This window comes from Metapseudomonas otitidis (assembly GCF_900111835.1).
In the GTDB taxonomy this organism is placed as follows: domain Bacteria; phylum Pseudomonadota; class Gammaproteobacteria; order Pseudomonadales; family Pseudomonadaceae; genus Metapseudomonas; species Metapseudomonas otitidis.
On sequence record NZ_FOJP01000001.1, the window covers coordinates 500,741 to 556,124 of the forward strand.

Sequence of the window (55,384 nt, forward strand, 5' to 3'; positions counted from 1 at the left end):
CTCCGCGTAAGTCAGGTAACCCTGCTCACGACCGCGGGCGATCAACTCTTTGAGGCGAGACTGCTGTTGCGCTTTTCCGGACATAACACCCTATCCACTGAAGGTCTTGGCGGGCTAAAAACAAGCCGAGGATTATACCAGAACCGGGGCCTCACGCGCCAGTTGGGCGGGAGGGGGCTGAGGATGGACTACGGCTGAGAAGGTCGCGCAGCTGGTCTTTCTCTTCTGCGCTGAGTTCGCTTTGCTTGGCTTTGCGTAGCAGTTGTTCAAGGCTGCGCTCGCGTTGGCGGGCCGACAACCTAGTTATAGTGTCGAAAAACTGTTGTTCAAGGTTGTCGCTGGAAATCAGCCATTCCTTTTCCGCCAGTGCTTGCAGCAGGCGCCCCTGCTCGGTGCCGTGCCAGCGGGCGATCAGTTGCAGTGAACGCAATTGGGGATTTTTCTGTACGGCTTCCAGCAGCGACACCATGAGCTGGGCGTAGCTGTCGTCTTCTGCGGCGAAGTGGCTGGCATTCTCGACTTTCTGCGCGAGTTGCGGGTGGTGCAGCAGCGTGCGCAGTGCGGTCAGCGTGGGTGATTCGACATGCACTTCGGTGCGTGGTGGGCGACGCGGTTCGCCCTTGCGATCCCACTTGCGGCCATCCTTCTTCCAGCCGTCCTTTTTCCACTCGCGCTTCGGTTGGGCGACGGGTGGTTCGTAGCTCATCTCCCGCATGGAGTCGCCGTACGCGTCGTAGGCGGGGGCGGCCTCGTAGGCGTAATCCTCCGTGTACGGCATGTGTTCGCTGACGGGGGCTGCCTGCGCCATCTGGCCGATGGCGTCGCCGCTGAGGCCGGTGATCTCGGCCAGTCGCTGGCGCATCAGGGCGCGCAGGTTGGCGCCGGGCACTTTGTCGATCAGTGGTGAGGCGAGCGTCACCAGGTGTGCCTTGCCTTCCAGGGAGCGCGGGTCGGCTTCTTCCTGCAGTTGGTGGAAGAAGTAGTCCGCCAGCGAGTGGGCGTGCTGGGTGATGCGGGCGCGGAAGGCGTCGGTGCCTTCGGCGCGGACTAGGCTGTCCGGATCTTCGCCTTCCGGAAGGAACAGGAAGCGTGCGCGGCGCCCGTCTTCTAGGCTCGGCAGGGTGGCTTCCAGGGCGCGCCAGGCAGCCTTGCGTCCGGCCTGGTCGCCATCGAAGCAGAACAGGATGCTGGGTACGAGGCGGAACAGGCGGCGGACGTGCTCTTCGCTGGTGGACGTGCCAAGGGTGGCCACGGCGTTGCGCAGGCCCTGCTGGGCGAGGGCGATCACGTCCATGTAGCCCTCGACGACCATGATCTCGTCGAGGTTGCGATTGCTCTTGCGTGCTTCGTAGAGCCCGTAGAGCTCCTGTCCCTTGTGGAAGACGGGGGTTTCCGGCGAGTTGAGGTACTTGGGCTTGTCATCCCCCAGTACGCGGCCGCCGAAGGCGATGATGCGCCCGCGGCTGTCGCGGATGGGGAATATGACCCGGTCGCGGAAGCGGTCGTAGCGCTTGCCGGTCTCGCTGTTCTCGATCAGCAGGCCGGCGTCGATCATGTGCTTCTGCTGCAGGGCGTCGGCGCCCATGTGCTTGAGCAGGTTGTCCCAGCCGGGCGGAGCGAAGCCCAGGCCGAAGTCGCGGGCGATCTCGCCGGAGAGGCCGCGTCCCTTCAGGTACTCGACGGCCGCCTTGCGGGTCGGGTGGCTTTTCAGGGCGCTCCGGTAGTAGTCGGAGGCCGCGCTGAGCAGGCCGTACAGCGGGGAGTCGGTCGGCTGGCGCGGGCGATTGCTGCGGCCGCCTTCCTCGCGTGGTACTTCCATGCCGGCCTTGCGGGCCAGTTCTTCGACAGCCTGGGGGAAGTCCAGGTTGTCGTGGTCCATGATGAAACCCAGCGCGTTGCCGCCTGCGCCGCAGCCGAAGCAGTAGTAGAACTGCTTGTCGGGGCTGACGCTGAAGGAGGGGCTCTTCTCGTTATGGAACGGGCAGAGGGCGCTGTAGTTCTTCCCGGCCTTTTTCAGCTGGATGCGCGATGCCACCACCTCGACGATGTCGGTGCGGTTCAGCAGGTCATCGATGAATCCTTGCGGGATCAGGCCGGCCATAGGGTGCTCAGGAGACGAAAAGGCTCAAAGCATAGGCCCTTGTCGCAATCGCGGCGACGTCGGGTGGACCCGGGCTGTAAAAACGAAAACTCCGATCTTCGCGATGCGAAGCGGAGTGGATTGCGGTGCCCCATTAATGCACTCGCCCGGCCGAGGCCGGGCGATGCTTGAGCGTGCGGCGAAGCCTGTTAACTCAGTACAGGCGCTCGCGGCGACGCTGTTCGCGCTGCACTTTCTTGGCGTGGCGCTTAACGGCGGCAGCGGCTTTGCGCTTACGCTCGGCGGTGGGCTTCTCGTAGAACTCACGGCTGCGGACTTCGGCCAGTACACCGGCTTTCTCGCAGGAGCGCTTGAAGCGACGCAGGGCTACGTCGAAGGGTTCGTTCTCTTTAACTTTGACGGCTGGCATCCAGGTCGTACCTTCACTAATTACCGGGGGTGAACGTGCTCCTGGCTTAGAGTGCGGGAGAACGTCGGTTTTCAAGGGTTGCGGATATTAACCCCTTGCCCCCTGGAATGCAAAGCCTTCAGTCGAAAAGCGCTGGTCGGGGAGGGGGGCGGCGATTATGATGCGCGCCTTCTTCATTGGCTAGTCCTTCAAGGTTCGATCCTCATGCTGGTGCTGGGTCTTGAGACCTCTTGCGACGAGACCGGCGTCGCCCTTTACGACAGTGAGCAGGGCCTGTTGGCCGATGCGCTGTTCAGTCAGATCGATCTCCATCGCGTCTACGGTGGCGTGGTGCCGGAGCTCGCCTCCCGCGACCACGTGAAGCGCATGCTGCCGCTGATTCGCGAGGTGCTGGCAGCGGCCGGCCGCAGTCCGCAGGACATCGATGGCATTGCCTATACCTCCGGCCCCGGCCTGGTGGGCGCCCTGCTGGTTGGCGCTTCCTGCGCCCAGGCCCTGGCGTTTGCCTGGGGTGTGCCGGCGTTGGGCGTCCATCATATGGAAGGGCATCTGCTGGCTCCGATGCTGGAGGAGCAGCCCCCGGTCTTTCCTTTTATTGCGTTGCTGGTTTCCGGTGGGCACACCCAGCTGGTGCGGGTGGATGGCATTGGCCGCTACCAGGTGCTCGGCGAGTCGGTGGACGACGCAGCCGGCGAGGCGTTCGACAAAACCGCCAAGCTCATCGGCCTAGGCTACCCGGGTGGCCCCGAGATCGCCCGGCTGGCGCAGTCCGGCACCCCGGGGCGATTCACCTTCCCTCGACCGATGACCGATCGTCCTGGGCTGGACTTCAGCTTCAGCGGTCTCAAGACCTTCGCCCTGAACACCTGGCAGCAGTGCCGGGACGCGGGCGATGCCGGCGAGCAGACGCGCTGCGACATCGCCCTGGCCTTCCAGCAGGCGGTGGTCGAGACGCTGGTGATCAAGTGCAAGCGTGCGCTCAAGCAGACCGGCCTCAAGCGCCTGGTCATCGCCGGTGGCGTCAGCGCCAACCAGTCCCTGCGCGAGTCCCTCGGGGCGATGTTGGGTGAGCTGGGCGGCGAGGTGTTCTATGCCCGCCCGCGCTTCTGCACCGACAACGGCGCGATGATCGCCTACGCCGGTTGCCAGCGGCTGCTGGCCGGCCAGAAGGATGGCCCGGCCATCGGTGTACAGGCGCGTTGGCCGATGGAGAGCCTGCCGGCCATCTGAGGCTGGACTGCCCGGAGTCTTCCGGGCATCCACTCCGATTTTCAGAAATGTCGTTCGCGTCCTGCGAAAAGGTCGCGTAGATTCCCCCGGTGCCGCCAGACGATGAGCCCGCACAGCGCGGACATCGGCAGCAGGGCCGCCGGCTGTTGCCAGGCCAGCAATGGCAGGGTCAGCGGCGTCGCGATGAGCGAGGCGAGCGAGCTGGTGCGGGTCAGGTAGAAGGTGAGTACCCACGCCGACAGTGCCAGCAGCGCTGCCGGTGGGTAGAGCCCCAGGAGCATGCCGGCGGCAGTGGCGACGCCTTTGCCGCCACGAAAGTTGAAGTACAGCGGGTAGAGATGCCCGAGCACGGCAGCCAGGCCGACCCAGGCCTGTTCCTGCAGGTCGAGACCAAGCAGGCGGGCGACCAGCACGGGCAGCAGCCCTTTGAGCAGGTCGCCCAGCAGGGTGAGGATGGCGAGGCGCTTGCCGGCCACCCGCAGCATGTTGGTGGCCCCGGGATTGCCCGAACCTTCGGCGCGCGGGTCGGCAGTGCCGAACACGCGACTGAGCAGGATGGCGAAGGACAGCGAGCCGAGCAGGTAGGCGAGGATCGCCAGCAGCCAGAACATTGGTATCCATTCCAGGGCGAGGAAGCCCTGATTCTAGCGGGGCAACACTGACGTGGACACGGTTTTCATCGAGGGCTTGGAAGTCGATACCGTTATCGGTGCGTACGACTGGGAGCGCAGTATCCGACAGTGCCTGCGTCTGGACCTCAGCATGGCCTGGGACAACCGCCCGGCTGCGGAAGGCGACGACCTGAGCAAGGCGCTCGATTACGCCGCCGTGTCCCAGCGCATCCAGGCCTTCGCCAGCGAGGCGACCTTCGAGTTGGTGGAAACCTTCGCCGAGCGCCTGGTGGCGCTGCTGATGAGCGAGTTCGGCATCCCGTGGATCCGCCTGCGGCTGCACAAGCCCGGCGCGGTGTCCGCTGCCAGCAGCGTCGGCGTGGAGATCGAACGCGGATGCCGCTGACCACGATCTACCTGGGCCTGGGCAGCAACATCGATCGGGAACGCCATCTCGTGGCGGGGCTCGAAGCCCTCTCCAGTTTCCTGCAGGACATGCGCTGCTCGCCGGTTTTCGAGAGCTTGCCGGTGGGGATTCGCAGCGGGAATTTCTTCAACCTGGTGGTCGAGGCCCGTACCGATCTGCCGTTGCATGACCTGGATCGCCGGCTCAAGGAGATCGAGGCGGACAACGGCCGCTACGCGCCCGGGCGCAAGGGGCTGCCCCTGGACATCGACGTGCTGCTCTACGGCGATCTGGTGGGTGACTTCGAGGGGCTGGTGCTGCCGCGTGCGGAAGTCCTGAAGAATGCCTTCGTGCTCTGGCCCCTAGCGCTGCTGGCGCCGGATCTGCAACACCCCGGCGCGCAGCGCCCGTTCGCCGACCTCTGGCTGGAGGCGTCCATCGACCAGGCGCTGTGGCCGGCCGCCTTCCGTTGGCGGGGCCTGGCGTTGACGCCGGGCGAGCTCCTCCAGGCCTACCCGGCGCCTGCCTGATCCTCAGTCAGCGACGACAATGATCACCACCCGGCGGTTTTCCTTGCGGCCCGCCGAGGTCGCGTTGTCGGCGATGGGGCGGGTCTGCCCCATGCCGCGCAGCTGGATGGCCTGCTTCTGCATGCCGTTTTCCTCCATCACCGTCCCTACGCTGCCGGCCCGGCGCTCCGAGAGTTGCCGGTTGTAGTCCGGCGCGCCGTAGTTGTCGGTGTGGCCTTCGAGGATCACGCCGGTGATACCCACCTTCAGCAGGGAGTGGGTGATGTCCGCGATGGTCTGGCGGCTGGCGTCGGAGATGCGCTCCGAGTTGTTGTCGAACAGCACCTTGCCGGAGAGGCCGAAGGCCCAGCCCTCATCCGTCAGCTTGAAGCCCTTGGCCTTGAGCATGGCCACCTGTTCTTCGCTCAGGCCTGGCTTGGGCGGTGCACTCTGGCACCCGGTTATCCACAGGAAGGCGATCAGCAGCCAGGTCAGGTGGAGGCTCGGGTGGATTTTCATGGTGGTTCTCCTGAACAACGGGGGTAAAAGACAGCGTTAACGCAGGGAGGCGGCCTGCCGACCGCTCTGGTTCCTCTTGGCCCTGTACATGGCGGTGTCGGCTTGCTGGAGCAGTTCGTCGAGCGAACTGGCGTCCTGGGGATAGATGGCGATGCCGATGCTGAGCGAGGCGACGATCTCGCTGCTGCCTGTCAGGGGGATGGGGGGCAGCATGCTGGCGAGGATCTTGTCGGCGATGCGCTGGGCGTCTTCGAGGTCATGCAGTGGCGACAGCAGCACGGCGAACTCGTCCCCGCCCAGGCGGGCCACGAGGTCCTCCTCGCGCAATTGGCTGCGCAGTCGTTCGGCGATGCTGATCAGGACCTGGTCGCCAGCCCCGTGGCCCAGCTCGTCGTTGATGGCCTTGAAGCGGTTGCAGTCGAGGAACAGGAGGGCGAAGCGCCCGCCAGTCAGCTTGGCTTGCCGCACGGCGCGGGTCAGCGCCGGTTCGAACTGGCTGCGGTTCGGCAGGCCGGTCAGGGGATCGTGGCTGGCCTGGTGGGCCAGCGAGGCGTTCTCCCGCTGCAGCTGGTTCTGCCAGGCTTCGATCTCATCCAGCAGCTGGTTGAAGTCCTCTCCCAGCTCGTGCAGTTCGACGATGGGGGACGAGGGCACCCGGCGGGCGAAGGTGCGCTCCCGGGCAATGGTGCGGGCCACGGCCGAGAAGGCCCGCAGCGGTGCCATCAGCTCGCGCTGGGTGCGGCGCGAGTAGAGGTTGGCGACCAGGCTGCCGATGGCGAGGCAGAGCAGGAGCGCCAGCGCGCCATTCTGCAGGAAGCGGCTCAGGTTGCTGCCCTGGCTGCTCAGTTGCAGCTCGCCAACGGTGCGCCCCTGGTACTGGATGGGGTAGCGCAAGGGCTGGCTGAGCAGCAGGTCGGCCAGGCCGCGTTCAAGCGCGCTCCAGCCATGGGTGGCGGGGCGTTGCCAGTCCACCAGGAGGGATCGCTGGCTGTCCAGTACGCGCACTTCGGCCAGGTCCTCGGGGGCGGCGATCAGTTCAAGGCTTTCCTGCACGGCGGCTGCATCACGGAAGACCACGGCGGCTTCGAGGGTGTAGCCCAGGGAGCGGGCGAGCAGGTGCAACTGGTACTCGGCGTAGTTGCGCAGTGCGAGCACGCCCAGCAGGGTCAGCGTGAGTGCGGTGAGGCTCATGGCCAGCAGGATGCCGCGCAGTTGCGTCCGCCACAGCAGGCGGCTGAGGGTGTAGGCATGAGGGCGGGTGACCTGGCGTCGACGGTTCATGGCTGAGCCCTGTTGCGACGCCCCAGTTGCAGGACCTGGGGATGGATGCGCAGACCGCTGCGGGCGACGGCATCCAGATTAACGGCGAAGCTGACGCGGGTATTCTCGATATCCAGGCAGAACAAGCTGCCATCACTGCAGGCATCGGCGCTTTCGCTGATGGTCAGCACGGGGTTGTCGGCCAGGCGACCCAGCAACCGCTGGCGTGACCCGGGGTCGAGGATGCCGATGTAGAGGGCATCACACGTGGTTTCCAGGTCTGGAGAGTCCTGGAGCAGGCGTCGACTGGAAACGGGAATCTCGTAGTCGCGGCTCACGCCGGCAAGCAGGCGGTCCGCGTATTGGGTCGGGCCGGTGATGCACAGGGCGATCCGGTCCTTGGGCTGCGGCCAGCGGCTGTAGGCCAGGATGCCTTCTACCGCCTGGCGTACTCGCTCACCACGGATCTCGGCCGGATTCGGTGTCGGCTCCTGGGCCGTTGCGCTGAGCGCCAGCAGCCCCAACAGCAGGCCCAGCTGCCAGGGATGAAGGTTCCACGAGAGCACCTGCAGCCTCCTGGGCTCTCGCTGCGCGCGAGAGTGTTCGCCAAAAAAACGGCGCCAACATCCATTTGATAAATCAAAGGTCTAGATGGGCCAAATATTTGGCAGCCTACCAAGGACAGGCAGGTGTGGCTACTGGCTAGCAGCGGGCTGATGGGCCGAGCGGTAGGCGGCGAGTGCGGCGATCCGTTCCCGCGAGAGCGCTTCGCCGAGGGCTGCGCCGCTGAGTCCCTTGGCCATCAGCTCCTTCACGCCGACTGCACGGGCCGCCGTCGCGGCACCACGCAGGTAGGCGGCCTGGGGATAGTCCCGGTCTTCCAGGCCGGTACGACCCCGGGCGTCCATCTCGCAGGCGGCGATGAATTCATCGAAGCGCTGCGGGCGGCGATAGACGTCGAAGGCCTGCATCAGGGTGGCCAGGGTACCGGGACGCAGCTCCAGGGCGCGGTGAGCATGGGTGTGGTACTCGCACACCAGCAGCGCGAGTTCCTGGCAGTCGCGCGGTGCCTTGCAGCGCTCGTTCACCGTCTTGATCGGCGCCAGGCCCCGTTGTTCGTGCTGGAGGTGGCGCGGCCACTCTTCCGGCGGGGTCAGGCCCTTGCCGAGGTCGTGCAGCAGACAGGCCCAGCGCACGGTGAGGGGCTGCTGGTGCTCGGCGCATTGGCGCAGGACTGCGAGGACGTGCAGGCCGGTGTCGACTTCGGGGTGGTGGGTCGGTGGCTGGGGCACGCCGAACAGGGCATCCAGTTCCGGCATCCAGGCCTTCAGGGCGCCGCAGGCGTGCAGGACCTCGATGAACACATCGGGCCGGGGCTCCATCAGGGCGCGTGAGACTTCCTTCCAGGTACGTTCGGCTGTCAGCGCATCCAGTTCGCCGGATGCGGCGATCTGGCCCATGAGCCCGAGGGTTTCCTCGGCGACGCGGAAGCCCAGTGGGGCGTAGCGGGCGGCGAAGCGGGCGACCCGCAGGACGCGCAGCGGGTCTTCGGCGAAGGCCGGGGAGACGTGGCGGAGGATGCGTTGCTCCAGGTCGCGCTGGCCACCGTAGGGGTCGACCAGGCGGCCGTCGGCGTCTTCGGCGATGGCGTTGACGGTGAGGTCGCGGCGGATCAGGTCGTCTTCGAGGGTTACGTCCGGGCTGGCGTAGAAGGTGAAACCGCCATAGCCACGACCGCTCTTGCGCTCGGTGCGGGCCAGGGCGTACTCATCGCCGGTGTCGGGGTGGAGGAACACCGGGAAGTCGGCGCCCACCGGTTTGTAGCCAAGCGCCAGCATCTGTTCGGCACTTGCGCCCACCACTACCCAGTCGTTTTCGGTGACCGGTCTGCCCAACAGGCGGTCACGTACGGCGCCGCCCACCTTGTATATCTGCATGCTCATTTCCTCCGAGGCTGCGGAGGATAGCAGCCTGGCCGGCCGTGGCGACCGGTATCTGCCGGACCAGTGCCTCGACGGCGGTCTGCAGCAGTTCGGCACTGTCCCAGGCGGGGCTGAGGCCGGTGCTGGCGGTGCCTTCCCAGAGCACCTGGCCTGCCAGGTCGGTAATGCGCAGGCGCAGGGTGCCGGTGGCGTCGCGCAGGCGGTGGATGGCCTGGTAGCCGCCGAGCGGGGTGGGCGGTGCCTCGTCGACACGGAACTCCAGCGGCGCATCCTGCAGGGCCAGCCAGTAGTAGACGCGCAGCTCCGGCTGCTGGCTTTCGTGGTAGCCGCGCTCAGCCAGTTGCTGGCGCAGCAGCGGGGCGAGCTGTCGATAGTGGGCGCGGTAGGGGGCTTCGCCCTGCACGGCCTGCTCGGGGGCGATGAGTTCGAAGCTGGCGTGGCCCACCAGAGAAGGGTTGGCCGGATGGGTGACCTGAATGCCGGGGATGTGGCTGGAGCAGGTGGCCAGTGCCAGGCACAGCAGCAGGACGAGGAACAGGCGCATCGACGCTCTCCATGGGCGATGGACCGCATGCTCGGGCGCACCCGGGCAGGCGGTCAACCGATCAAATGGGCGGGATGACCAGATCCAGGCGCGGGTACTCGCCGTCCTCGCCCCGTTCACCCTTTGGGGGCATGTGGAAGGTCCCCGTGATGTTGTCGCCGTTGAGTGTTTCCAGGTGGATGTCGAACCCCCACAGGCGGTGCAGGTGGCGCATCACCTCTTCGGTGGATTCGCCGAGCGGTTTTCGGTCGTGCTGCTGGTGGCGCAGCGTGAGCGAGCGGTCACCCCGGCGGTCGACGTTCCAGATCTGCACGTTGGGCTCGCGGTTGCCGAGGTTGTACTGGGCAGCGAGGGTTTCGCGGATGATCCGGTAGCCGGGTTCGTCGTGGATGGCCGGGACCAGCAGTTCGTCCTTCTGGTCGTCGTCGAGGATGCTGAACAGCTTGAAGTCGCGGATCACCTTGGGCGAGAGGAACTGCAGGATGAAGCTCTCGTCCTTGAAGCTCTTCATGGCGAACTTGATGGTGGAGAGCCAGTCGCTGCCGGCGATGTCGGGGAACCAGCGTTTGTCTTCCTCGGTGGGCTCCTCGCAGATGCGGCGGATGTCGCGGTACATGGCGAAGCCCAGGGCGTAGGGGTTGATGCCGCTGTAGTAGGGGCTGTCGAAGCTGGGCTGGTAGACCACGCTGGTGTGGGACTGGAGGAACTCCATCATGAAGCCGTCGGTGACCAGGCCTTCGTCGTACAGGTCGTTCATCAGGGTGTAGTGCCAGAAGGTGGCCCAGCCTTCGTTCATCACCTGGGTCTGGCGCTGTGGGTAGAAGTACTGGGCGATCTTGCGCACGATGCGCACGATCTCGCGCTGCCAGGGCTCCAGCAGCGGGGCGTGCTTCTCGATGAAGTAGAGGATGTTCTCCTGGGGTTCGGCCGGGAAGCGGCCCTTGTCCTTGTCGTCGGACTTGCCATGGCCTTTGGGAATGGTGCGCCAGAGGTCGTTGATCTGCCGTTGCAGGTGCTCTTCGCGCTCCTTCTGCCGGCGCCGCTCTTCTTCGGCGGAGATGGGGTAGGGGCGCTTGTAGCGGTCGACCCCGTAGTTCATCAGGGCGTGGCAGGAATCCAGCAGATTCTCCACGGCATCGATGCCGTGCCGTTCTTCGCACTGGTTGATGTACTGCTTGGCGAACACCAGGTAGTCGATGATCGAGCTGGCGTCGGTCCAGGTGCGGAACAGGTAGTTGCCCTTGAAGAAGCTGTTGTGGCCGTAGCAGGCGTGGGCGATCACCAACGCCTGCATGGTGATGGTGTTCTCCTCCATCAGGTAGGCGATGCAGGGGTCGGAGTTGATCACGATCTCGTAGGCGAGGCCCATCTGGCCGCGGCTGTACGACTTCTCGGTGCTGAGGAAGTGCTTGCCGTAGGACCAGTGGTGATAACCCAGGGGCATGCCCACGGAGGCGTAGGCATCCATCATCTGTTCGGCAGTGATGATCTCGATCTGGTTGGGGTAGGTGTCGAGTGCATAGCGTTCGGCCAGGCGGCCGATCTCGCGGTCATAGGCTCGGATGAGGTCGAAGGTCCACTCCGATCCCGTGGAGATCGGCTGCCTTTTCTTCTCTTTCGCGGTCATGGCGCAGCCCTCAGGTAACCAGCCGGCGCTGGAAGAGTTCGCGGAACACCGGATAGATGTCGGACGCCGAGACGATCTGCTGCTGGGCAAAGGTATCGGCGAACGCCTCGCACACCTGCTCGTACTCGAACCACAGCGCCTGGTGCTCGCGCGGGGTGATCTCGACGTAGGTGTAGTACTGGACGAACGGCATGATCTGCTTGATGAGGATGTCGCGGCAGATGGGTGAGTCGTCGTTCCAGTTGTCGCCGTCCGAGGCCTGGGCGGCATAGATGTTCCATTCGTTGATGGGATAACGCTCGGCCATGATCTCCTGCATCATCTTGAGTGCGCTGGAGACGATGGTGCCGCCGGTTTCGCGGGAGTAGAAGAACTCTTCCTCGTCCACTTCCTTGGCGCTGGTGTGGTGGCGGATGAACACCACTTCGATCTTGTCGTAGTTCCGCTTGAGGAACAGGTACAGGAGGATGAAGAAGCGCTTGGCGATGTCCTTGGTCGCTTGGGTCATGGAGCCGGAGACGTCCATCAGGCAGAACATGACGGCCTTGGAGCTGGGGTTGGGCTGTTTGACCAGCAGGTTGTACTTGAGGTCGAAGGTGTCGAGGAAGGGCACCCGCTCGATGCGGGCGCGCAGCCGGGCGATCTCGGTTTCCAGCTCCTGGATGTCGCCGAAGTTGTCCGGCTCCTCACGCTTGAGGCGCGCGAGTTCCTCCTTTGCTTCCCGCAGCTTGGCGCGGCTGGAGCCGGAGAGGGCGATGCGCCGGGCATGGGCGGAGCGCAGGGTGCGGACGATGTTGATGCGCGAGGGGTTGCCTTCGTTGCTGATGCCGGCGCGCACGGTCTTGAAAGTGTCGGCACCGGTCAGGTGGCGTTTCACCAGGTTGGGCAGCTCGAGGTCCTCGAACATGAAGTCGAGGAACTCTTCCTGGGTGATCTGGAAGACGAATTCGTCCATCCCGTCGCCCTGGTTGCTGGCCTTGCCACTGCCGCGTCCGCCGCCTCCGCCCTGGGGGCGAGGGATGCGTTCACCGGCGGTGAATTCCTTGTTGCCCGGGTGGACGATGGTCTGCCGGCCGCCACGGCCGTGGTGCAGGACGGGCTCGTCGATGTCGCGGCCGGGGATGCTGATCTGCTCGCCGTGCTCCATGTCGGTGATGGAGCGCCGGCTGACGGCCTCCTCCACGGCCTTCTTGATGTGCTCGCGGTAGCGCCGCAGGAACCGCTGGCGGTTCACGGTGCTCTTGTTCTTGCCGTTCAGGCGTCGGTCGATCACATAGCTCATAGATGCCCCTCCGGGGCAGCGTCAGGCTGCCAACCGCAGGCTGCGGCGGGGAGCCCCGCACGCAGCGTGCAGCTGATGACTTGCGGCTGCTGTTATTGCGACTTGCGTACCCGCAGGTACCACTCGGACAGCAGGCGGACCTGCTTCTCGGTGTAGCCGCGCTCGACCATGCGCTTGACGAAGTCGTTGTGCTTTTGCTGCTCCTCTTTGCTGCCTTTGGCGTTGAAGCTGATGACCGGCAGGAGGTCCTCGGTGTTGGAGAACATCTTCTTCTCGATGACCACCCGCAGCTTCTCGTAGCTGAGCCAGCTGGGGTTCTTGCCGTTGTTGTTGGCCCGGGCGCGCAGCACGAAGTTGACGATCTCGTTGCGGAAATCCTTCGGGTTGCTGATGCCGGCGGGCTTCTCGATCTTCTCCAGTTCCTCGTTGAGGGCCACGCGGTTGAGGATCTCGCCGGTCTCCGGGTCGCGGTATTCCTGGTCCTGGATCCAGAAGTCCGCGTACAGCACGTAGCGGTCGAAGATGTTCTGGCCGTACTCGCTGTAGGACTCCAGGTAGGCGGTCTGGATTTCCTTGCCGATGAATTCGATGTAGCGCGGCGCCAGGTACTCCTTGATGTAGCGCAGGTAGCGCTCGCGTACTTCGGCGGGGAACTGCTCCTGCTCGATCTGCTGCTCCAGCACGTAGAGCAGGTGCACCGGGTTGGCGGCGATCTCGTGGGGGTCGAAGTTGAAGACCTTGGACAGGATCTTGAAGGCGAAACGGGTGGACAGGCCGTTCATGCCCTCGTCGACGCCCGCCGAGTCACGGTATTCCTGGATCGACTTGGCCTTGGGATCGGTGTCCTTGAGGTTCTCGCCATCGTAGACGCGCATCTTGGAGTAGATGTTGGAGTTCTCCGGCTCCTTCAGGCGCGAGAGCACCGAGAACTGGGCGAGCATGCGCAGGGTGTCGGGCGCGCAATGGGCCTTGGCCAGCGAACTGTTGATCAGCAGCTTGTCGTAGATGCGGATCTCGTCGGTGACGCGCAGGCAGTAGGGCACCTTGACGATGTAGATCCGGTCGATGAAGGCCTCGTTGTTCTTGTTGTTGCGGAAGCTGTGCCACTCGGACTCGTTGGAGTGGGCCAGCAGGATGCCGCTGTACGGGATCGCGCCCAGGCCTTCGGTGCTGTTGTAGTTGCCCTCCTGGGTGGCGGTGAGCAGCGGGTGCAGGACCTTGATGGGCGCCTTGAACATCTCGACGAACTCCATCAGGCCCTGGTTGGCACGGCACAGGGCGCCGGAGTAGCTGTAGGCGTCCGCGTCGTTCTGCGGGTACTCCTCCAGCTTGCGGATGTCGACCTTGCCGACCAGGGCGGAGATGTCCTGGTTGTTCTCGTCACCCGGTTCGGTCTTCGCCACGGCGATCTGGTTGAGGATCGACGGGTAGAGCTTCACCACGCGGAACTGGCTGATGTCGCCGCCGAACTCCTGCAGGCGCTTGGTGGCCCAGGGCGACATGATGCTGGAGAGGTAGCGGCGCGGGATGCCGTAGTCCTCTTCGAGGATCGCGCCATCCTCGGCGGCGTTGAACAGGCCCAGCGGGGACTCGAACACCGGAGAGCCCTTGATGGCGTAGAAGGGCACCTTCTCCATCAGCTGCTTGAGCTTCTCGGCCAGGGACGACTTGCCGCCGCCCACCGGGCCCAGGAGGTAGAGGATCTGTTTCTTCTCTTCCAGGCCCTGCGCGGCATGGCGGAAGTACGCGACGATCTGGTCGATGCACTCTTCCATGCCATGGAAGTCGGCAAAGGCCGGATAGCGGCGGATCACCTTGTTGGAGAAGATCCGCGACAGGCGTGGATCGGAAGAGGTATCCAACAGCTCGGGCTCGCCGATCGCCATGAGCATGCGCTCTGCGGCGGTGGCGTATGCGCTCCTGTCCTGTTTGCAGAGGTCCAGGTACTCCTGCAGGGAATACTCTTCCTGGCGAGTGGCTTCGAAGCGCTGTTGGAAGTGGCTGAAAATGCTCATTGCGTCACCTCGCTGGATACGGGAGCCGGCGGGATCGGTCACGCGGGTGGGCAGTCGTCCGACGAGTCGGCCGAAGAGAATCCCCCAGTACACCAAATGGTCGCTGCCGATGGCCCGGAACCGGTGTGCCGGCTCTCCTTTTTGGATGGCCTGCCCTAAGAGTAGTTCGGAATCGGCGAGGTCAAGGATGACGGAGTGATAACAGCGTGTTGCCGTTCGTCAGGAAGGTGCGCAAGGCTACGGATGGCGCGGGTTTGCGCCATCCGCAGTTTTTTTACTCTTCGCCGCCTTGTGCTACATGGGTGGGGTAGGTGGCGCGCCACAGCTCGAAGCCACCGTCGAGGCTGTAGACCTCGGAGAAGCCCTGGCCCACCAGGTAGGCGGCGGCTCCCTGGCTGGAGTTGCCGTGGTAGCAGGCGACGATCAACGGGGCGTCGAGATCGGCCTGGGCGATGAAGTCGGCCAGGGAGTAGTTGTCCAGGTGGCGCGAGCCGCTGATGTGGCCCTGCGCGAAGCTCTGCGGATCACGGATGTCGACCACCACGGCGCCTTGTTCGCGCAGGGCCTGGGCCCGCTCCGGCGGGATTCGCTGGAATTCACTCATGTCGGGGCTCCTTGCAGTCACAGCTGATGCGCTGGCCGTTGTCGATGTTCAGCAGGGTCATGGTGCCGCCCCAGACACAGCCGGTGTCGAGGGCATGCAGGCCGGGTTCATTGCATTTGCCCTCGAGGGCTGCCCAGTGGCCGAAGATGATCTTCTGCCCACGGGTCTTGCGGGACGGGTGGGCGAACCAGGGTCGATAGCCGGGCGGGGCGGTGTCCGCGCCCTCCTTGCTCTTCAGGTCGAGGGTGCCGTCTGCCTTGCAGAAGCGCATGCGGGTGAAGTAGTTGGTGATCACCCGCAAGCGGGTGATGCCGTGCAGGTCGCTGTCCCAGCAGGCTGGGTCGTTGCCGTACATGCCCTCGAGGAACAGCGGTAGGCGCGCGTCATCTAGCAGCGCCTCCTCCACTTCGGCGGCGCGCTTGAGCGCCTTGGCCAGCGTCCACATGGGGGGTATGCCGGCGTGCACCATGGCGATGTCGCGGGCCTCGTCGTAGTGGACGAGCTTCTGCCGGCGCAGCCAGTCCAACAGGTCCCCGGCGTCGGGAGCTTCGATGATTTCCCGCAGGGTGTCGGACTTCTTCAGCCGCTCGACATTGTGAGCCACGGCCAGCAGGTGCAGGTCGTGGTTGCCGAGCACGCAGGTGACCGAGTCGCGCATGGCAAACAGGAAGCGCAGTGTCTCCAGGGACTTCGGGCCGCGGTTGACCAGATCGCCCACCAGCCAGAGGCGGTCCCGGGCGGGATCGAAGGCGACCCGGTCGAGCAGGCACTTCAGGGGAACCAGGCAGCCCTGCAGGTCGCCAACGGCATAGGTCGTCATGGCGGGCCTCAGTGCAGTGCGCCGGGTACGGCCAGGCGGAAGGGGGCGATGGGGGCGTCGAAGTGGTGGCCATCCTCGGCCAGCATCTGATAACTGCCCTGCATGGCGCCCACGCGGGTGGTCATGACCGTACCGCTGGTGTAGACGTGCTGCGCGCCCGGCTCGATCAGCGGTTGCTGCCCCACCACGCCGGCTCCGCGCACTTCCTGCACCTGACCGTCACCATCGGTGATGACCCAGTGACGGGAGATCAGTCGGGCGGCCACATCGCCGCTGTTGGCGATGGTGATGGTGTAGGAGAAGGCGTAGCGGCTGTCGTCCGGCTGCGACTGCTCAGGCAGGTAGCGGGTGGTGACGCTGACGTCGATCTGGTAGCGGGGTTCGGACACTGGGTGGGCTCTCTCGCGCGATGAAAAAAGTCTAGGAGCTCAGGCGGTGCCTGTCCTGGCGGCAAGCTGGTCGGCCAGACGGACGAACGCGGCCAGGTCCAGTTGCTCGGGACGCAGGCTGCCATCCACGCCGGCAGCTTCGATGGCTTCGGCGTCCAGCAGGGCCTTCAGGGTGTTGCGCAAGGTCTTGCGGCGCTGGTTGAAGGCTTCGCGAACGATGCGTTCCAGCAGGCGGTGATCCTTGGCCGGATGCGGCAGGGTCTCGTGGGGGACCAGGCGGACGATGGCGGAGTCCACCTTCGGCGGCGGGTTGAAGGCGCCCGGGCCGACGTTGAACAGGTGCTCCACGCGGCAGTGGTACTGGACCATGATCGACAGGCGGCCCCAGTCGCCACCGCCGGGTTCGGCCGCGAGGCGCTCCACCACTTCCTTCTGCAGCATGAAGTGCATGTCACGGATCAGCGGTGCGTTGTCCAGCAGGTGGAAGATCAGCGGGGTGGAAATGTTGTACGGCAGGTTGCCCACGACTCGCAGGGAGCGTGGCTCGGCGCCCAACTGGTTGAAGTCGAACTTCAGGGCATCGCCCTGGTTCAGGCGAAAGCGTGGCTCGGCGCCGAACTTGGCGTTGAGGATCGGGATCAGGTCCAGGTCCAGTTCGATGACGTCGAGTTGCGCGCCACTGCCCAGCAGGCCTTCGGTCAGCGCGCCCTGGCCGGGGCCGATCTCCAGCAGGTGCTCGCCAGGCTTGGCGTGGATCGCACGCAGGATGCGGTGGATGACGCCGGCGTCGTGCAGGAAGTTCTGGCCAAAGCGTTTGCGGGCGCGGTGTTGGTATTCGGACATAGAGAGGCGGCTCCAGGCTTCAAGCTGCAAGCATCAAGCAAGAGCACAAAGCGAAAAAACGAGGTCGCGTAGTTTAAGGCAAAAGCGGCGCTGAGGTGCTGCTCGCCGCTGCCCGGTGGCAATCCGGGCAGCGGCCGGTCGGCATCAAGCGGTGCGTTGGCGGCTGGTGGCCATCTGGTAGGCGGTCTCCAGCGCCACCTGCAGGCTACCACCGTCGATGCGGCCAGTACCGGCAAGGTCCAGGGCGGTGCCATGGTCCACCGAGGTGCGGATGATCGGCAGGCCCAGGGTGACATTCACGGCGGCACCGAAGCCCTTGTACTTGAGCACGGGCAAGCCCTGGTCGTGGTACATGGCCAGGACAGCGTCGCAGTGCTCCAGGTGCTTGGGGGTGAACAGGGTGTCGGCCGGCAGCGGGCCGACCAGGTCCATGCCCTCGGCGCGCAGGCGCTGCAGGGAGGGCTCGATCACCTCGATCTCTTCCCGTCCCAGGTGGCCACTTTCCCCGGCGTGGGGGTTGAGGCCGCAGACGAGGATGCGCGGCTGGCTGAGGCCGTATTTGTCCACCAGGTCGGCGTGGAGGATGCGCGTGACCCGTTCCAGGCGCTCCGTCGTGATGGCGGCGGCGACATCCTTCAGCGGCAGGTGAGTGGTGACCAGGGCGACGCGCAGGCCCCGGGTCGCGAGCATCATCACCACCTGCTGGGTGCGGGTGAGGTCGGCGAGGAACTCGGTGTGGCCGGAGAAGGCGATGCCGGCGTCGTTGATCACGCCCTTGTGCACCGGGGCGGTGATCATGCCGTCGAACAATCCATCCAGGCAGCCCTGGCCGGCGCGGGTGAGCGTCTGCAGGACATAGGCCGCGTTGGCGGTGTCGAGCTGGCCGGCCGTCGCTTCTGCCCCCAAGGGGGTATCCCAGACGTAGAGCGCTCCCGCTTCAGCGGGGACGGTGGGCAATCGCTCGGCTGTGACCTCGATGAGGTTGATATCGACGCCCAAGGTGCGGGCGCGCTGCTCAAGCAGTTGCCGGCTGGCGATGGCAATCAGCGGATGGGGTTGGGCTTCGCGAGAAAGGAGCAGGCACAGGTCGGGACCGATACCGGCAGGCTCACCGGGGGTAAGGGCAAAACGCAGGGGGGGCATCAGGAGGGCTCCGGCGGGGAACACGGGCGCTCATTCTAGCGCTGGCGAGTCCCCGCCGGTGAAGCGGGTCAGAGCTTGGTTTCGACGTAGGCTTCGTCGCGGATCTGACGCAGCCAGGCTTGCAGCTCTTCGTCGTACTTGCGGTTGCGCAGGACGTTGATGGCCTGCTGCTCGCGCATCTGGTCGCTGCTGTCAGTGGCGCGGCGGCCGAGTACTTCGAGCACGTGCCAGCCGTAGGGGCTCTTGAACGGACGGGAAAGCTTGCCGGCCGGGGTGTTTTCCATCACTTCGCGGAACTCGGGCACCAGAGCGTTGGGGTCGATCCAGTTGAGGTCGCCACCGTTGAGGGCCGAACCCGGGTCCTCGGAGAAGTTCTTCGCCAGCTCGGCAAAGTCTTCCCCGGACTGGATGCGCTCGTAGAGGCGCTCGGCCAGCCGCTTGGTGTCGGCTTCGCTACGGATCTCGCTGGGCTTGAGCAGGATGTGACGTACGTGCACCTCATCGCGAACCTGGCTGCTGCCACCACGTTTGTCCAGCAGCTTGAGGATCATGAAGCCGCTCGGAGTGCGTACCGGCTCGGTGACCTCGCCCGGCGACAAAGCGCTGATCATGGCATCGAAGGGCGGGGGCAGCTGGGCAGCCTTGCGCCAGCCGATCTCGCCGCCTTCCAGGGCGGTCTCACCGGCAGAGCGGGAGATCGCCAACTGGGCGAAGTCAGCACCCTGGCGCAGTTGCTGGTAGAGGTCGCGGGCCTGGCGCTCGGCAGCCTGGATGGTGTCCGGGGACGAGCCGTCCGGAACCGGGATCAGGATATTGGCCAGGTGGAACTCTTCAGACAGCTGCAGCTTGCCCAGGTCGGAGGCCAGGAAGTTCTGCACTTCCTGGTCGGTGACCTGGATGCGCTCGGCCACGCGGCGTTGGCGCACACGGCTGATAACCATCTCGCGACGGACCTGGTCGCGGGCGTCCTGATAGGACAGGCCATCACGGGCCAGGGCCGAACGGAACTGATCCACGCTCATGCCATTGCGCTGGGCGATGGATTCGATGGCCTGGTTCAGCTCCTCATCGGTGATGCGGATACCGGAGCGGTCGCCAATCTGCAGCTGGATGTTCTCGATGATCAGGCGCTCGAGTACCTGTTGCTGCAGGACGTGCTCCGGGGGGAGTGCGGCACCGCGCTTGGAAATGGTCTGCTGGACCTCATGGACGCGCTGGTCCAGTTGGCTCTGCATGACTACGTCGTTGTCGACGATCGCCACTACGCGGTCGAGGGTCTGAACCTCGGCTTGCGCACCGGTCCCGAGGAGCAGGGCGCCCAGCATCAGCGGGCGCAGACAATCAGAAAGCTTGGTCTTCACGTTCACGGTAACCTTGGATGCCGGTGTCGAGGAAACTTTCAACCTTGTTGCCCATGATCCCGCCGAGGCCCTTCAGGACGATCTGCAGGAAGATGCCACGGTCGCCTTTTTCGTTCAGGTCGGGCGACAGGGTGGTTTCGTCGTAGCTGACCCAGTAGCGGTTGATCAGGCGCAGCTTCCAGCAGCAGCTGTCGTACTCGAAGCCACCGAAGGCTTCCAGAGTGCGGTTGCGGTTGTAGTCGTACTGCCAGCGTGCAATGGCGGCCCACTGCGGCACGATGGGCCAGATGACCGATGCGTCGTGCTGCTGGATCTTGTAGTAGTCCTTGATCACGTTGCGGGTGACTGGGTCCACGTAGTCGCCACCTTCCTGCCACTGGCCAGTAGTCTGGTTGTAGACCACGGCATCGTTGCGGTAGCGATAACCGAAGTTGACCACCTTGTTGACTTCGTCTTCCGGCTGGTAGTGGAACATCAGGTTGCCGGAGCGGGTCTGGCCAGCGTCAGGATCCCAGTTGTACTCGGAACTCAGGCGCCAGTCGCGGTTGAAGCGATACAGGTATTCCATCGCGTAGGGCGAGCTGCTGGCCTGGGCGGAGTTGCGCAGGCGGTAGTCGATACCGGGCAGCTGGACCTTGCGGTCTTCGAAGTAGAAGGCCTGGCCGATGCTGAATCGCTGGCGTTCGAAGCCGTTCGGCTGGATCCAGCGGTTGGTCACGCCCAGGGAGACCTGGTTGGCATCACCGATGCGGTCACGTCCAGTGAAGCGGTTCTCGCGGAACAGCGATGCGTAGTTGAAGCTGCTTTCGCCTGTGTCGAAGACCGGAATGTTGTCCTGCTTCTCTTCGGGCACGTAGAGGTAGAACAGGCGCGGTTCCAAGGTCTGGCGATAGTTGTTGCCGAACAGGGTGGTGTTGCGGTCGAAGTACAGGCCGCTGTCCACGCTGAAGATCGGTACGGTGCGGTCCTGGCTGCTCTTGAAGGTCTGCCCGTCTAGCAGTGTCGACTTGCCTTGGCTGTCCAGATCGATGTCGTACTGGGTGTAGAGGTATTTCACCGAGGGCTTCAGGAAGCCGTAGCTCCAGTCCAGTGGCAGGCTGACACCCGGCTCAACATGGATACGGTTGCCGTCGGCGCGTGCCAGACCCTGGATACGCGTGTCGTTCCACGGAGTGGCCTGGCCGTTCTCGTCGATGAAATTACCGTTGCGCAGGCTGCGCTCGAAGCGCACGAACTCGGTCGAGTAGTCGAACTTCAGGCCGCCCGCATCCACCGGCAACGTGCCATCCAGGGTGAGCTGGGGCAGGCGATTGTACGGGGTGATGTCGGTAACGGTTGCCATTTCATAGGCGTGGGCATTGAGGCGCGCGGTGTAGCTGTCGCCGCGCCAGGTCAGGGTGCCGCGCTGGTTGACGTAGGTGTTACGTTCTACATCAAAGTCAGTAGGCAGGTCCTGGAAGTAGTAGGGGTCGCTGATGTCGGTGTAGTCCACCTCGGCCAGCAGGCGGGAGTTCAGGCCGCCGGTGTGTTGCCAGCTGTACAGCCAGCGCTTGTCCTTGTACTCCGACTGCAGTTTGCGGTCGTCGTTCTCGTCGTTCAGGTAGGCGCCACTGACCTGGCCTTCGCTGCTCTGGGTGAGGTAGCGGAATTCGCCGCCCATCATCAGACCGCGCTTGGCCATGTAACGCGGGTACAGCGTCGCGTCGTAGTTGGGGGCGAGGTTGAAGTAGTAGGGCGTCAGCAGGGTGAAGCCGGTGTCGCTGCCACTGCCGATGCTCGGCGGGAGGAAACCGGACTGGCGACGGTTGTCGATCGGGAAGTAGATGTAGGGGGTGTAGAACACCGGTACATCCTTGACCCGCAGGGTGACGTTGGTCGCGGTGCCGAAACCGGTGGCCGGGTTCAGCTTGATGTTGTTGCCCTTCAGGTTCCAGGCATTGTCACCCGGCTCGCAGCGGGTGTAGGTGCCGTCCTTCAGGCGGATGATGGCGTCGTCCTGGCGCTTGGCGTAGAGAGCGCTGCCGCGTACGTGTGACTTGTGCAGGACATACTCGGCGTTATCGATCTTCGCCTCGCCGTTGTCCAGTTGCAGCTCGGCTCGGTCGCCTACTACCAGTGCACCGTTGTCACGCAGGCGGACGTTGCCCACCAGCTCGCCGCGGTTCTCGGCCTGGCGCAGGTTGGCCTCGTCGGCCTCGACCTGCATGCTGCCCTGGCGCATCACCACGTCACCGGCGAGGGTGGCCACTTGCTGCTCCTGCTCGTAGCGCGAGGCCTTGGCAGAAATGTAGGTGGGCGCATCTGCCTTGGGCGTCTTGTCGTTCATGCCCGGGCGGGTCGGCTCGATGTAGGCGCCTGCGCAGTACGGGCCGGTCTCGGCCAGTTGTGCGGCGGTGAGCTTTTCACGCGGGACCCAGTCGAGGTGGCTGTAGTCGGCACTGCGGGAAGCCAGGGCACGACCACCGGATTCGGTGACCAGCGTCGGCTTGGCTTCTTCGCCGCTGGCTACCTGGCCGTTGCTGCCTGCCTGTGCACTGGCGACACCCACGGTGGAGCTGACGGCGCTCTCGCTGTGGATCGGCCGGGGCGGGAGGTTCGACGCGGAAGCCTTGGGGGTGCAGGCCCAGCCGCCCGTGGTGGACGCCTGGCAGTCAAACTGGTCAGCGGCGACAACGAATGGAGTGGCTACAGGTTGCAGGGCCAGCAGACCGCCGGTGACCAGCAAGGGGAATTTTTTACGAAACGCGGGAGATTTTACTGCCATCTTGTTAGTCCGGGCTTCCTGCGCGCCATCGGCCCGCGGGGGCCGCACGCCTCTCGATGGGCTGAAAAAGATGCTGGATAATAAAGCATGACCCGCGCAACGGCTAGCGCCGTCGGAGACCTCTCGATGCCCCACCAAGATGTACGGCTTCAACAACTTAGCGTTTGGCTGGAGCAGCAGCTCCCCGTTCTTTTCCAGCGTGAGGGCTGGGGCGAAGTGCCCGCGGCGAGCCTGACTCCGGCCAGCAGCGACGCCAGCTTCCGTCGATATTTCCGCTGGCAGGGCGAGGCCCGCACGCTGATCGTGATGGATGCCCCGCCGCCCCAGGAAGACTGCGGCCCCTTCGTCAAGGTCGCCGGCATGCTGGCCGAGGCAGGCCTGCATGTGCCGCGCATCCTCGCGGCCGACCTTGAGCAGGGCTTCCTGCTGCTGGACGACCTGGGGCGCCAGACCTACCTGGACGTGATCGACGCCGACAACGCCGGTGCCCTGTTCGAGGATGCCCTCCAGGCCCTGGTCGCCCTGCAGCGCCGCAGCCTCGATGTGCCGATGCCCTGTTACGACGACGCCTTGCTGCGTCGCGAACTGCAGCTGTTCCCCGACTGGTACCTGCAGCGCCACCTCGAAGTGACCCTGGACGCCACCCAGCAGGCGCTTTGGTCGAAGACCTGCGACCTGCTGGTCGACAGCGCCCTGGCGCAGCCCCGTGTGCTGGTGCACCGTGACTACATGCCGCGCAACCTCATGCTCAGCACGCCCAACCCCGGCGTGCTGGATTTCCAGGACGCCGTCTACGGCCCGGTCACCTACGACGTCACCAGCCTGTTCAAGGATGCCTTCCTCAGTTGGCCCGAAGCGCGGGTGCGTGGTTGGCTGGAGCGCTACTGGAACCTTGCCCGCGAGGCCGGCATCCCGGTGCAGCCGCAGCTCGATGACTTCCTCCGCGCCAGCGACCTGATGGGCGTGCAGCGCCACCTCAAGGTCATCGGCATCTTCGCCCGCATCTGCCACCGCGACGGCAAGCCCCGCTACCTGGGCGATGTCCCGCGCTTCTTCTCCTATATAGAAGCCGTGCTGGCGCGTCGGCCCGAGCTCGCGCCCCTGGCCGAGCTGCTGGCCAGCCTGCCCCGTCATGCGGCGGTGCCCGCATGAAGGCGATGATCCTCGCCGCCGGCAAGGGCGAGCGCATGCGGCCGCTCACCCTGCACACGCCCAAACCCCTGGTCCGTGCGGTCGGTGTTCCGCTGATCGAGTACCACCTCAAGGCGCTGGCTGCAGCCGGATTCGTCGACGTGGTGATCAACCACGCCTGGCTTGGCCAGCAGATCGAAGACCACCTTGGCGACGGCGCGCGGTTCGGCCTGCGCATCCGCTACTCCCCCGAGGGCGAGCCGCTGGAGACTGGCGGCGGCATCCATCGGGCGCTGCCGCTCCTGGGTGACGAGCCCTTCCTCGTGGTCAACGGCGACATCTGGACCGACTACGACTTCGCCCGTTTGCGTGTCCCTCTCGACGGCCTGGCCCACCTGGTCCTGGTGGACAACCCGGCCCATCACCCGGGTGGCGACTTCCAGCTCCACCACGGTTGCGTCAGCGATGGCGTGCCCGGTGAGCCGGGGCTGACCTACAGCGGCATCGCCGTGCTCGACCCGCGCCTGTTCGAAGGTTGCCAGCCTGGTGCCTTCAAGCTCGCACCGTTGTTGCGCGACGCCATGGGGCACGCTCAGGTGAGCGGTGAACATCACCCGGGCCACTGGGTGGATGTCGGCACCCTGGAGCGGCTGGCCGAGGTCGAGCGCCTGGTCGAGGCGGGGCGCTGAGATGTTCTGGCCCATGACCCTGCTGGGCGTCGTCGCCGGCATGCTCATCGCCAGCATCCCCGGTGCCTTGCTCGGCGGCCTGCTGGGCCAGGTGGCGGACCGGCGCTTCAAGCTCAACTCCTGGTCACGCCTGGTCCAGTGGGTGCGCCGCCGTGACGAGCATGAGCTGCTGTTCCGCCTCCTCGGTCGCCTGGCCAAGAGTGGGGGGCGGGTGCTCGAGGTGCATATCCAGCAAGCCCGTGCCGAGATGCGTCGCCTCGGCTTGGACGACGCGGCCCAGCGCCGTGCCATCGAGGCCTTCACCCGGGGCAAGAACGGCGAGGGCGACCTGCGCCGCCCCCTGCGCCGCTTGCGCCACCAGCGTGCGGCAGGCGAAGCGCTGCTGCGTGCGTGCTGGCAGATGGCGGCGGCCGATGGGCGCATCGCTCGCCAGGAGCGGGAGCTGATCCTGCAATGGGGGCAATGGCTGGACTGGCCAGCGAACGAAGTGGAAGCGCTCAGCGTGGGCTTCGACAAGCCCAGTGGGGCGCCCGTGCAGAGGGGTGGTGCCTATCAGGACGCGCTGGCGCTACTGGGCGTGGGCGCCGACAGCGAGCCCGCTGTCATCAAGCGTGCCTACCGGCGACTGATCAGCCAGCACCACCCCGACAAGCTCGCCGGCGCGGGTGCCACCCCGCAGCGTGTGCGCGAGGCCACCGAGCGGACCCGCGAGCTGCACAGCGCCTACAACCTCATCCGCGAGCGCCACGGCTTCCGCTGATCAGATGCTCGGCGTCGCCGGCGCTGCCGGTGGCGTGGGGGCCGTGGCGCCGCTGCTTGCCGGGCGCTTTGGCGCAGCGCCTTTCAGGTGGCTGTCCAGCCAACCGCGCACGCGCCGCACCAGTTGCTCCTGCTTGGCATCCTGGCTGGCGGACCAGTCCGCCAGCGGCACCTGCACGTAGTCCAGGTGCTTGACCCGCTTGCTCGCCTGCAAGCGCTTCAGCGCCGATGCGGCAGCGGTGGGCGCCTGCTGGTAATAGAGGTCGCCCACGGCCTGGGGCAGGCGCGGGGCCAGCTCCTCCAGCGGCGGCTCGTAGCCGGCGGGCACTTCGGCCGCCACCATCACCAGGTTCTCGACGCCGCTTGACGGCGTATCGGTCAGAAAGCGTGCCGCCCACCAGGCGCCACTGCCGTGTCCCAGCAGGACGATGGTGGTGGCCTGTTGTTGGCGGGCAAAGCCGATGGCCGCCTGGATGCGGGCGGAGATGCGCTCGGTCTGGGTCTTGCGTCGCTCCTCGGCTCTTGGCTGTGGTGGCGCCGGATCGGTGCTGGGCTCCGCCGTGCTGGCCTGTTCTGGTGGGGGCGGTGGATTGGCCGGGTCGGCACTTTCGGACTTCGGCGGCTCCGCAGGCGTCCCGCCTTCGCTGGCCGCTGGCGGCGGGGTATCCGCCGGCCGCGGTGGCGGCTCATCGCCGGCCGGGTCGGGCAGGGTGAGGCTCAGGGTGTGCCAGCCCACGTCCGGCAGCTTGGTGCGCAGGGGGGCAATCGCCCGGGGCCAGTCCGCAGTTTCGCCATCGCCGGGAATCAGGATAACCACCCCATTGGGCGTGCCGACGTTGGCCGGTTGCCACAGGGCGAGGAACGGCTCGCTGCCCGCTGTCAGTTGCTGCTGTTCAGCCTGGGGCAGGCGTTGCTCCAGAGCCTTGGCATCCTCCTGGCTGCGCTCGTCGAGTGGCGCGCGCTCCACCGGCTTTTCGGCTGGCTGCCCGGTGCCATCGGCCGGAGCTGCATCGCCTTTCTCGGCGGGTGGGTCTTCAGCCTGGGCGGCGGTGCAGAGCAGGGCCAGGGCGAGGGTCGCAAGGGTGAGCGTGCGGCGGGGCATGGCGGGCGTCCGGGTGGGGCAACAGGCGGAAGCCTATAGGCTGGCTGTTTTTTTGTCAGGCCTGCCTTCGCCTCCAGGGGCGGTGCTGGAGTAAGGTATGTCCGCCCCGATCCCGGGTCGTCGTGGTGTCCCGTCGCATGATTCGCTCGTTGTGCCTGTCCATCCTGTTCGCCTGCTTGCTGCCGGGGCTGTCCCTGGCGCAGCCGTCGCCGAGCTTGTCCCTCGATGACGGTCAGCGCGCCTGGCTCGAAAACCACAATGAGTTGCGCGCCGGCATCGTGCTGCAAGCCCCCTATGCGCAGCTGGACCGCCGCCTGCAGCAGCTGTCCGGCCTCAACGTCGAGTTGATGGAGCGCCTGGCCGCCGAACTCGGCGTGCACCTGGTCTGGCGCAGCTTCAATGAAATGGGCGAACTGGAGCACGCCCTGCGCAACGGGCAGGTGGACATCGCCCCCGGCCTGATCCAGACCCCCGCCGGCCTGCGCCTGTGGCTGTTCTCCGACCCCTACATGCGGGTGCCGCAGCTGATGGTGGGCGAGCGCGCCACCACCACCGGCGCGGTGGACATCGAACAGCTCGGCGCGAACGAACCGGTGGCGCTGCGCTCACCGAGCCCGGTGGCCGACTACCTGCGGGCCACCTATTCCGGCCTGGCGTTGCAGGCGGTGACCAGCGAGCGCCAGGCGTTGCGCGCAGTGCTGGAGCAGCAGGTGCGCTACGCCGTGATCGACGAGGCGCAGCTCAGCCGCCTGTCCCGCGAGCAGGAGTTCACCGGCCTGGCCGTGGTGGCGGACATCGGCTTCCCGCAGTTGCTGCGGGTCGCCACCCGGCGTGACTGGCCGGAGCTGTCGACCCTGGTGGATGTCGCCCTGCGGGCGATCCCGCCGAAGGACCTGGACCAGTTGCACGAGCGCTGGCTGCAGGCGCGCTACCCCCGCGCCAGCGAGTCCCCGGGTTTCTGGCAGAACCTCTGCCTGCTGTTCGGCCTGTTGCTCGCCAGTGCAGGCGCCATCATCTATTGGTTGCGGCGGCAGCAGCGTGCGCTGGAGAAGCGCCTGCTGGAGGCTCGCCATGCGATCCAGTTGCGGGAGACGGCGGAGGAAGCCCTGCGGCTGACCCAGTTCTCCATCGACCACAGCACTGTGGGCATCCTCTGGGTCAACTGGGACAGCCATGTGCGCTACGCCAACCGGGCAGTGGAGCAGATGCTCGGCTATGCGCCGGGCGCCCTGGTGGATCGCCCCCTGTCGGCCCTGCAGCCGGATCTCACGATGGACCGCTGGCTCAACCTCTGGCGCCGTGCGCGCAACAGCAATGAGAGCGCGCAGAACATCGAGACCCTGTGCCAGCGCGAGGATGGGCGCCTGGTGCCGATGGACGTATCGCTGAGCTTCCTGCGCTTCGGCACCTCCGAATACCTGGTGGTGTTCCTCACCGACATCACCGAACGCCGCCGTGCCCACGAGGCGCTGGAGGAGAGCGAGGCGCGGCTCAAGGGCATCGCCTCCAACGTGCCCGGGCTGGTGTTCCGCCTGGAGCGGCCCAGTGGCAGCGCCCATGCGGCGTTCGCCTTCATCGGCGCCGGCAGCGAGGCGTTGGTGGGCTACAGCGCCGAGGAGTTGCTGAATACCGGACGCGGCATTCGCGGGCTGGTCCACCCGGATGACGAGGCCGGCTACTGGGCCAGCCAGATGGCCGCCCTGGCGGAGGACCGCGACTGGCACTGGCAGGGCCGCATCCTCACCCGCGACGGCGAGCAGCGCTGGGCCGACATCAAGGCCAGTGCGCGGATCTTCGAGGATGGCCGCGCGGTGTGGGACGGCGTGGTCTGGGACATCACCGCCAACAAGCGCATCGAGCTGGAGCTGGCCGCTTCGCGGGCGCAATTGCGCGACCTGTCGGCGCACCTGGAGAGCGTGCGGGAGGAGGAGAAGGCCCGTATCGCCCGCGAGGTGCATGACGAGCTCGGCCAGGTGCTCACCGTGCTCAAGCTGGAAACCTCCATGTGCGAGCTGGCCTACGGGGGCAGCGATGCCGGCCTGGGCGAGCGCCTGAACAGCATGAAGCGCCTGATCGCCCAGCTCTTCCAGCTGGTGCGCGACGTGGCCACGGCGCTGCGCCCGCCGATCCTCGACGCTGGCATCGGCTCGGCCATCGAGTGGCAGGCCCGGCGCTTCGAGGCGCGCAGCGGCATCCCCTGCCTGGTGACGGTGCCCGAGGCGCCGCCGGCGCTGTCCGATGCCAAGGCCATCGGGCTGTTCCGCATCCTGCAGGAAGCGCTGACCAACGTGCTGCGCCACGCCCGCGCGCAGAGCGTCGAGCTGGAGCTGGCCCCGGAAGGCGGTTGGCTGCGGCTTTCCATCAGCGACGACGGCATCGGCTTCGACCCCGATGCCTGCCGTCCGGGGGCATCGTTCGGCCTGGTGGGCATGCGCGAGCGCGTGCTGATGCTGGGCGGCAGCCTGTCCATCCACAGCCAGCCGGGCGAAGGCAGCACCCTGGAGGTGCGCATTCCCCTGGAGAAGGAGACGACCGCGTGATCCGAGTACTGGTGGCCGAAGACCACACCATCGTCCGCGAGGGCATCAAGCAGCTCATCGGCCTGGCCAAGGACCTCTGCGTGGCCGGCGAGGCAAGCAATGGCGAGCAACTGCTCGAAACCCTGCGGCACACGCCCTGCGAGGTGGTGCTGCTGGACATCTCCATGCCCGGGGTCAACGGCCTGGAGGCGATCCCGCGCATCCGCGCGCTGAGCAACCCGCCGGCAGTGCTGGTGCTGTCCATGCACGACGAGGCGCAGATGGCCGCGCGGGCGCTGAAGATCGGCGCCGCCGGCTATGCCACCAAGGACAGCGACCCGGCGCTGCTGCTCACGGCGATCCGCAAGGTGGCGTCCGGCGGGCGCTACATCGACCCGGACCTGGCCGACCGCATGGTGTTCGAAGTCGGCCTGACCGATTCGCGACCGCCCCATGCGCTGCTCTCGGAGCGGGAGTTCTCGGTGTTCGAGCGCCTGGTGCGGGGCGAAGGGGTGAACGAGATCGCCCAGCACCTGGCCGTCAGCAGCAAGACGGTGAGCACCCACAAGGCCCGCCTGATGCAGAAGATGGCGGTGCATTCGGTGGCGGACCTGGTGAAGTACGCGGTGGAACACAAGCTGCTCTGAAGCGGCTTTTGCCGGGAAGGGAGGGGCCGGTTCCGATCGGTGAATGCCCGATCTAATCGCTCAGGATTGTAGGGCGATCCCTACAAGCGATCCTCCGCGCCCCTTATAGCAAAGTCTCATAGCGCCCGATTTGCGTGGCCTGCCGGCTTCTCTAGTCTCTCGGCACGGCATAAACAAAAATCAAAAAGGTGCGGTGATGGCCTCGATTCCGGCGAACGATGTACTGGTCAGCTTCCGTGGCGTGCAGAAGAGCTACGACGGCGAATCCCTCATCGTCAAAGACCTCAACCTGGACATTCGCAAAGGCGAATTCCTGACCCTGCTGGGCCCCTCCGGCTCCGGCAAGACCACCAGCCTGATGATGCTCGCCGGGTTCGAGACCCCGACCAATGGCGAGATCCTCCTGGCCGGGCGCTCCATCAACAACGTGCCGCCGCACAAGCGCGACATCGGCATGGTGTTTCAGAACTACGCCCTGTTCCCGCACATGACGGTGGCCGAGAACCTGGCCTTCCCGCTCACCGTGCGCGGCATGAACAAGACCGACATCAGCGAGCGCGTGAAGCGTGCGCTGTCCATGGTCCAGCTCGACAGCTTCCGCAACCGCTACCCGGCCCAGCTCTCCGGCGGCCAGCAGCAGCGCGTGGCCCTGGCCCGTGCGCTGGTGTTCGAACCGCAGCTGGTATTGATGGACGAGCCGCTGGGTGCGCTCGACAAGCAGCTGCGCGAGCACATGCAGATGGAGATCAAGCACATCCACCAGCGCCTGGGCGTGACCGTGGTGTACGTGACCCACGACCAGGGAGAGGCGCTGACCATGTCCGACCGCGTGGCCGTGTTCCACCAGGGCGAGATCCAGCAGATCGCCCCGCCGCGCGAGCTGTACGAGTTCCCCTGCAACACCTTCGTGGCCAACTTCATCGGCGAGAACAACCGCATCAACGGCCAGCTGCTCAGCCGTGACGGCGACCAGTGCGTGGTGGTGCTGCCGCGCGGCGAGAAGGTCCAGGCCCTGGCGGTCAAGGTCGGCCAGCCCGGCGAGCCGGTGACCCTGTCGGTGCGCCCCGAGCGCGTGCGCCTGAACAGTGCCAGCGAATCCTGCGCCAACCGCTTCTCCGGCCGTGTGGAAGAGTTCATCTACCTGGGCGACCACGTGCGCATTCGCCTGGAGGTCTGCGGTCATTCCGATTTCTTCGTCAAGCAGCCCATTGCCGAGCTGGACCCGTCCCTGTCCGTCGGCGACGTGGTGCCGCTTGGCTGGCATGTGGAGCATGTCCGCGCGCTGGACCCGGTGGCGGTGGACGACTGACGCCCGCCCGAGGCTTAACCCCAACCCTGCACTTGCACTATGGAGAGAACAACAATGTCCAAATCCTTGAAGCTCACTGCCCTTGCGTTGGGGCTGGCATGCGCCGCACAGGCCATGGCAGCCGACCTGACCGTCGTGTCCTTCGGCGGCGCTAACAAGAATGCCCAGGTGAAGGCGTTCTACGAACCCTTCCAGGCATCCACCAGCAACAAGATCATCGCCGGCGAGTACAACGGCGAGATGGCCAAGGTGAAGGCCATGGTCGACACCGGCAGCGTGTCCTGGAACCTGGTGGAAGTGGAGTCCCCCGAGCTGGCCCGTGGCTGCGACGAGGGGCTGTTCGAGGAGCTGGACCCGGCCCAGTTCGGCAAGGCGGAAGACTTCGTCCCGGGGGCCATCCAGCCCTGCGGCGTCGGCTTCTTCGTCTGGTCCACCGTGCTGGCCTACAACGCCGACAAGCTGAAGACCGCCCCCACCGGCTGGGCCGATTTCTGGGACACCAGCAAGTTCCCGGGCAAGCGCGGCCTGCGCAAGGGTGCCAAGTACACCCTGGAGTTCGCCCTGATGGCCGACGGCGTCGCGCCCAAGGACGTCTACACCGTGCTGGCCACCAAGGAAGGCCAGGACCGCGCCTTCAAGAAGCTGGACCAGATCAAGCCCAGCATCCAGTGGTGGGAGGCCGGCGCCCAGCCGCCGCAGTTCCTGGCCTCCGGTGACGTGGTCATGAGCTCCGCCTACAACGGCCGCATCGCTGCCGTGCAGAAGGAAAGCAACCTGAAGATCGTCTGGGCCGGTGGCATCTACGACTTCGACGCCTGGGCCATCCCGAAGGGGGCCAAGGACAGGGACGCTGCGCTGAAATTCATCGCCTTCTCGGTCAAGCCCGAGCAGCAGAAGATCTACTCCGAGAACATCGCCTACGGCCCGGCCAACACCCAGGCGGTGCCGCTGCTGGACAAGGCGCTGCTCAAGGACATGCCGACCACTCCGGAGAACATCAAGGACCAGGTCGCCATGAGCGTCACCTTCTGGGCTGACTACGGCGAGCAGCTGGAGCAGCGCTTCAACTCCTGGGCCGCCAAGTAACCGGCCACCCAGCACATCCCCTCCTCCTCGCGGGGGAGGGGAGTACCCAGAGATCCACCGGAGTTCGCCATGGCCACTGTCGTCACCGGCCCGACCCTGAAGCAGCGCCTTGCGCGTGCCGAACGGGTCAACCGCCTGAAGTCCCAGGCGCTGATCCTGCCCTTGCTGCTGTTCCTTCTGCTGACCTTCCTGGTGCCCATCGGCGCGCTGCTCTACAAGAGCGTGAGCAACCCCGAGGTGGTGTCTGCCCTGCCGCGTACCGTGGAAGCCATCGGCACCTGGGACGGCAAGGCCCTGCCCGCCGAGCCGGTCTACAAGGCCCTGGCCCTGGACCTGGCCGATGCGCGCAAGAACCAGACCATCGGTGACCTGTCCAAGCGCCTGAACATGGAACTGGCCGGCTACCGCAGCCTGATGGCCAAGACCGCGCGTGCGCTGCCGTTCAAGAGCGAACCAGGCTCCTACAAGGACGCCATGGAAGGGCTCGACGAGCGCTGGGGCGACCCGGCCTACTGGCAGGCCATTCGCCGCAACGCCTCGAACCTGACCCCCTATTACCTGCTGGCGGCCGTCGACCATCGCATCGACGACCTTGGCGAGGTGGCCCCGGCCACGCCGGACCAGGCCATCTACCTGGACATCTTCGCCCGCACCTTCTGGATGGGCGCTGTGATCACCCTGATCTGCCTGGCGCTGGCCTACCCGCTGGCCTACCTGCTGGCGACGCTGCCGACGCGCAAGAGCAACCTGCTGATGATCCTGGTGCTGCTGCCGTTCTGGACCTCGATCCTGGTGCGCGTGGCGGCGTGGATCGTGCTGCTGCAATCGGGCGGCCTGATCAACGGCGCGCTGCTCAAGCTGGGCCTGATCGACCAGCCGCTGCAGCTGGTGTTCAACCGCACCGGCGTGTACGTGGCGATGGTGCACATCATGCTGCCGTTCATGATCCTGCCGATCTACAGCGTGATGAAGGGCATCTCCCCCAGCTACATGCGGGCGGCGATCTCCCTGGGCTGCCACCCGTTCGCCAGCTTCTGGCGGGTGTACTTCCCGCAGACCGTGGCCGGCGTGGGCGCGGGCTGCCTGCTGGTGTTCATCCTGTCCATCGGCTACTACATCACCCCCGCGCTGCTGGGCAGCCCGAACGACCAGATGGTGAGCTACTTCGTGGCCTTCTTCACCAACACCACCATCAACTGGGGCATGGCCACCGCCCTGGGCGGGATGCTGCTGCTGGCCACCATGGTGCTCTACGTCGTCTACAGCTGGCTGGTGGGCGCCGGCCGCCTGCGCCTGGGTTGAGGAGATAAGAAATGCTGAGTCCCTACATGTCCCCGGTCGAGCGCCTGTGGTTCTACACCCTGCGCATCCTCTGCGGCCTGGTGCTGCTGTTCCTGATCCTGCCGGTGCTTGTGATCGTGCCGTTGTCGTTCAACTCCGGCACCTTCCTGGTGTACCCGCTGCAGGGGTTCTCCCTGCGCTGGTACGCCGACTTCTTCAGCTCGGCCGAGTGGATGCGCTCGCTGACCAACAGCATGATCGTGGCGCCCGCCGCGACCCTGCTGGCGATGGTCTTCGGCACCCTGGCCTCCATCGGCCTGACCCGGGGCGAGTTCCGTGGCAAGGCGCTGGTGATGAGCCTGCTGATCTCGCCGATGGTGGTGCCGGTGGTGATCGTCGGTGTCGCCAGCTACCTGTTCTTCGCACCGATGGGCCTGGGCAACAGCTACCTGTCGCTGATCATGGTCCACGCCGTGCTGGGCGTGCCTTTCGTGATCATCACCGTGTCGGCCACCCTGCAGGGCTTCAACCACAACCTGGTGCGCGCTGCCGCCAGCCTGGGGGCGCCGCCGCTGACCACGTTCTTCCGCGTCACCCTGCCGCTGATCGCACCGGGTGTGATCTCCGGGGCGCTGTTCGCCTTCGCCACGTCCTTCGACGAGGTGGTGGTGACCCTGTTCCTCGCCGGCCCCGAGCAGGCGACCCTGCCCCGGCAGATGTTCAGCGGCATCCGCGAGAACCTCAGCCCTACCATCGCCGCGGCGGCAACCCTGCTGATCGGCTTCTCGGTGGTGCTGCTGCTGACCCTGGAGTGGCTGCGCGGACGCAGCGAGAAGATGCGTACCTCCATGCCAGAGTGATCCGGCTCGGCCCCCGGCGGCGCATTCCTCGCGCCTCCGGGGCGCCCGCTGACATATGACAACGCCTCCGCAGGCTGACTCAGGCTACAATCCGCGCCACCTGATTCAGCCCTGAGGTCTGCCATGCAACCCTTCGCCATCGCCCCGTCGATCCTGTCCGCCGATTTCGCACGCCTGGGCGAGGATGTGGACAAGGTGCTCGCTGCCGGCGCCGACATCGTCCACTTCGACGTGATGGATAACCACTACGTGCCCAACCTGACCATCGGCCCGATGGTGTGTTCGGCGCTGCGCAAGTACGGTGTCACCGCGCCCATCGACGTGCACCTGATGGTCTCCCCGGTGGACCGCATCATCGGCGACTTCATCGAAGCCGGCGCCACCTACATCACCTTCCACCCGGAAGCGACCCAGCACATCGACCGCTCCCTGCAGCTGATCCGTGACGGTGGCTGCAAGTCCGGCCTGGTGTTCAACCCGGCCACTCCGCTGGACAGCCTGAAGTACGTGATGGACAAGGTGGACATGATCCTCCTGATGAGCGTGAACCCCGGTTTCGGCGGGCAGAAGTTCATCCCCGGCACCCTGGACAAGCTGCGCGAAGCCCGTGCGCTGATCGAGGCCTCGGGCCGCGACATCCGCCTGGAGATCGACGGTGGGGTGAACGTGAAGAACATCCGCGAGATCGCTGCCGCAGGTGCCGACACTTTCGTCGCCGGCTCGGCCATCTTCAATGCGCCGGACTACGCCGAAGTCATCGCCGCCATGCGCGCCGAGCTGGCCCAGGCCTGATGAACGCGCTGCAACGGCTGTTCGACGGCCGCCTGCCGCGTCTGGTGATGTTCGACCTGGACGGCACCCTGATCGATTCGGTGCCGGACCTGGCCGCCGCGGTGGACCGCATGCTGGTCAGCCTCGGACGTCCGCCCGCCGGGGTCGAGCGCGTGCGCGACTGGGTCGGTAACGGTGCGCGGGTGCTGGTGCGCCGGGCCCTGGCCGGCGGCATCGACCACAGCGCCGTGCATGACGAGGACGCGGAGAAGGCCCTGGAGATCTTCCTGGAGGCCTATGCCGACAGCCATGCGCTGACCGAGGTCTACCCGGGGGTGGCGGAAACCCTGAAGTGGTTGCGCAAGCGCAAGATCGAGCTGGCGCTGATCACCAACAAGCCCGAGCGTTTCGTGGCGCCGTTGCTGGACCAGATGAAGCTGGGGCGCTACTTCCCGCTGATCATCGCCGGCGACACCCTGCCCCAGCAGAAGCCGGACCCGGCTGCGCTGCTGCATGTGATGCACATGACCGGCGTCAGTCGCAACGAGGCGCTGTTCATCGGCGACTCGCGCAACGACGTGCTGGCCGCCAAGGCGGCGGGGGTCAAGTGCGTGGCGCTGAGCTACGGCTACAACCACGGTCGGCCCATCGACGAGGAGGAGCCGGCACTGGTGGTGGACGACCTGCGCGAGCTGCTGCCTGGCGGTTGCGCCGCACACGGCGCTGCGCTAATGTCGCCCGACTCCCCAGATCATCTGCCTCATAGAAGAGATAGAAACGTGCTGGTTCCCTGCAAGCTCTGGCTCGAACGAGCCTCCATGCGAATCATCAAGGCCGTGGCCCGTTGGCGCTGGCGCGCCTGATTCCATTCTGGCCGGACCGGTCCGGCGCGCTTGCACACCGACGTCTTTTATCCAGGAGCCCACCCGGGCTCCTCGCCCCACGAGGCAGATCATGACCCGCGATGAATTCCTGCGTTTGGCCGCCCAAGGCTACAACCGCATCCCGCTCGCCTTCGAAACCCTGGCGGACTTCGATACCCCGCTTTCCCTCTACCTGAAGCTGGCCGATGCGCCGTACTCCTACCTGCTGGAATCGGTCCAGGGCGGCGAGAAGTGGGGGCGTTACTCCATCATCGGCCTGGCCAGTCGCACCGTGCTGCGCGCCCATGGCGCGAAGGTCAGCGTCAGCGTCGATGACCAGGTGGTGGAGGCCGTGGACAGCGAAGACCCGCTGGCCTTCGTCGAGGCGTTCAAGGAGCGTTACCAGGTCGCGCCCATCGACGGCCTGCCGCGTTTCAACGGTGGCCTGGTGGGCTACTTCGGCTACGACTGCGTGCGCTATGTCGAGAAGCGCCTGGCCAACTGCCCGAATCCTGATCCCCTGGGCACACCGGACATCCTGCTGATGGTGTCGGATGCGGTGATCGTGTTCGACAACCTGGCGGGCAAGCTGCACGCCATCGTGCTGGTGGACCCGAGCCAGCCAGACGCTTTCGAGCAGGGCCAGGCCCGCCTCGATGCGCTGCGGCAGACACTCCGCCAGCCGGTGGTGCCGCGCCTGGGTGTCGACCCGAGCCTGCCGGTGGAGTTGCAGAGCGACTTCCGCTCCAGCTTCACCCGCGAGGACTACGAGCGGGCAGTGGGCAAGATCAAGGAATACATCCTGGCGGGCGACTGCATGCAGGTGGTGATCTCCCAGCGCATGTCGGTCCCCTTCGAGGCCGCGCCGATCGACCTCTACCGGGCGCTGCGCTGCTTCAACCCGACGCCCTACATGTACTTCTTCAACTTCGGCGACTTCCATGTGGTGGGTAGTTCGCCGGAGGTGCTGGTGCGGGTCGAGGATGGCCTGGTCACCGTGCGCCCCATTGCCGGCACCCGTCCCCGTGGCGCCACCGAGGAGGCCGACCGGGCTTTGGAAGAGGACCTGCTGTCCGACGCCAAGGAGCTGGCCGAGCACCTGATGCTGATCGACCTGGGCCGCAATGACGTGGGGCGCGTGTCCGCCACCGGTTCGGTGAAGGTCACCGAGAAGATGGTGATCGAGCGCTACTCCAACGTGATGCACATCGTCTCCAACGTCACCGGCCAGCTGAAGGAGGGCGTCTCCGCGATGGATGCGCTGCGGGCGATCCTGCCGGCGGGCACCCTGTCGGGTGCGCCGAAGATTCGTGCGATGGAGATCATCGACCAACTCGAGCCGGTCAAGCGTGGCGTCTACGGCGGTGCCGTGGGCTATCTGGCGTGGAACGGCAACATGGACACCGCCATCGCGATCCGCACGGCGGTCATCAAGGATGGGCAACTGCACGTGCAGGCTGGCGCCGGCATCGTTGCCGACTCGGTCCCCGCACTGGAATGGGAGGAGACGCTGAACAAGCGCCGCGCCATGTTCCGTGCCGTGGCGCTCGCCGAGCAGACCACCAAGACCGACGCCTGAGGACCCTGCCATGTTGCTGATGATCGATAACTACGACTCCTTTACCTACAACGTGGTGCAGTACCTGGGCGAGCTGGGTGCCGATGTCCATGTGATCCGCAATGACGAACTGAGCATCGCCCAGATCGAGGCGCTCAAGCCCGAGCGCATCGTCGTCTCCCCGGGCCCGTGCACCCCCACCGAGGCGGGCGTGTCGCTGGAGGCCATCCTGCATTTCGCCGGCAAGCTGCCGATCCTGGGCGTGTGCCTGGGCCACCAGAGCATCGGCCAGGCCTTCGGCGGCGATGTGGTGCGGGCGCGCCAGGCGATGCACGGCAAGACCAGCCCGGTCTTCCACCATGACCAGGGTGTGTTCCAGGGCCTGAACAATCCGCTCACGGTGACCCGCTACCACTCGCTGGTGGTCAAGCGCGAAACCCTGCCGGAGTGCCTGGAGATGACCGCCTGGACCCAGCACGAAGACGGTTCGGTGGACGAGATCATGGGGCTGCGCCACAAGACCCTGAACATCGAGGGTGTGCAGTTCCATCCGGAGTCCATACTCACCGAGCAGGGGCACGAGCTGTTCGCCAACTTCCTCAAGCAACAGGGCGGGGTACGCTGATATGGACATCAAGGAAGCCCTCGGCCGCGTGGTCAACCAACTGGACCTGACCACCGAGGAAATGCAGGCGGTGATGCGCCAGATCATGACCGGGCAGTGCACTGACGCGCAGATCGGTGCCTTCCTGATGGGCATGCGCATGAAGAGCGAGACCATCGACGAGATCGTCGGGGCCGTGTCGGTGATGCGTGAGCTGGCCAGCCGTGTGGAACTGTCGAGCCTGGATCGCGTGGTGGACGTGGTCGGCACCGGCGGCGATGGCGCCAATATCTTCAACGTGTCCTCGGCGGCGACCTTCGTGGTCGCGGCGGCAGGGGGCAAGGTGGCCAAGCACGGCAACCGCGCGGTGTCCGGCAAGACCGGCAGCGCCGACGTGCTGGAGGCCGCCGGTATCTACCTGGACCTGAAGCCCGAGCAGGTGGCGCGTTGCATCGAGCATGTCGGCGTCGGCTTCATGTTCGCCCAGGTCCACCACAAGGCGATGAAGTACGCCGCCGGCCCGCGCCGCGAGCTGGGGCTGCGCACGCTGTTCAACATGCTCGGCCCGCTTACGAATCCGGCCGGGGTGAAGCACCAGGTGGTGGGAGTATTCAGCCAGGCGCTGTGCCGGCCGCTGGCCGAGGTCCTCAAGCGCCTGGGCAGCCAGCACATTCTGGTGGTGCATTCCAAGGACGGGCTGGACGAACTGAGCCTGGCGGCGCCGACCCATGTGGCCGAGCTGAAGGACGGTGTGGTCACCGAATACCAGGTGCAGCCGGAGGACTTCGGCATCAAGAGCCAGAGCCTGATCGGCCTGACCGTGGACAGCCCGCAGCAGTCCCTTGAACTGATCCGCGATGCCCTGGGGCGTCGCAAGACCGAGAACGGCCAGAAGGCCGCAGAGATGATCGTGCTCAACGCTGGCGCCGCGCTTTATGCGGCGGACCATGCGAGTACCTTCAAAGAGGGTGTGCAATTGGCCCACGATGCCCTGCACACCGGCCTTGCCCGCGAGAAGCTGGAGGAGCTGGCCTCCTTCACCGCGGTGTTCCGAGTGGAGAACGAAGCGTGAGCGTCCCGACCGTCCTAGAAAAGATCCTCGCCCGCAAGGCCGAGGAAGTCGCCGAGCGGCGTGCCCGCACGTCGCTGAGCCAACTGGAAGCGCTGGCCCGTTCGGCCGACGCACCGCGCGGGTTCGCCCGGGCCTTGCAGGACAAGGTGGCGCGGCGCGAGCCGGCGGTCATTGCCGAGGTGAAGAAGGCGTCCCCGAGCAAGGGCGTCATCCGCGAGAACTTCGTGCCCGCGCAGATCGCCCGCAGCTACCAGGACGGTGGCGCCACCTGCCTGTCGGTGCTCACCGATGTGGATTTCTTCCTGGGTGCCGACGAGTACCTGAAGGACGCCCGGGCGGCCTGCTCGCTGCCGGTGATCCGCAAGGACTTCCTCATCGACTCCTATCAGGTCGTCGAGGCCCGTGCGTTGGGGGCCGATTGCGTCCTGCTGATCGCTGCGGCGTTGTCCGACCTGCAGATGGCGGAGCTGGCTGCCACGGCGACGGACGTGGGGCTGGATGTGCTGGTGGAAGTGCACGACGGCGATGAGCTGGAGCGGGCACTGAAGACCCTGGATACGCCGCTGGTGGGCATCAACAACCGCAACCTGCATACCTTTGACGTGAGTCTGGAGACCACCCTGGACCTGCTGCCGCGCATTCCGCGCGACCGCATCGTCGTCACCGAGAGTGGGATTCTCAACCGGGCGGATGTCGAGCTGATGGAAGTCAGTGAGGTCTATGCCTTCCTCGTGGGCGAGGCGTTCATGCGTGCCGAGGAGCCCGGGACCGAATTGCGTCGCCTGTTCTTCCCGGAGCGTGGGCGGGTCAAGCTGAGCGCCGACCCGAACTGATCGATGTGCACATGGAAAAGCCGGCGTCCTGCCGGCTTTTTCATATGCGCGTCTCAGCGGGTCCCGAAGACCACCATGGTCTTGCCCTTGACGTGCACCAGGCCCTGTTCCTCCAGGCTCTTGAGCACGCGGCCGACCATCTCGCGGGAGCAGCCGACGATGCGGCCGATTTCCTGACGGGTGATCTTGATCTGCATGCCGTCCGGGTGGGTCATGGCATCGGGCTGCTTGCACAGGTCCAGCAGGGTGCGAGCGACACGGCCGGTCACGTCGAGGAAGGCCAGGTCACCCACCTTGCGGGTGGTGTTGCGCAGGCGGTCAGCCATCTGGCTGCCCAGGGCGTAGAGGATTTCCGGGTCCTGTTGCGTCAGTTCGCGGAACTTGGCGTAGCTGAGCTCGGCCACCTCGCACTCGGTCTTGGCGCGGACCCAGGCGCTGCGCTCTTTCTCGGCGCCTTCCTTTTCGAACAGGCCCATCTCGCCGAAGAAGTCCCCGGCATTGAGGTAGGCGATGATCATTTCACGGCCGTCGTCATCTTCGATGAGGATGGTGACGGAGCCCTTGATGATGAAGAAGAGCGTTTCACAGCGGTCGCCCGCATAGATGATGGTGCTCTTGGCGGTGTAACGGCGGCGGTGACAATGCGCGAGAAGCTTGTCGAGGTTCTTGATCTTTGGAGTGAGGGTAATAGCTACCATGCCCGAGTCCCGAAATATAAATAGATAAGCCCTTGTCCAACAGGCACTTTCTTATTAGTTATCTGGCTAAGTGTGCCAGTTATCCGACGTCAGCTTAACAGACGCACCGTGACCGGTGAGCCGATTTTGAGACGCAGATAACAACTGCCGGGGAACTATTCGACCAGCGTATGTGACGCCGGGGTGCCGCCAGGCGCTGTGATAAGCTGGCGCCCCTTTTTCTCAGAGCCTGGAGTCTGGTGATGAAAGCGCGTATCCAGTGGGCGGGCGAGGCCCTGTTCCTCGGCGAGTCCGGCAGCGGCCATGCGGTGGTGATGGATGGCCCGCCGGAAAGCGGTGGCCGCAACCTCGGCGTGCGGCCGATGGAGATGCTCCTGCTGGGGCTGGGCGGCTGCACCAACTTCGACGTGGTGAGCATCCTCAAGAAGTCGCGCCAGCCTGTGGAAAGTTGCGAGGCGTTCCTCGAAGCCGAGCGTGCCGACGAGGACCCGAAGGTGTTCACCAAGATCCACGTGCACTTCGTGGTGAAAGGGCGCGGCCTCAAGGAAGCTCAGGTCAAGCGGGCCGTCGAACTGTCCGCCGAGAAGTACTGCTCCGCCTCCATCATGCTGGGGCGGGCGGGCGTCGAGATCACCCACGACTACGAGATCGTCGAACTCGGCTGAGCCGGCGACATCCGATCATCATATTGGGGGCGCAAACTCTGGTAGATGGCTTTCGTCATCTGCATAATGCGCCCCCTCGAATTCCAGGGGCCTTCTGCCCCAGAACCGATAACCACAATCGCCATCGCGAAGAGGTGTAAACCGTCCTACGCAGAAGTGTCGTGCGCTTCTGACGGGCATGCTCAACCACGCGGCAGAGCCGCACACGACGAGAGTTCACAAACGGTGAAAAGCAAACTCAAGCTCCACGGGTTCAACAACCTGACGAAGACCTTGAGCTTCAACATCTATGACATCTGCTACGCGGAAACCCCCGAGGACCAGCAGGCCTACGTCCAGTACATCGACGAAGAGTACGACGCCGAGCGCCTGACCCAGATCCTCACCGACGTGGTCGATATCATCGGTGCCAACATCCTCAACATCGCCCGGCAGGATTACGATCCCCAGGGTGCGAGCGTCACCATCCTCATTTCCGAGCAGCCGGTGACGCCCACCGACAGCCAGATCGAGGAATCCCCCGGCCCGTTGCCCGAGACGATCCTGGCCCACCTGGACAAGAGCCACATCACCGTTCACACCTACCCGGAGATCCATCCGGTGGAAGGCATCGCGACCTTCCGAGTGGACATCGACGTGTCCACCTGCGGCGTGATTTCGCCGCTCAAGGCCCTGAACTACCTCATTCACCAGTTCGACTCCGACATCGTCACCGTCGACTATCGCGTGCGTGGCTTTACCCGTGACGTGGAAGGGCGCAAGCACTTCATCGACCACGAGATCAACTCGATCCAGAACTACCTGTCCGACGACACCCGCGACGCGTACCAGATGACCGACGTGAATGTGTACCAGGAGAACCTGTTCCACACGAAGATGCTGCTCAAGGACTTCGAACTGGACAACTACCTGTTCGGCGATGCCACCTCCAACCTGACCGCTGAACAGCGCCAGCAGGTGGAAGAGCGCGTGCGCCACGAGATGCTGGAAATCTTCTATGCCCGCAACATGCCCCGTTGAGGGCAGCGAGCTGGAATGACAAAGGGCGCCGAATGGCGCCCTTTTGTTTTCACGTGCTGTGTCCGGATCAGATCCGGTAAGTGCTCTTGGTCATCACCTTGGACAGCAGCGTCATGCCGAACTTCACCGGGGCGGGGAAGCGCAGGCCGCCGGCTTCCAGGGCGGTGGTGGAGTGGTGTTCCTCGTCGACCCGCATCTGTTCGAGGATGGCGCGGCTCTTGGCGTCCTGCGGCGGGATCTGGTGCAGGTGCTCGTCCAGGTGCTTGCAGACCTGGTCCTCGGTGGCCGCGACGAAGCCCAGGCTCACGCGGTCGCTGATCAGGCCGGCCATGGCACCCACACCGAACGACAAGCCATAGAACAGCGGGTTGAGCACGCTGGGGCGGCTGCCCAGTTCACGGATGCGCTGCTCGCACCAGACCAGGTGGTCGATCTCTTCCTCGGCGGCGTGCTCCATTGCCTGACGCACCTCAGGCAGCTTGGCGGTCAGCGCCTGGCCCTGGTACAGCGCCTGGGCACAGACCTCGCCGGTGTGGTTGATGCGCATCAGGCCGGCCACGTGGCGCGTATCGTCCTCGTTCATCGGCGCATCGTCCTGCAGGTTGGCGGGGGAAGGGCGGTAAGGCTGGCCCTTGAACGGCAGGAGGGTCTTGAGGGCGGCATCGGCCTGCAGCAGCAGGCGGTCGGCGGGAGAGTAGTGACGTTCGGTAGCCATGGGGCACCTCGACAGGCGAAAACTGGCGGAGAGTTTACTCCATTGCTCCCCGCCGGGCTTGATCGGGATCAGTCGCATTCCGGCGCTGCCCGCTGACTCGAGGCTCAGCCCGGGGGCCAGTCCAGCTGGCGCTGTCCGAGCACGTGCATATGGATGTGATAGACCGTCTGCCCGCCCAGTTCGTTGCAGTTCATCACCACGCGGAAGCCTTCCTCGCAGCCCTGTTCCCGGGCCAGGCGCTGTGCCGTGAACAGGATGTGGCCGGCCAGCTCGCGGTCATCCTCGGTGAGGTGGTTGAGGGTTTCGATGTGTCGCTTTGGGATGACCAGGAAGTGCACCGGCGCCTGTGGGCCGATGTCATGGAACGCGACAACGTGATCGTCTTCGTACAACGTGCGCGCCGGGATCTGCCCGGCGACGATTTTGCAGAACAGACAGTCCACCTGGATTCTCCGGGCTGATATAAGAATTGCCCGAGTCTAGCGGCGGACCATCGACTCCGGCCAGCAGCGAAACCCCACAAGGAGCCTGTGTGAAGAACGACATCCACGACCTGGGCCTGGTGCTCGATTCCAAGGTCAAGCTCATCGTCATCGAGTCCTGGGATGAGCAGCGCGTGCTGGAGACCCTCACCACCCTCGCGGTCAAGCGGGGCATGAGCCTGTTCACCTGGTCGGTGACCGAGGGGCTGCAGCGTCTCGGCTTTGGCGGCGAGCCCCTGGGGGGCGAGGAGACGGTCGACCCCGAGAAGGCCCTGCGCCTGATCAAGGGTGACCTTCAGTCCAGCCTGTACGTGATGTGCGACTTGCACCCGTTCCTGGAGGACAACCCCCGGCTGGTGCGCCTGCTGAAAGAAGTGGCCATGGCCGACTCGCCCCAGCGCCCGACTCTGGTGCTGGTGTCCCACGCCTTGCGCCTGCCGCCGGAGGTGCAACGCTACAGCGCCCGCTTCACCCTGGCGTTGCCCAGTGAGGATGAGCTGCTGGCCATCGTCCGGGAGGAGGCGACCCGCTGGAGCGAGCGCAACCGTGGCGCCCGGGTGCGCACCGACAACCGCACCCTCCAGCAGGTGGTGAAGAACCTGCGGGGGCTCAGCCATGGTGAGGCGCGCTCCCTGGCCCGCAATGTGATCTGTGATGACGGCGCCATCACCCAGGAAGACCTGCCGGAACTGAACAAGACCAAGTTCCAGCTGCTGGATCTGGAGGGCGTGCTCAGTTTCGAATACGACACGGCGCGCTTTGCCGAGGTGGGCGGCCTGGCCAACCTAAAGCGCTGGCTCGGTGAGCGCCAAGGGGCTTTCATCGATGGCGAGGCCGAGGACCGCCCCAAGGGCATGCTGCTGGTGGGGGTACAGGGCGGCGGCAAGAGCCTGGCCGCCAAGGCGGTCGCCGGCCTTTGGGGGCTGCCCCTGCTGCGCCTGGACTTCGCCTGCCTGTACAACAAGTTCTTCGGCGAGACCGAGCGCAACCTGCGGGAGGCGCTGCGCCTCGCCGAGCAGATGGCGCCATGCGTGCTGTGGATGGATGAGATCGAGAAGGGGCTGGCCAGCGGTGACCATGACGGGGGCGTGAGCCAGCGAGTGCTCGGGACGCTGCTGACCTGGATGTCCGAGCGCAAGGCGCCGGTCTTCATGATCGCCACCGCCAACGCCATCTATCGCCTGCCGCCGGAGCTGGTGCGCAAGGGGCGCTTCGACGAGCTGTTCTTCGTCGACCTGCCGGACCCGGCGACCCGTGCGGAGATCTTCCGTATCCACCTGTCCCGCCGGGGCATGGACCTTGCCCTGTTCGACCTGCCGGCGCTGGCGTCGGCGTCCGATGGATTTTCCGGCGCCGAGATCGAGCAGGCCGTCGTGGGCATGTACTACGCCGCCCAGGCAGCGCAAAGCGATGTCAGCCAGGCGCTGCTCCTGCAGCAATTGCAGGGGACGGCGCCGTTGTCGGTGATCATGTCGGAAGAGTTGGCGGCCCTGCGAAGCTGGGCGGCCAGTCGCTGCGTGCGCGCGGACTGAGCGGGCGCGTTCAGCCGGCCACGAAGCGGCGATTGATGCGGGCAGTGAGGCGACGTGTCAGCCAGCGCGGCATGAAGCGTGCTGCCTTTGCCGCCAGGCGGTTGCGCCAGCCCGGGATGATGATGGCGCGGTTCTTTTCCAGGGCGCGTACGGTGTACAACGCCACTTCTTCCGCACTCATCAGCAGGGGCGAGCCCTCCAGCTTCTCCCCGGCCATGCGGGCATGGCGGAAGAAGGCGGTGCGCACGGGGCCGGGGCAGAGGACGGAGACCTTAACTCCGTGGCCCTTCAGCTCCTCGCGCAAGCCTTCGGAGAAGTGCAGCACGTAGGCCTTGCTGGCGTAGTAGTTGCTCATCCAGCCGCCGGGCTGGAACCCGGCAACGGAGGCGACGTTGAGGATTTGCCCTTCGCCCCGCCCGGCCATGGCGCCACCGATCTCATGGCAGAGCCGTGCCAGGGCGAGGATGTTCAACTCGATCAGCTCCTGCTCGTGGCCCCAGGGTTGCTGGACATAGAGGCCGGCACTGCCGATGCCGGCGTTGTTGACCAGCAGGTCGATCTGGCGACCGCCCTGGTTGAGCTCATGCAGCAGGCCGGATAGCTGGAGGGGTTCGGCGAGGTCACAGGTGCGGTAGAGGACCTCGACGCCAAAGCGTTGGGTCAGCTCATAGGCGATGCTCTCGAGCGCATCACGCTGGCGAGCCACCAGGATCAGGTGGCGACCCCGGCGAGCCAGGGCCTCTGCGAGGGCCAGTCCCAGGCCGCTGGAGGCGCCGGTGATGAGGGCATAGCGGGGCATCGTGAATCTCCTGGTGGGGCCGGGTTGGACAGCGCCGGCCCCGGGAGGTTGCTCAGTTCGACTCGTAGTCGTCCTGTTCAGCCGGTGCTTCGGCTTCCTCGGCCTGGTCGTCCGAGTACTCCGCCTCGTCGGCGGGGGCGGCGGCATAGTCGCTGCCGTCCACGTCGGCCGGCATCTCGTAGCTGCTGTCGGAGAAGTCGGAGTCCAGGGCGCTGAGGGCGCCGACACCGGCGAACATCAGCACACCGATGATGGCCAGGACGCTGAGGATGCCGGTGCCGATGGAAATCCAGGCCATGACCAGCACCGAGGTGCTGTTCGGCGGCTGGATCTGGCCGTAGCGGTTGGGACCCTGTGTACCGGGAATCACCATCATCAGCAGCGGGAAGACCGAGCCTACGAAGGGGACGAAGTTCAGCAGGTACAACCAGCCCGACCAGCCGATGTCGTGCAGGCGCTGGACGCCGAACTGCACGCTGACCACGGCCAGGGCGATGATTTCCAGCGCGAAGAGAATGCCGCCGAACACCGGGAACTGCGACATCAGCAGTGCGGTGAGGCCCATGACCGGCAGGGCTGCGATGATCAGGACCAGCGACCAGGCGATGTAGCGCATCCGACCGATGCGGCCGGTAACGCCGAAGGGGCGCAACTCGCCGAACTCTGGCAGGGAGTCGCTGACTTGGGCTTGGGGTGTGGCATAGGGAGATGCGGCGACGGTTCCCGGTGCGACCACGGCCGGCGTGCTCTCGGCGAGCTGGGCCTGGCGGGCCAGGAATTTCTCGATGACGATGCCGCAGGCCTGGCACTCGATGGCCTTGGGCTGCGTATGGCCGCACTTGGGGCAGGTCATGTCGGGTTGGTCTTCCGCTGCCTGGGGCGCGGCATCCGGGTTGGGGTGATCCTCGGTCTCCACCAGGCTCAGCCCGGCGGCGATGTCGGGCTCCTTGCGGACGTTGGCACCGGCACGTTGCAGGGCGGCCAGGTACTTGTCCGCTTCGCCGTCTTCGAGGTCGCGCTTCAGGGCGACGGGGCGACCATTGAACAGGGCGTCGATCTTGTCCGCGTCGCTCTTGAACAGGCGGGCGAGGTTCTCCTTGACCGAGTCCAGTGCCGCACCGGGCATCAGTTCACCTTCGAATACGATCTTGTAGCGAGCGTCGGACATGCGGGCATCCTTGTCGGCTGTAGGGTTGAGGATGGCAAAGCGTACTGGTGGGGGCGCCCAGGTTACAAGCCGGGGAGGCCAGAAAAAGCGGGGGGCTTCACGCTGTGGGCAAGGGTTTCCAGCGTCCGACGAGACGACCGCGTCGCAACAGGCTCATGGAGCCGAACCGGGCCAGCAGGCCCTCGGATACCTGCGGACGGAGAAACACCCAGTCATCGGGCTGCAGGCCATTCGCCGCCGAGCCGATCAGCCGCTCCTGGTTGGCACTGCGGCCATAGAGCGGGTCGTAGGCGAGCCCGGCCGGCGAGGCCGGGATGGCTTGCCAGTCACCGCCATAGAGATAGAAGGCCTGTTCGCGATTCGGGTTCCATGCGCTCACAAGGCGCTGGGCGTCCTCGAGGTAGGGCAGGGTGCCGCTCCCTGCCTTGAGCACGGGGGCGGCAATCCAGCAGGCGGCCTGGTAGGCGTCGAGGCTCTCGGCATCGAAGTCCGAGGGCTTGAGCAGCACCGAACCTACGGCGATCTCATTCAGTGGGCTGGGGCCTGTCAGATGGCGCATGCAGGTGAGGCTACCGGCACCATTCAACAACGGTGCTTCTGGCCAGGCCTTCCTGGCGTGCGTGGCCTGTTCCAGGAAGTCACGGTAGCGGGCATTGGCCTGGTCGAAGGCGTCTCCGACCCAGAAGGGGGCGTGGGCCACATGGCCGTCGTAGCCCATCAGCCCACGCAGATCGAGCACTTCGGGGGAGTACTCGACGAGCGCGAGGCTGGTGGCGAGGCGCTCGGGCGAGCTGTGCCCGCCGCGCCGCAAGCCGATGTCGATCTCCAGGGCGATGGACAGTGGGCGCTGCAGGGCGATTGCCATATCACGGTACTGCATCAGGCGCTCCGGGCTGTCCACCAGCCAGGTGACCTGCCGATCCGGATCGAATGGCGCATTGGCGGCGAGCTGCTGGTAGAAGGCCAGGGCGGCTGCGACCGGCAGTGGCTTGCCGAGCAGCAGGTCGCTGTCGGGGAATGCCTCGGCCAACTGGTTGGCCTGGGGCTGGTGGAAGACCATGAAGCGCCGGGTGCCGAGGCGCTTCGAGAGATAGTCGAGCAAGCCCGTGGATGCGAGCGACTTGCTCACCAGGCGCAGCTTCATGCCGCCGAGGCGGCTGCTCAGCAGGTCTGCGTTGGCGTCGAGCCGGTCGAGGTCGATGACCAGTTGAGGCACGCCGCCGCCCTGTTGGCGCAGCAGTCCCTGCAACTGTGCGAAGTAGGGGGCATGAGGCGCGCCTTGGTCGGCAGGGCGCGCTGCCCAGAGCCCCAGTGCGCCCAGCGCACCGAGGCCTGCGAGCAGTTGACGGCGCTTCATCCCAGGTAGGGTTGGGCCAGGCGTGCGCTGTGCTGGAGGGCAGCGCGGTATTCGCGGTCGAGGCGCTCCACCAGCTCGGCGACGGTGGGGAGGTCGTGGATGTCTCCGACGCCCTGGCCCGCCGACCAGACGGTCTTCCAGGCCTTGGCTTCATCGCTCACGGGCTTGAGCTTCTCGCCGTAGTTGACGTCCGCCTTGTCGTTCAGTCGGGCGAGGTCGTATCCAGCGGCCTCCAGGCTCTGGCGCATGAAGCTGGCGGGGACGCCCGAGACGGCCGGGGTGTGGATGATGTCGGCCGCCCGTGCGTCCAGCAGCATTTGCTTGTAGGCGGCGCTGGCCTGGCTCTCCTGGGTGGCGATGAAGCGGGTGCCCAGGTAGGCGAGGTCCGCCCCCAGGAGCTGGGCGGCGAGGATCTCGTGGCCGTGGTTGAGGCAGCCTGCCAGGAGCAGGGTCTTGTCGAAGAACTGGCGGATCTCGGCGACCAGGGCGAAGGGGCTCCAGGTTCCGGCGTGACCACCGGCGCCTGCTGCGACGGCGATCAGCCCGTCTACACCGGCTTCTGCAGCCTTTTCGGCATGGCGGCGGGTGGTGACGTCATGGAATACCAGGCCGCCGTAGCTGTGCACGGCGTCCACTACCTCCTTCACGGCGCCCAGACTGGTGATGACGATCGGGACCTTCTTTTCCACGCAGATGGCCAGGTCGGCCTGCAGACGGGGGTTGCTGCCGTGGACGATCAGGTTGACGGCGTAGGGGGCCGCATCGGCTGTCAGGTCAGCGGCGATTTCATCTAGCCAGGCGGCGAATCCGGCGCTCTCGCGCTGGTTCAGGGCGGGGAAGCTGCCGACGACACCGGCGTTGCAACTGGCCAGGACCATGGACGGTGCCGAGACCAGGAACATCGGAGCGGTGACGAGGGGCAGACGCAGGCGATTCTCGAGCAGGGCGGGCAGTGACATCCGACGGTCCTCTAGGATGGGATCAGAAGGGCTTGACCACGACCAGAATGACGATGGCCAGCAGGAAGAGCACAGGGACTTCATTGAACCAGCGGTAGAAGACATGGCTGCGGGCGTTCTCGCCACGGGCGAAGCGCTTGAGCATCGCGCCGCAGGCGTGGTGGTAGCCGATCAGCAGCACCACGAGGGTGAGTTTGGCGTGCAGCCAGCCTTGGCTGAACCAGCCAGGGTTGAGGTACAGCATCGCGCCGCCCAGCAGGAGGGTGGCAATCATTGAGGGGCCCATGATGCCGCGATAGAGCTTGCGCTCCATGATGCAGAAGCGCTCTCGGCTGGGGTGGTCTTCCGCTGCGGCGTGATAGACGAACAGGCGCGGCAGGTAGAAGAGGCCGGCGAACCAGCAGACGACGGCGATGATGTGGAAGGCCTTGAGCCAGAGGTAGAGCATGGAAAATGTCCGTTGTGTGAGATCGGTCCGATAGTAGAGGCTCAGGCGGCAGCGCGTCACCCCGGCGGTTGGCCCATGGCGGATCGGGCTTTATCATCGGCGCCTTTGCAATGGGCCGCTCTGGCCAGGTGGTTTCGCATGGCTCTTGCCTTCTCTGTCCTGTTCCGATCCCTGGACTGCGCCCGCTGATGGTCAGTTGGGAAGTCCGTGTCAGTGATCCACGTCGTGAACGTCTGCTGAGACTGGTGCTGTGTGTGCTGGTGCTGGCGTTGCCGGCTTCCTTCTTCGCCGGTGGTTTGCGGCAGGCGGAGCGTGCCCGCGAGGCGGTCGAGCAGCGGGACCAGTTGCTGCAGCAGAACCAGGAGCAGGCCCGCGAGCTGGAGCAACTGCGTCAGCGCCAGGCGGTGCTGGAGAGTGGCGAGCGCCTGGGCCAGCAGGCCAATGAACAGAGCCGGCAGGCCATCAAGATGATGGAGGAGCAGGTTTTTGCCCTGCAGCAGGAGCTGGCGGTCTACAAGGGCGTGCTGGCTCCCGAGCGCCAGGCGGATGGGTTGCGTATTCGCGCGCTGGAGGTGCACGGCACGGACACGCCGTCCCGCTACCGCATGCGGCTGATGCTGAGCCGGGTGGGCAAGGACGAGCGTGCGCTCGCCGGGGCTTTATCGATTCGCATCCTGGGTCGCCAGGGGAACAAGGAGACGGCCTTGCTCCTGGCTGATCTGGCGAAGGACCTGCCGAAGGGCGGTGTGCCTTTTTCATTCAAGTATTTCCAGGCCATTCCCGATGCCGGGCGCTTCATCGAACTGGAGTTGCCGGAAGGCTTCGTTCCACGTCGCATCGAGGTTAGCGCGCGGGTGGAGGGGCAGCGTGAGCCGCTGACGCGCACGTTCGACTGGACCGACGAGGAGTCATGAACCTATGTGGAACAAGCAGAAACCCAAGGCAGACCTGCAGCGTTACAGCGGCAAGACCAGCATCATCGCGACCGGCGCCGAGCTGGTGGGCGATCTGCGCTTCCAGGGCGCGGTGCAGGTGGATGGGCGCCTGACGGGCAATCTGTCTGCCGTGGAAGGCATGGTGCGCATCAGTGTGGACGGGTTGATCCAGGGTGAGATCCGTGCGCCCCACGTCATCATCGACGGTGAGGTACAGGGTGATGTGTACGCCAGCGAGCACCTGGAGCTGGGCGCACGGGCGCGGGTGAAGGGTACGGTGTTGTATGGATTGATGGAGATGGCCATGGGCGCGCAGATCGACGGGCGCCTGGGCCAGATCAAGGAGTCTGCCAAGCCGCTCGAGCTGCCGTCGCGGGTCGATGAGGCCGATGCTTAATAGTTGACCAGTTTTCTAGGGTAAGCGGATAATGCGGCGCCATAGCGCAGTATGGCGGCGTCAAGCCGGGAGAGTTGCATCATGAGTGTCGAATCCTTCACCCCTACCGCCCTGATGTTCACCCAGGGAGCCGCAAGCAAGGTGAAGAACCTGATCGATGAAGAAGGCAATCCGCGCCTGAAGCTCCGCGTCTTCGTCACCGGTGGCGGTTGTTCCGGTTTCCAGTACGGTTTCACCTTCGATGAAGACGTGGCGGACGATGACACCATCGTCGAGCGTGACGGTGTGAGCCTGGTAGTCGACCCCATGAGCTTCCAGTACCTGGCAGGCGCCGAAGTGGATTACCAGGAAGGTCTGGAAGGCTCGCGCTTCGTGATCAAGAACCCCAATGCAGCCACTACCTGCGGCTGTGGGCAGTCCTTCTCGATCTGATCGGACTTTGGCTACCGAACGCCGTGCTCATGCACGGCGTTTTCGTTTCAGGCGGGGTAGATCGCGCCGAGGATGCGGGGGCCCTGGGCGCCAGTCACGCTCGGGCGATTGGCGGGAATGCCTTCCAGGCAGCAGTGGGCGAGCCAGCCAAAGGCCATGGCTTCCATCCAGTCCGCAGATACGCCGGCTTCATCGGTGCTGCAAACCCGGGTAGAGGGGAGCAAGTCGGCCAATCGCTTCATCAGGGCGCGATTTCGCGCGCCACCGCCGCACACCAGCAGCTCATCAGTGCGCGGCTGAGCCGCCTGCAGGGCGTCGATGACCGTGCGTGCGGTGAACTCCAGCAAGGTGGCCTGGACGTCTTCGGCAGAAGGCGGCGTGTCCATTCGTGCCAGCTTGTCGTCCAGCCAGGGCAGGTTGAAGTGCTCTCTTCCCGTACTTTTGGGGCCTTGAGCGAGGAAGAATTCGTCTGCCATGAGCGCCTGGAGCAGGGCTGTGTCGATGTTGCCGCTGGCGGCCCATTCGCCATCCGCGTCGTAGGGCTTGCCCTGATGGCGGGCTATCCAGGCATCCAGCAGAACATTGCCGGGGCCACAGTCGAAGCCGAAGACCGGGCGCTCTGGCTGCAGCAGCGAAAGATTGCTGAAGCCGCCGATGTTCAAGACGGCGCGATGGCAATCGTTGCCGAAAAGGGCTTCATGGAAGGCGGGGACCAATGGGGCGCCTTGCCCGCCTGCGGCCATGTCCCGGCGACGAAAGTCACCGACAACGGTAATGCCGGTCAGCTCTGCCAGGAGCGCACAGTTGCCGATCTGGATCGTGAATCCCCGGCCAGGCTCGTGGCGTACCGTCTGGCCGTGACTGCCTATTGCCCGAATGGCATCGGGGCCGAGCCCTGCTTGCTGGAGGAGTTGCTGGATACCCTGTGCCGCGAGTCGTACCCAGCGTTGTTCCGCCAGGGCTGCACGGGCGAGTTCGTCCTCGCCGGGGGAGCACAGTGCGAGAAGGGCGTCCTTCAGGTCGCCAGGCATGGGGATGTAAAGGGAGGCGAGGAGCTGTGGGCGGTTGTCTTGCGCAATCAGGGCGATGTCCAGTCCGTCCAGGCTGGTACCGGACATGACCCCGATGTAGTACGGCATGCGTTTATTGCTGCTTGTTCTGGGCAAGCATGGTGGCCTTTTCCTGGTCCATGCGTGCCATCAGCGGTTTGCTCAGTTGCAGGAAGCGCTTCTTCTCGCTGGCGATGAGCGGATCGGCCATGGGGAGCTTCACGCTGAGCGGGTCGACGTGCTCGCCGTTGACCTGGAACTCGTAGTGAAGATGCGGGCCGGTCGAGAGCCCGGTGGTGCCGATGTAGCCGATGATCTGGCCCTGCTTGACGCTCACGCCGGTCTTGATGCCTTTGGCGAAGCCCTGCATGTGCCCATAGAGGGTGCGGTACTTGCCGCTGTGCTGGATGATCACGGCATTGCCGTAGCCACCACGGCGCCCAGCGAGCATGACCTTGCCATCACCCGTTGCCTTGATCGGTGTTCCGCGTGGAGCGGCGTAGTCGACGCCCTTGTGCGCGCGGATCTTGTTCAGGATGGGGTGCTTGCGGCCCAGCGAGAAGCGGGAGCTGATCCGAGCGAAGTCTACAGGGGTACGGATGAAGGCCTTGCGCATCGCGGTGCCATCGTCACGGAAATAGCTGGCGATACCTTGGGCATTGGCAAAACGGACAGCGGTGTAGGTCTTGCCGCGGTTGGTGAAGCGCGCTGCGAGGATGGCGCCCGAGCCTACTTCCTTGCCGTTGACGGTCTTCTTCTCGTAGATGACCTCGAATTCGTCGCCTTCTCGAATATCGAGTGCGAAGTCGATGTCGTAGTCGAAGATGTTGGCCAGGTCCATGGTCAGGTTGTGGGAGAGGCCGGCACGTTTGGCGGAAAGGAACAGCGAGCTGTCGATCACGCCGTGCGCGTAAGCCGAATGGATATCAGGCTTGGCAATATCGCGCTTGAAGTCGTAGCCCTTCTCGGTCTTGGTTAGCGTGACGGCTTCCAGATCACTCAGCTGGGAATGGAGGCTCTGGAACTCGCCTTCCGGGGTCAGCCGGAATTCGAAGGGCTGACCGACCTTGAGGCGGGTGAGGGACTTGGCATCCTTGCTGCTGTCGAGAATCTCGTGAAGCACGCTCGCCGAGAGACCGACCTTGGCAAACAGCGTGGACAGGGTATCGCCGCTATCGACCTTGACGGTCTTCAGGCCAGGATCGACGGGTGTACTCGGGGAGGAGGCTGATGTGGAAGCATCCTGCTCATCCGTGCTGGAATCGCTATCTGCGCTGTCCTTGGCATCCGCGGACGGTTCGATGGTGGCAAAGGGAGTGCTTGACTCGCCTTCGCTGGATAGGCCCTGTCGGAGATCGTCCTTCTCCTGAATCAGCGCTTCAGCGCCGTTGTCCATGTCCAGATTGATGTAGGTCTTCTTCGCCTCGACTTCCCGAGACGGGAACACCAGCAAGGCCAGGCTCAGAAGCGCAGCTACACCGCTTGCGGCCAGCAGATGGCTCTTCGGATAGCGCGGCGCTTTGGGAACGTTATGCGTCATGGCGTGTGGTGTTATTAAGAAAGTGATCTAACTGCCTAAAATATAATCAAATAGGCCCTCAGGCAACCTCGGGAACCGACCTTTCGGCGGTCGGTCTGGCTGCGGGCGCAAAACTTGTAATTAGTCAGCGATCTTGTATGTTTGGTTCCCTTTTGTTTTTACGTGGCACGGGGCCTTACATGAAGTCGGTTGAGGAGCAGCTTGCGCTTATCAAGCGCGGTGCGGAAGAGGTACTGGTCGAGGCGGAGCTGATCGGGAAGCTCAAGACGGGGCGTCCGCTGCGCATCAAAGCCGGCTTCGATCCGACGGCACCTGATCTGCACCTGGGGCACACCGTCCTTATTAATAAGCTGCGTCAGTTTCAGGAGCTGGGGCATCAGGTGGTCTTCCTGATCGGGGATTTCACCGGAATGATCGGTGATCCCAGCGGCAAGAGTGCCACTCGCCCTCCGTTGACTCGAGAGCAGGTGCTGGAGAATGCGGAAACCTACAAGGCTCAGGTTTTCAAGATCCTGGATCCCGAACGGACCGAGGTGGCGTTCAACTCCACCTGGATGGATCAGCTGTCGCCGGCTGACTTCATTCGCCTGTCTTCCCAGTACACAGTGGCGCGGATGCTGGAGCGGGATGACTTCAGTAAGCGCTACGCCACCAACCAACCGATTGCGATCCATGAGTTCCTCTATCCGTTGGTGCAGGGCTATGACTCTGTTGCGCTTCGCGCCGATGTCGAGTTGGGCGGTACCGATCAGAAGTTCAACCTGTTGATGGGGCGCGAATTGCAGCGAGCCTATGGGCAGGCGTCCCAGTGCATCGTGACCATGCCGTTGCTCGAAGGGCTCGATGGGGTCAAGAAGATGTCCAAGTCCTTGGGGAACTATGTGGGCATCCAGGAAGCGCCGGGCGTCATGTACAACAAGCTCGTGTCGATGCCAGACAGCTTGATGTGGCGTTACTTTGAGTTGCTCAGCTTCCTCTCGATGGAAGAAATCCAACAGTTCAAGCGTGATGTTGAGGCAGGGGCCAATCCTCGTGACATCAAGATCAAGCTGGCTGAGGAAATCGTGGCTCGCTTCCATGGTGAAGAGGCGGCGGCCAGTGCTCATCGCTCGGCCGGCAATCGCATGAAGGATGGCGAGCTTCCGGACGACCTGCCTGAGGTGGAGTTGCTCGCATCCGAGGGTATGCCGGTGTCGTCTGTCCTTAATAAGGCAGGGTTGGTGAAGAATGCTGCTGCGGCGCGTGATCTCTTGGCGGCAGGCAGCGTGCGCGTCGATGGGCAAGTGGTCGATCGCTCGTTCGTGTTCGAGCTGGGCAAAAGTCATGTATGTCAGGCGGGTAAGAAGGCGTTCGCGCGCATCTCGCTGAAGGCGGAATGACTTTTCGAAAATAGGTGTTGACGCCGTGGCTGAGGTCTCTATAATGCGCACCACTCCCACGGCGGACAACGAAAACTCCTTGAAAATCAATGAGTTAAGTGTTTGAAAGTGGGGTGCGGTTCCGGGGTGGTTGCGGATTCGCGGTGATTGATCTGCTGGCCAGGTTGATTGCCGAAAAGAGGTGTTGACAGTGAGTTTGAATGCTGTATGATTCGCCTCCCGCTGATGTTGAAGAGTGTTTCGACGGATGCGCAAGTTGTTGAGTAGAAAGAAAAAATTCTTCGAAAAACAGCTTGACAGAAAGAAAGGCTGCTGTAGAATGCGCGGCCTCGGTTGAGACGAAAG

55 protein-coding genes and 1 pseudogene (1 of these 56 only partly in view) are annotated in these 55,384 nt (G+C 65.1%); 25 read left to right on the forward strand and 31 right to left on the reverse strand.

The features are described 5' to 3' along the window. From rpoD to rpsU, 3 genes are all read right to left on the reverse strand, one after another. Nucleotides 1-84: the beginning of an RNA polymerase sigma factor RpoD gene (rpoD, locus tag BM198_RS02305; protein ID WP_044405638.1), read on the reverse strand. It extends 1,770 nt beyond the left edge of the window; 84 of the gene's 1,854 nt are visible here — the first part of the coding sequence; it begins with the start codon at nt 82-84; its stop codon lies beyond the left edge, outside the window. A gap of 67 nt (nt 85-151) precedes the next feature. Beyond that, nucleotides 152-2,101: a DNA primase gene (dnaG, locus tag BM198_RS02310; RefSeq protein WP_074967458.1), complete on the reverse strand. Its 1,950-nt coding sequence runs from the start codon at nt 2,099-2,101 to the stop codon at nt 152-154. Between the two features lie 193 nt (nt 2,102-2,294). Continuing rightward, a complete protein-coding gene (rpsU, locus tag BM198_RS02315) occupies nt 2,295-2,510 on the reverse strand; it encodes a 30S ribosomal protein S21 (protein ID WP_003085057.1) in 216 nt (71 codons plus the stop codon). Between the two features lie 204 nt (nt 2,511-2,714). Between rpsU and tsaD the strand changes: the two genes are divergently transcribed. After that, nucleotides 2,715-3,740, forward strand: coding sequence for a tRNA (adenosine(37)-N6)-threonylcarbamoyltransferase complex transferase subunit TsaD (tsaD, locus tag BM198_RS02320; protein WP_074967460.1), 1,026 nt, complete (start codon nt 2,715-2,717; stop codon nt 3,738-3,740). A gap of 41 nt (nt 3,741-3,781) precedes the next feature. Here tsaD and plsY read toward each other — a convergent pair whose 3' ends face one another. Beyond that, entirely contained in the window at nt 3,782-4,351 is a 570-nt protein-coding gene (plsY, locus tag BM198_RS02325; protein WP_074967462.1) for a glycerol-3-phosphate 1-O-acyltransferase PlsY, read from the reverse strand. A 52-nt stretch (nt 4,352-4,403) separates the two neighbouring features. Between plsY and folB the strand changes: the two genes are divergently transcribed. Together folB and folK are read left to right on the forward strand one after the other, a co-directional pair. Then, complete coding sequence (gene folB / locus BM198_RS02330; protein ID WP_044405660.1) at nt 4,404-4,757, forward strand: dihydroneopterin aldolase; 354 nt, start codon at nt 4,404-4,406, stop codon at nt 4,755-4,757. Beyond that, nucleotides 4,748-5,287, forward strand: a complete 540-nt coding sequence (gene folK, locus BM198_RS02335) for a 2-amino-4-hydroxy-6-hydroxymethyldihydropteridine diphosphokinase (RefSeq protein WP_074967464.1) — start codon at nt 4,748-4,750, stop codon at nt 5,285-5,287. The genes folB and folK overlap by 10 nt, the downstream gene beginning before the upstream one ends. 3 nt (nt 5,288-5,290) lie before the next feature. On the opposite strand, the gene BM198_RS02340 is transcribed toward folK, so the two are convergent. The 15 genes from BM198_RS02340 to BM198_RS02410 form a co-directional block, all read right to left on the reverse strand. Continuing rightward, on the reverse strand, nt 5,291-5,785 hold the full coding sequence (locus BM198_RS02340; protein WP_074967466.1) for an outer membrane lipoprotein YfiB: 495 nt from the start codon (nt 5,783-5,785) through the stop codon (nt 5,291-5,293). Nucleotides 5,786-5,821: 36 nt separating this feature from the next. Then, a complete protein-coding gene (locus BM198_RS02345; protein ID WP_074967468.1) occupies nt 5,822-7,066 on the reverse strand; it encodes a diguanylate cyclase DgcN/YfiN in 1,245 nt (414 codons plus the stop codon). Continuing rightward, nucleotides 7,063-7,611, reverse strand: coding sequence for a regulatory sequestration protein YfiR (locus BM198_RS02350; RefSeq protein WP_244165660.1), 549 nt, complete (start codon nt 7,609-7,611; stop codon nt 7,063-7,065). The genes BM198_RS02345 and BM198_RS02350 overlap by 4 nt, the downstream gene beginning before the upstream one ends. A gap of 129 nt (nt 7,612-7,740) precedes the next feature. Next, nucleotides 7,741-8,982, reverse strand: a complete 1,242-nt coding sequence (locus tag BM198_RS02355; protein ID WP_074967472.1) for a multifunctional CCA addition/repair protein — start codon at nt 8,980-8,982, stop codon at nt 7,741-7,743. After that, on the reverse strand, nt 8,948-9,532 hold the full coding sequence (locus BM198_RS02360) for a DUF4136 domain-containing protein (RefSeq protein WP_074967474.1): 585 nt from the start codon (nt 9,530-9,532) through the stop codon (nt 8,948-8,950). The genes BM198_RS02355 and BM198_RS02360 overlap by 35 nt, the downstream gene beginning before the upstream one ends. Nucleotides 9,533-9,593: 61 nt before the next feature. After that, nucleotides 9,594-11,159 carry a SpoVR family protein gene (locus BM198_RS02365; protein ID WP_044405670.1) on the reverse strand — a complete coding sequence of 522 codons (1,566 nt, stop codon included), beginning with the start codon at nt 11,157-11,159 and terminating at the stop codon, nt 9,594-9,596. 10 nt (nt 11,160-11,169) lie between these two features. Beyond that, nucleotides 11,170-12,441 carry a YeaH/YhbH family protein gene (locus BM198_RS02370; protein WP_044405672.1) on the reverse strand — a complete coding sequence of 424 codons (1,272 nt, stop codon included), beginning with the start codon at nt 12,439-12,441 and terminating at the stop codon, nt 11,170-11,172. Nucleotides 12,442-12,533: 92 nt separating this feature from the next. Then, the gene (locus BM198_RS02375) at nt 12,534-14,456 is read right to left on the reverse strand and encodes a PrkA family serine protein kinase (protein ID WP_044405674.1); all 1,923 of its coding nucleotides are present in this window, start codon (nt 14,454-14,456) and stop codon (nt 12,534-12,536) included. A 274-nt stretch (nt 14,457-14,730) separates the two neighbouring features. Then, nucleotides 14,731-15,060: a thiosulfate sulfurtransferase GlpE gene (gene glpE, locus BM198_RS02380; RefSeq protein WP_044405676.1), complete on the reverse strand. Its 330-nt coding sequence runs from the start codon at nt 15,058-15,060 to the stop codon at nt 14,731-14,733. Further along, nucleotides 15,053-15,880 carry a symmetrical bis(5'-nucleosyl)-tetraphosphatase gene (locus BM198_RS02385; RefSeq protein ID WP_074967476.1) on the reverse strand — a complete coding sequence of 276 codons (828 nt, stop codon included), beginning with the start codon at nt 15,878-15,880 and terminating at the stop codon, nt 15,053-15,055. The genes glpE and BM198_RS02385 overlap by 8 nt, the downstream gene beginning before the upstream one ends. Nucleotides 15,881-15,888: 8 nt before the next feature. Then, complete coding sequence (gene apaG / locus BM198_RS02390) at nt 15,889-16,269, reverse strand: Co2+/Mg2+ efflux protein ApaG (protein ID WP_044405679.1); 381 nt, start codon at nt 16,267-16,269, stop codon at nt 15,889-15,891. A 39-nt stretch (nt 16,270-16,308) separates the two neighbouring features. Further along, nucleotides 16,309-17,112, reverse strand: coding sequence for a 16S rRNA (adenine(1518)-N(6)/adenine(1519)-N(6))-dimethyltransferase RsmA (gene rsmA / locus BM198_RS02395; protein WP_044405681.1), 804 nt, complete (start codon nt 17,110-17,112; stop codon nt 16,309-16,311). 144 nt (nt 17,113-17,256) lie between these two features. Beyond that, nucleotides 17,257-18,255, reverse strand: coding sequence for a 4-hydroxythreonine-4-phosphate dehydrogenase PdxA (gene pdxA / locus BM198_RS02400; RefSeq protein ID WP_074967478.1), 999 nt, complete (start codon nt 18,253-18,255; stop codon nt 17,257-17,259). 68 nt (nt 18,256-18,323) lie between these two features. Beyond that, complete coding sequence (surA, locus tag BM198_RS02405) at nt 18,324-19,622, reverse strand: peptidylprolyl isomerase SurA (protein ID WP_044405685.1); 1,299 nt, start codon at nt 19,620-19,622, stop codon at nt 18,324-18,326. After that, nucleotides 19,597-22,380 (reverse strand): LPS-assembly protein LptD, encoded by a 2,784-nt coding sequence (locus tag BM198_RS02410; RefSeq protein WP_074967480.1) that lies wholly within the window; start codon nt 22,378-22,380, stop codon nt 19,597-19,599. The genes surA and BM198_RS02410 overlap by 26 nt, the downstream gene beginning before the upstream one ends. A 126-nt stretch (nt 22,381-22,506) precedes the next feature. On the opposite strand from BM198_RS02410, the gene BM198_RS02415 reads away from it, so the two are divergent. Genes BM198_RS02415 through BM198_RS02425 form a run of 3 tightly spaced genes read left to right on the forward strand, consistent with a single transcriptional unit; the run spans nt 22,507 to nt 24,960 of the window. After that, complete coding sequence (locus BM198_RS02415; protein WP_074967482.1) at nt 22,507-23,532, forward strand: aminoglycoside phosphotransferase family protein; 1,026 nt, start codon at nt 22,507-22,509, stop codon at nt 23,530-23,532. After that, a complete protein-coding gene (gene murU, locus BM198_RS02420) occupies nt 23,529-24,200 on the forward strand; it encodes an N-acetylmuramate alpha-1-phosphate uridylyltransferase MurU (protein WP_074967484.1) in 672 nt (223 codons plus the stop codon). Before BM198_RS02415 ends, murU begins: the two co-directional genes overlap by 4 nt. A 1-nt stretch (nt 24,201) precedes the next feature. After that, entirely contained in the window at nt 24,202-24,960 is a 759-nt protein-coding gene (locus BM198_RS02425; RefSeq protein WP_074967486.1) for a TerB family tellurite resistance protein, read from the forward strand. On the opposite strand, the gene BM198_RS02430 is transcribed toward BM198_RS02425, so the two are convergent. Further along, on the reverse strand, nt 24,961-26,061 hold the full coding sequence (locus BM198_RS02430; protein WP_074967488.1) for an alpha/beta hydrolase family protein: 1,101 nt from the start codon (nt 26,059-26,061) through the stop codon (nt 24,961-24,963). 137 nt (nt 26,062-26,198) lie between these two features. On the opposite strand from BM198_RS02430, the gene BM198_RS02435 reads away from it, so the two are divergent. From BM198_RS02435 to trpC, 12 genes are all read left to right on the forward strand, one after another. Then, nucleotides 26,199-28,601 carry a PAS domain-containing sensor histidine kinase gene (locus BM198_RS02435; RefSeq protein ID WP_074967490.1) on the forward strand — a complete coding sequence of 801 codons (2,403 nt, stop codon included), beginning with the start codon at nt 26,199-26,201 and terminating at the stop codon, nt 28,599-28,601. Then, a complete protein-coding gene (locus BM198_RS02440) occupies nt 28,598-29,227 on the forward strand; it encodes a response regulator (RefSeq protein ID WP_044405695.1) in 630 nt (209 codons plus the stop codon). The genes BM198_RS02435 and BM198_RS02440 overlap by 4 nt, the downstream gene beginning before the upstream one ends. Nucleotides 29,228-29,423: 196 nt before the next feature. Beyond that, a complete protein-coding gene (locus BM198_RS02445) occupies nt 29,424-30,536 on the forward strand; it encodes an ABC transporter ATP-binding protein (RefSeq protein ID WP_044405697.1) in 1,113 nt (370 codons plus the stop codon). Nucleotides 30,537-30,590: 54 nt separating this feature from the next. Next, nucleotides 30,591-31,622, forward strand: coding sequence for an ABC transporter substrate-binding protein (locus BM198_RS02450; RefSeq protein WP_074967492.1), 1,032 nt, complete (start codon nt 30,591-30,593; stop codon nt 31,620-31,622). A 69-nt stretch (nt 31,623-31,691) separates the two neighbouring features. Then, a complete protein-coding gene (locus BM198_RS02455; protein ID WP_074967494.1) occupies nt 31,692-32,924 on the forward strand; it encodes an ABC transporter permease in 1,233 nt (410 codons plus the stop codon). A gap of 11 nt (nt 32,925-32,935) precedes the next feature. Further along, nucleotides 32,936-33,763 (forward strand): ABC transporter permease, encoded by an 828-nt coding sequence (locus tag BM198_RS02460; protein ID WP_044405701.1) that lies wholly within the window; start codon nt 32,936-32,938, stop codon nt 33,761-33,763. A 123-nt stretch (nt 33,764-33,886) separates the two neighbouring features. Then, entirely contained in the window at nt 33,887-34,555 is a 669-nt protein-coding gene (gene rpe, locus BM198_RS02465) for a ribulose-phosphate 3-epimerase (protein ID WP_044405705.1), read from the forward strand. After that, the gene (locus BM198_RS02470) at nt 34,555-35,397 is read left to right on the forward strand and encodes a phosphoglycolate phosphatase (RefSeq protein WP_044405707.1); all 843 of its coding nucleotides are present in this window, start codon (nt 34,555-34,557) and stop codon (nt 35,395-35,397) included. Before rpe ends, BM198_RS02470 begins: the two co-directional genes overlap by 1 nt. Before the next feature lie 91 nt (nt 35,398-35,488). Continuing rightward, nucleotides 35,489-36,976 carry an anthranilate synthase component I gene (gene trpE / locus BM198_RS02475; protein WP_074967496.1) on the forward strand — a complete coding sequence of 496 codons (1,488 nt, stop codon included), beginning with the start codon at nt 35,489-35,491 and terminating at the stop codon, nt 36,974-36,976. A 10-nt stretch (nt 36,977-36,986) separates the two neighbouring features. After that, nucleotides 36,987-37,580 carry an aminodeoxychorismate/anthranilate synthase component II gene (locus BM198_RS02480; protein ID WP_074967498.1) on the forward strand — a complete coding sequence of 198 codons (594 nt, stop codon included), beginning with the start codon at nt 36,987-36,989 and terminating at the stop codon, nt 37,578-37,580. Nucleotide 37,581: 1 nt separating this feature from the next. After that, a complete protein-coding gene (gene trpD / locus BM198_RS02485; RefSeq protein WP_044405711.1) occupies nt 37,582-38,631 on the forward strand; it encodes an anthranilate phosphoribosyltransferase in 1,050 nt (349 codons plus the stop codon). Continuing rightward, nucleotides 38,628-39,464 carry an indole-3-glycerol phosphate synthase TrpC gene (gene trpC / locus BM198_RS02490; RefSeq protein ID WP_074967500.1) on the forward strand — a complete coding sequence of 279 codons (837 nt, stop codon included), beginning with the start codon at nt 38,628-38,630 and terminating at the stop codon, nt 39,462-39,464. The genes trpD and trpC overlap by 4 nt, the downstream gene beginning before the upstream one ends. Before the next feature lie 53 nt (nt 39,465-39,517). On the opposite strand, the gene crp is transcribed toward trpC, so the two are convergent. After that, on the reverse strand, nt 39,518-40,162 hold the full coding sequence (gene crp / locus BM198_RS02495) for a cAMP-activated global transcriptional regulator CRP (protein WP_044405715.1): 645 nt from the start codon (nt 40,160-40,162) through the stop codon (nt 39,518-39,520). A gap of 242 nt (nt 40,163-40,404) precedes the next feature. Here crp and BM198_RS02500 point away from each other — a divergent pair, with 242 nt between their 5' ends. After that, nucleotides 40,405-40,827, forward strand: a complete 423-nt coding sequence (locus BM198_RS02500) for an OsmC family protein (RefSeq protein ID WP_074967502.1) — start codon at nt 40,405-40,407, stop codon at nt 40,825-40,827. Nucleotides 40,828-41,052: 225 nt separating this feature from the next. Then, nucleotides 41,053-41,847, forward strand: a complete 795-nt coding sequence (gene speD, locus BM198_RS02505) for an adenosylmethionine decarboxylase (protein WP_044405718.1) — start codon at nt 41,053-41,055, stop codon at nt 41,845-41,847. A gap of 67 nt (nt 41,848-41,914) precedes the next feature. On the opposite strand, the gene coq7 is transcribed toward speD, so the two are convergent. After that, complete coding sequence (gene coq7 / locus BM198_RS02510; protein WP_044405720.1) at nt 41,915-42,562, reverse strand: 2-polyprenyl-3-methyl-6-methoxy-1,4-benzoquinone monooxygenase; 648 nt, start codon at nt 42,560-42,562, stop codon at nt 41,915-41,917. Nucleotides 42,563-42,666: 104 nt separating this feature from the next. Continuing rightward, the gene (locus BM198_RS02515; RefSeq protein WP_044405722.1) at nt 42,667-43,005 is read right to left on the reverse strand and encodes a histidine triad nucleotide-binding protein; all 339 of its coding nucleotides are present in this window, start codon (nt 43,003-43,005) and stop codon (nt 42,667-42,669) included. A gap of 89 nt (nt 43,006-43,094) precedes the next feature. Between BM198_RS02515 and BM198_RS02520 the strand changes: the two genes are divergently transcribed. Beyond that, nucleotides 43,095-44,576, forward strand: coding sequence for an AAA family ATPase (locus BM198_RS02520; RefSeq protein WP_074967504.1), 1,482 nt, complete (start codon nt 43,095-43,097; stop codon nt 44,574-44,576). Between the two features lie 10 nt (nt 44,577-44,586). On the opposite strand, the gene BM198_RS02525 is transcribed toward BM198_RS02520, so the two are convergent. From BM198_RS02525 to hemJ, 5 genes are all read right to left on the reverse strand, one after another. Beyond that, the gene (locus BM198_RS02525) at nt 44,587-45,375 is read right to left on the reverse strand and encodes an SDR family NAD(P)-dependent oxidoreductase (RefSeq protein WP_074967506.1); all 789 of its coding nucleotides are present in this window, start codon (nt 45,373-45,375) and stop codon (nt 44,587-44,589) included. A 52-nt stretch (nt 45,376-45,427) separates the two neighbouring features. Next, on the reverse strand, nt 45,428-46,543 hold the full coding sequence (locus tag BM198_RS02530; protein ID WP_074967508.1) for a DUF805 domain-containing protein: 1,116 nt from the start codon (nt 46,541-46,543) through the stop codon (nt 45,428-45,430). Between the two features lie 97 nt (nt 46,544-46,640). Next, the gene (locus BM198_RS02535) at nt 46,641-47,900 is read right to left on the reverse strand and encodes an alanine racemase (protein ID WP_074967510.1); all 1,260 of its coding nucleotides are present in this window, start codon (nt 47,898-47,900) and stop codon (nt 46,641-46,643) included. After that, complete coding sequence (locus tag BM198_RS02540) at nt 47,897-48,859, reverse strand: NAD(P)H-dependent flavin oxidoreductase (protein WP_074967512.1); 963 nt, start codon at nt 48,857-48,859, stop codon at nt 47,897-47,899. The genes BM198_RS02535 and BM198_RS02540 overlap by 4 nt, the downstream gene beginning before the upstream one ends. A 22-nt stretch (nt 48,860-48,881) precedes the next feature. Beyond that, nucleotides 48,882-49,307: a protoporphyrinogen oxidase HemJ gene (gene hemJ / locus BM198_RS02545; protein WP_074967514.1), complete on the reverse strand. Its 426-nt coding sequence runs from the start codon at nt 49,305-49,307 to the stop codon at nt 48,882-48,884. A 254-nt stretch (nt 49,308-49,561) separates the two neighbouring features. Here hemJ and BM198_RS02550 point away from each other — a divergent pair, with 254 nt between their 5' ends. The 3 genes from BM198_RS02550 to erpA all read left to right on the forward strand — a co-directional run bounded on the left by BM198_RS02550 (nt 49,562) and on the right by erpA (nt 51,071). After that, nucleotides 49,562-50,221, forward strand: a complete 660-nt coding sequence (locus BM198_RS02550; protein ID WP_208610344.1) for a DUF6776 family protein — start codon at nt 49,562-49,564, stop codon at nt 50,219-50,221. A 4-nt stretch (nt 50,222-50,225) separates the two neighbouring features. Further along, entirely contained in the window at nt 50,226-50,639 is a 414-nt protein-coding gene (locus BM198_RS02555) for a bactofilin family protein (protein WP_074967518.1), read from the forward strand. Between the two features lie 81 nt (nt 50,640-50,720). Further along, complete coding sequence (gene erpA, locus BM198_RS02560) at nt 50,721-51,071, forward strand: iron-sulfur cluster insertion protein ErpA (RefSeq protein ID WP_044405735.1); 351 nt, start codon at nt 50,721-50,723, stop codon at nt 51,069-51,071. A 47-nt stretch (nt 51,072-51,118) separates the two neighbouring features. Here erpA and BM198_RS02565 read toward each other — a convergent pair whose 3' ends face one another. Beyond that, on the reverse strand, nt 51,119-52,210 hold the full coding sequence (locus BM198_RS02565; RefSeq protein ID WP_074967520.1) for an anhydro-N-acetylmuramic acid kinase: 1,092 nt from the start codon (nt 52,208-52,210) through the stop codon (nt 51,119-51,121). Between the two features lie 4 nt (nt 52,211-52,214). Beyond that, nucleotides 52,215-53,660, reverse strand: coding sequence for a peptidoglycan DD-metalloendopeptidase family protein (locus tag BM198_RS02570; RefSeq protein WP_074967522.1), 1,446 nt, complete (start codon nt 53,658-53,660; stop codon nt 52,215-52,217). A gap of 179 nt (nt 53,661-53,839) precedes the next feature. Between BM198_RS02570 and tyrS the strand changes: the two genes are divergently transcribed. Continuing rightward, nucleotides 53,840-55,039, forward strand: a complete 1,200-nt coding sequence (gene tyrS, locus BM198_RS02575; protein WP_074967562.1) for a tyrosine--tRNA ligase — start codon at nt 53,840-53,842, stop codon at nt 55,037-55,039. A gap of 94 nt (nt 55,040-55,133) precedes the next feature. On the opposite strand, the pseudogene BM198_RS30280 reads toward tyrS, so the two are convergent. Next, nucleotides 55,134-55,384, reverse strand: a pseudogene (locus BM198_RS30280) (hypothetical protein); the annotation flags it as partial.

Bases quoted from the DNA above. Each gene is read 5' to 3' on its own strand.
- BM198_RS02565 (WP_074967520.1), bottom strand. From the start codon at position 52,210: ATGCCGTACTACATCGGGGTCATGTCCGGTACCAGCCTGGACGGACTG.
- BM198_RS02450 (WP_074967492.1), top strand. From the start codon at position 30,591: ATGTCCAAATCCTTGAAGCTCACTGCCCTTGCGTTGGGGCTGGCATGC.
- rpsU (WP_003085057.1), bottom strand. From the start codon at position 2,510: ATGCCAGCCGTCAAAGTTAAAGAGAACGAACCCTTCGACGTAGCCCTG.
- BM198_RS02375 (WP_044405674.1), bottom strand. From the start codon at position 14,456: ATGAGCATTTTCAGCCACTTCCAACAGCGCTTCGAAGCCACTCGCCAG.
- BM198_RS02455 (WP_074967494.1), top strand. From the start codon at position 31,692: ATGGCCACTGTCGTCACCGGCCCGACCCTGAAGCAGCGCCTTGCGCGT.
- crp (WP_044405715.1), bottom strand. From the start codon at position 40,162: ATGGTAGCTATTACCCTCACTCCAAAGATCAAGAACCTCGACAAGCTT.
- tyrS (WP_074967562.1), top strand. From the start codon at position 53,840: ATGAAGTCGGTTGAGGAGCAGCTTGCGCTTATCAAGCGCGGTGCGGAA.
- coq7 (WP_044405720.1), bottom strand. From the start codon at position 42,562: ATGGCTACCGAACGTCACTACTCTCCCGCCGACCGCCTGCTGCTGCAG.
- BM198_RS02345 (WP_074967468.1), bottom strand. From the start codon at position 7,066: ATGAACCGTCGACGCCAGGTCACCCGCCCTCATGCCTACACCCTCAGC.
- BM198_RS02355 (WP_074967472.1), bottom strand. From the start codon at position 8,982: ATGCAGATATACAAGGTGGGCGGCGCCGTACGTGACCGCCTGTTGGGC.
- murU (WP_074967484.1), top strand. From the start codon at position 23,529: ATGAAGGCGATGATCCTCGCCGCCGGCAAGGGCGAGCGCATGCGGCCG.
- BM198_RS02570 (WP_074967522.1), bottom strand. From the start codon at position 53,660: ATGACGCATAACGTTCCCAAAGCGCCGCGCTATCCGAAGAGCCATCTG.
- BM198_RS02525 (WP_074967506.1), bottom strand. From the start codon at position 45,375: ATGCCCCGCTATGCCCTCATCACCGGCGCCTCCAGCGGCCTGGGACTG.
- dnaG (WP_074967458.1), bottom strand. From the start codon at position 2,101: ATGGCCGGCCTGATCCCGCAAGGATTCATCGATGACCTGCTGAACCGC.
- BM198_RS02370 (WP_044405672.1), bottom strand. From the start codon at position 12,441: ATGAGCTATGTGATCGACCGACGCCTGAACGGCAAGAACAAGAGCACC.
- BM198_RS02425 (WP_074967486.1), top strand. From the start codon at position 24,202: ATGTTCTGGCCCATGACCCTGCTGGGCGTCGTCGCCGGCATGCTCATC.
- BM198_RS02430 (WP_074967488.1), bottom strand. From the start codon at position 26,061: ATGCCCCGCCGCACGCTCACCCTTGCGACCCTCGCCCTGGCCCTGCTC.
- BM198_RS02365 (WP_044405670.1), bottom strand. From the start codon at position 11,159: ATGACCGCGAAAGAGAAGAAAAGGCAGCCGATCTCCACGGGATCGGAG.
- glpE (WP_044405676.1), bottom strand. From the start codon at position 15,060: ATGAGTGAATTCCAGCGAATCCCGCCGGAGCGGGCCCAGGCCCTGCGC.
- BM198_RS02535 (WP_074967510.1), bottom strand. From the start codon at position 47,900: ATGAAGCGCCGTCAACTGCTCGCAGGCCTCGGTGCGCTGGGCGCACTG.
- BM198_RS02435 (WP_074967490.1), top strand. From the start codon at position 26,199: ATGATTCGCTCGTTGTGCCTGTCCATCCTGTTCGCCTGCTTGCTGCCG.
- BM198_RS02470 (WP_044405707.1), top strand. From the start codon at position 34,555: ATGAACGCGCTGCAACGGCTGTTCGACGGCCGCCTGCCGCGTCTGGTG.
- trpD (WP_044405711.1), top strand. From the start codon at position 37,582: ATGGACATCAAGGAAGCCCTCGGCCGCGTGGTCAACCAACTGGACCTG.
- folK (WP_074967464.1), top strand. From the start codon at position 4,748: ATGCCGCTGACCACGATCTACCTGGGCCTGGGCAGCAACATCGATCGG.
- BM198_RS02540 (WP_074967512.1), bottom strand. From the start codon at position 48,859: ATGTCACTGCCCGCCCTGCTCGAGAATCGCCTGCGTCTGCCCCTCGTC.
- rpe (WP_044405705.1), top strand. From the start codon at position 33,887: ATGCAACCCTTCGCCATCGCCCCGTCGATCCTGTCCGCCGATTTCGCA.
- BM198_RS02530 (WP_074967508.1), bottom strand. From the start codon at position 46,543: ATGTCCGACGCTCGCTACAAGATCGTATTCGAAGGTGAACTGATGCCC.
- erpA (WP_044405735.1), top strand. From the start codon at position 50,721: ATGAGTGTCGAATCCTTCACCCCTACCGCCCTGATGTTCACCCAGGGA.
- rsmA (WP_044405681.1), bottom strand. From the start codon at position 17,112: ATGTCCGAATACCAACACCGCGCCCGCAAACGCTTTGGCCAGAACTTC.
- hemJ (WP_074967514.1), bottom strand. From the start codon at position 49,307: ATGCTCTACCTCTGGCTCAAGGCCTTCCACATCATCGCCGTCGTCTGC.
- BM198_RS02415 (WP_074967482.1), top strand. From the start codon at position 22,507: ATGCCCCACCAAGATGTACGGCTTCAACAACTTAGCGTTTGGCTGGAG.
- BM198_RS02445 (WP_044405697.1), top strand. From the start codon at position 29,424: ATGGCCTCGATTCCGGCGAACGATGTACTGGTCAGCTTCCGTGGCGTG.
- BM198_RS02555 (WP_074967518.1), top strand. From the start codon at position 50,226: ATGTGGAACAAGCAGAAACCCAAGGCAGACCTGCAGCGTTACAGCGGC.
- BM198_RS02360 (WP_074967474.1), bottom strand. From the start codon at position 9,532: ATGCGCCTGTTCCTCGTCCTGCTGCTGTGCCTGGCACTGGCCACCTGC.
- BM198_RS02460 (WP_044405701.1), top strand. From the start codon at position 32,936: ATGCTGAGTCCCTACATGTCCCCGGTCGAGCGCCTGTGGTTCTACACC.
- BM198_RS02410 (WP_074967480.1), bottom strand. From the start codon at position 22,380: ATGGCAGTAAAATCTCCCGCGTTTCGTAAAAAATTCCCCTTGCTGGTC.
- trpE (WP_074967496.1), top strand. From the start codon at position 35,489: ATGACCCGCGATGAATTCCTGCGTTTGGCCGCCCAAGGCTACAACCGC.
- BM198_RS02480 (WP_074967498.1), top strand. From the start codon at position 36,987: ATGTTGCTGATGATCGATAACTACGACTCCTTTACCTACAACGTGGTG.
- pdxA (WP_074967478.1), bottom strand. From the start codon at position 18,255: ATGCCCCCCCTGCGTTTTGCCCTTACCCCCGGTGAGCCTGCCGGTATC.
- BM198_RS02500 (WP_074967502.1), top strand. From the start codon at position 40,405: ATGAAAGCGCGTATCCAGTGGGCGGGCGAGGCCCTGTTCCTCGGCGAG.
- BM198_RS02340 (WP_074967466.1), bottom strand. From the start codon at position 5,785: ATGAAAATCCACCCGAGCCTCCACCTGACCTGGCTGCTGATCGCCTTC.
- tsaD (WP_074967460.1), top strand. From the start codon at position 2,715: ATGCTGGTGCTGGGTCTTGAGACCTCTTGCGACGAGACCGGCGTCGCC.
- plsY (WP_074967462.1), bottom strand. From the start codon at position 4,351: ATGTTCTGGCTGCTGGCGATCCTCGCCTACCTGCTCGGCTCGCTGTCC.
- BM198_RS02385 (WP_074967476.1), bottom strand. From the start codon at position 15,880: ATGACGACCTATGCCGTTGGCGACCTGCAGGGCTGCCTGGTTCCCCTG.